The sequence below is a fragment of the Acinetobacter sp. YK3 genome (assembly GCF_001729365.1).
Lineage (GTDB): Bacteria > Pseudomonadota > Gammaproteobacteria > Pseudomonadales > Moraxellaceae > Acinetobacter > Acinetobacter vivianii.
The window spans coordinates 1-48,461 of sequence record NZ_LZPJ01000078.1 but is presented as its reverse complement, the minus strand read 5'-3'; the positions used below and the strand labels follow the sequence as shown (position 1 = coordinate 48,461).

Below are 48,461 nucleotides of genomic sequence, written 5' to 3'. Positions count from 1 at the left end.
GACACTCGTTATTAATGGTGTGACGTACACCGCGACTGTTGATGCAGCAGCGGGTACATGGACTGCAGATGTAGCGGGCAGTGATTTGCTGGCTGACAATGACAAGACTATTGCTGCTACTGCAACCTTCACGGATGCGGTAGGCAACAGCAGTAACATCACCGATACTCAAGTCTATACAGTGGATATTACGCCACCAGATAGTTCTACAACGACGGTCACAATTGATCCGATTACAGGAGACAATATTGTTGATTCAACTGAAGCTGGAGTGAACCAAACCATTAGTGGTACGGTCACTGGAGAGTTTACGGTTGGTGATGCAGTCATCGTCAATGTAAATGGTGTGGATATCAGCACTACAGTTCAAGCGGGCGGTCTATGGAGTATCTCTGTAGCTGGTGCGGAGCTGGTTGCCGATGCTGATAAAGTGATTAACGTCACTGTTAAGGCGACAGATGCAGCAGGTAACGTGGGTGATGTGACAAGCGATGTTACTTATACTGTGAATACAGGTACCTTAATCGCTTACGACAACATTGGACACGCTGTCCTTAGTCCACAACCAGCGTTGGTTCAAGATGATGTGAGCTTGGGTAGTACTTCATATCTATTGTTAACCTCATTGGCAGGTATTGATCTTCAACTTGGTGGTAACTCACTTGGCTTTGAGGTAGATCCAGGCCATGAAGGTACTGTGACATTCCAATACAGTGGCTTAATTGATGCTGCATTGTTGTCCGACTATAAATTAGTTGTACAAAAATTTAATACGACGACGAATCAATGGGAATCTATCCACGGCGATAGCGATGCTTCATTGCTTAGCCTGCACTTACTTGGTCTTGGCATTGGAAATGTTCCAGGTGTCGTACTCGAAGGTCTGGAAGCAGGACAATACCGTGGCTTCTTGACTTACGATGGCTTATTAGGTGTTGGTGTACTTGGTACCTTGTCTGCGACGATGGATGATTATGATCTATCGATCCCTGGCGGATATGAAGTCGGCAATGCAGAAGGTAACGTGATCCTTGATCCAGATCCAACAGGACAAGTCGATCAAATCACATCGACAACGATTGTATCTTCTGTGAATGGTCATGCAATTGATGCCGATGGCGAAAGCTTCGATGGTTTATATGGAACGATTACCTTCCATCAAGATGGTAGTTATACCTATGTTCCGTTCGCGAATGGTTCAGGTGTCGGTCAAACAGATCAATTCACCTATACCTTAACCGATCCGGTCACAGGTGCGACGACAGAAGCAAATCTGAATATTGTGTTCGATTCAATCCGTGCTGCGGACAACTTGGTTGAAGTGGAAATCAATCCACAATATCAATTGGTGGGCACAGAAACAGATTCGGCATTCTATGGCGTGTTATTGAATGTTGGAAATCTGGTCGACTTGCAACTGTTGACTGTGGATACCGTTGATTTCAATGTCGCTGCTGGACAAGAAGGTGTTGCAACATTTAGCTTCAACAGCCTGATTGGTGCATCGGCACTCGGTAACTACAATGTTGTATTGCAAAAATACAATGAAGTGACTGGTCAATGGGAAGCGGTGAATGGTACCGGTGACCGTTCATTATTGAATCTGACCTTATTAGGTACGACACCAACCGCGCAAATTGCTGGCTTGACTGAAGGCGAATATCGAGCATTCTTGTCCTTCAACGGTCTGCTTGGTGGTGCAGTCGGTGTGACCTTGAATGGTGAGGTGGATCTCTACAACCCTGCGGTTATCACCGGATACGATGTTGTTGCAGCACATGGTAATTTGATCTCTGATCCAAATACCAATGGTGCGATTGATATCGCAACGCCGAACAGCGTGATTAGTGAAATTAATGGCGTTGCTATCACTGGCTCTCCAACTACGGTGGCAGGTGATCATGGTACTTTAGTGATCTATCCAAATGGCGACTATACCTATACACCAAATCCTGACAGTGCTGGTTTAGGACAGGTAGATGAGTTTACTTATACCTTGCGAGATCCAGCATCAGGTACGACTTCACAAGCGACCTTCTATGTTCACCTCGATAGTAAAGTTGTCGATATGAACTGGAACCCAGCGGATCCTTCAGCACCTGCAACAGTAACGATTATTGCAGCTGATGATGCAGTGAATGCTGGAATTAGCGCACAACCGCATCTTATTGAAGATGATCGTGCACTAGGCAGCGCAACTTACCTTGCATTGCTATCGTTGGCGGGTATTAACCTACAAGCACCTTTACCATTCGTGAACAGCACAGTGAACTTCAATGTGGCTGCGGGTGAGCAAGGTACAGCAACCTTCAAATATAGCAGTCTGATTAATGAAGGTGCATTGGGCGATTACCAGCTTGTTGTACAAAAATTCAATACCGTAACGAATCGTTGGGAATCGATTACGGGTAGCAGTGAAGCATCTTTACTTAACCTCAGTGTGTTAGGTATCGGCTTGAATGCAACTCCGGGAGTGGTTCTTGAAGGTCTGGAGGAAGGACAATATCGTGCCTTCATGACCTATAACGGTCTATATGGTAAGAGTATCCTCGGCACATTGACAGGCACCATGGATGTCTTTGATCCAACACAAGTGGATTACACAGGTGTTGCGACAGAAGGTAACGTGATTACTGGTCTAGGTGTGGGTACCAATGCCGATTCAGTGACAGGCTACACAGTTGTAGGTTCTGTAACGTTCAATGGTGTAACAACCACGGTTGATCTCACCAATGGCGCAACCATTGTCGGTCAATACGGAACACTGCAAATATTTGCAAATGGCGATTATATCTATACACCGAATAATACCAATGCAAATCTAGGTCTGGTGGATCACTTCACTTATACCTTGTCAGATCCATTGGGCGGCAACTCGTCAAGTGCAAGTCTGGACTTCACGATTGGCAACAGTACGCCAGTGATTGCGGTAGATGACCTTGCAGTTGCCGAGATTAATCCGGAATATCTGCAAATTGGTAATGATGTTGCGGTAGGCAGCTACTTATATCTAGCCTTAGTAAGCTTAACTGAGAATTTTGACTTCCAGTTGGGTGGACAAGGCGTCGGCTTTACCTTGACTGACAACACCTTAAATGATGTGACGTTCAATTACAGTGCATTAATCGACGCAAGCCTGCTTGCTGACTATGTACTTGTGGTTCAGAAATTTGATACTGCGACGAATCAATGGGTAGCTGTACATGGTACAGGCGATGCTGATTTACTGAGCCTTGCAGCCTTTGGTGGTAATTCAATCACATTAGATGGTTTAGGTGCAGGTCAGTACAGAGCCTTTATGACCTATGCGGGTAGCGGTGTTGGTGTTAGCTTGCTGGGTACGCTTTCTGTTCAGAAAGATGTATTTGATGCAACCAACATTACGGGTTACAGCGTTGAAGCTGCGGAAGGTAATGTGATCCATGACATTGGTCTCAATGGACATGCAGATACAGCCTCTGGCTTCAGTAGTATCACCAGCGTTGAATTCAATGGTGTTGCACATGCAGTGAATGCGACGGGTGTCACAACGATTGTCGGTGACTACGGTACATTGTCGATTTACGCAAATGGTAATTACAGCTATCAACCAACTGCCAATGCAAGTGGTGTGGGCCAAGTCGATCAATTTACCTATACCTTGACGGATGGTGTGAATTCATCGCAAGCAACCTTGTACTTCCATATTGATAGTGATGCTGTCGATATGACTTGGAATCCAACGGATCCTTCACAACCAGCTGATATCGTGGCTACACCTGTAGATGCGATTGATGATGTGGTGTCTGCGGGTATTGATGTTGTTCCACAAGGTCAGTTGGGTGTTGCAGTCGGTTCGGCAAGTTATCTGTTACTGGTTGGATTGTCTGAGAATCTCAACCTTTCATTACTGGGTACACCAAGTGTGAAATTTAATATTGCAGCTGGACATGGCGCGGATGTGACATTCTCTTACGCACCAACAGTTTCACTGTCTTTATTCAATGACTACAAGGTGGTTCTGCAAGAAAAAGCAGCAGACGGTACTTGGCATAACATTGATGGTGGTTCAAGCACTGGATTGCTTAATATCGGTCTGTTAGGTAGTGGTGGTATTGGTGTAACAGTACCTGATCTAGGTCAGGGCGAATACCGTGCCTTCATGGTCTACACAGGTGTGGGCGTCGGTATCTTGGGTACCATGAGTGTAGTAAAAGATGACTTCGACTATACCGTTGCACCGACCAATACAGCGATTGAGGCTGAAGGCAATGTGTTAACAGGTGATTCAATTACCTTGACCACACAAGTTTCAACAGTGACTTCAGAAGTTGCTGGTGCACCAACTGAAACGATTGGAACCAATACAACAATCGTTGGGGCTTACGGTACGCTGGTGATCTCTGCCAACGGTTCGTACACTTATACACCGAATACCACTGATTTGAGTGCGGTGGGTAAAGTCGATACATTTACCTATACCATCCGTGATGTTCTGACGGGTGCGACGGATACAGCGCAATTGCATATTCAGGTGGGTTCACCTGATGCAACTGTGGTTTGGGATACAGCCAACCCAGGCAATGATGGTGTTGTTGAGTTTGCTGCAAATGCAGATACTGCAACTGCAACAACAGACTTCTCGAATGCCAGAGATGCAGCAGTAGATGTTTCAAGTCCTGATGTTACGATTGGTGCATCATTACTGAATCTCACTCAGACTGTTACTTCAAATACCTTTACAGTAGCAAGTGGAACAGTAGCCAATATTGATCTGGCTGCAGTTTATGTAGCACAGCCATTGGCAAGTCTGTTACCAACCATCAGCTATGTGATTCAACGTAGTACAGATGGCGGTACAACATGGACCAATACCATCTATACCGGATCGCAAACTGCCCTAGGTAGTGTTGCAACGATTCAAGCGGGTAGTGTGGCTTTCCAAGATAATGTCGATTATCTGGCAGCAGGTCTGTATCGTGTTCAATACACCATGACAGGTGTATCGGTTGGTGTAACAACGGTTGATACCAGTGTAACTACAACCACGATTCATCTGGATCAATACAGCTCTGACTGGATCAACGGTAACGTGTTACTTGGAGATGATATTGGTGGGGTTGCGGATACAGGACTACCAACACATGAGGGTTATAAACTTCAGGTGTGGGATAGTGTTGCTGGATCATATGTAGATGCTGTTGGACAAAGCATTAATACAGGTAACGGTATCTTGATCATGCAGGCCAATGGTGCGTATGAATACCGTCCAAATGATGTCAATGTGACCACACATTTAACATCTGCGGATAGTATTGATTACAAGATCATTTCTGCAACAGGTACTGAGTCGACTTCAACCTTGAATATTGACTTGACTCATTCTGATTACAACCTGCTTTATACCAGTACAGCTGCAAACGATACCTTCACGACTGGTACAGGATCAGATACCCTGATCTTCCAAATCCTGAATGGTAGTGCTGCATCGGCTGGTAATGGTGCAAATACTGGCGGTAATACGACAGGTGCAGGTGGAGATCACTGGACTGACTTTGTAGTGGGTAATACAGATACAAGTGCAGCAAACTACAATGATCAGGCTGACAAGATCGATATCCAGCATCTGTTGGATGGTGATCAAAATGCGCTCAATATCGGCGAGTATCTACGTGTAACCACAAGTGGTGGTAATACGATTATCGCGATTGATCGTAACGGTGCGAATCTGATCGGAACCAGTAACTATACTGATCTGGTTACTTTGGAAGGCGTCAATACGACATTGAATGAATTGATTGCTAATCATCAGATCATTTACTAATCCTAAATCTTTAGCGTAAAAAGAGAACCTTCGGGTTCTCTTTTTCATTTTGAGAAGATCATAAAAATTTGTGCTATCTTGTTTAAAACGCTTAAAAATTCTAACAACTGCATCTATGACGATTACGACGATTTCAGCACTTGAACAACTCAAAAACCAACTCAGCGCTTACTTTGAAAGGGTTCAGCAACATTTGGATCTAACCGACACGGTTATTTTCTTGTCTTATGGTGAAAGAACACAACGTTGCCAGGTCTGGAATACATCTTTGACCGAGTTTCAATATGCGCAACAGGAGCTATTTACTTTTCTTGATCAAGAATTGCAGGCACAGGGGCAACTGGCAGAATTTTTAAAATTCGAGCTGGCCTATAACATTCAGTCAGAGCACTGGCAGAAAATCGAGCAAGACTTAAAATGCCAATTTCATAATAATCATTATCGCAAAGGCATCAGCTTTGATCAGGATTTCCAGATCTGTTTTTTGGAACAGGAGCTTTATGGTAAGGCGATTATCCGTGGCTTGAGCTATGACACGCCCAACTTTTTTGATCAAGATAATCTGAATGCGAGTATTTCAAAGAAATATCCGCATCAAGTACATCCAGTCCAGCTCAATCAAATCCAGCAGGTCTGGAGCTTCGATAGCCATGCCGTATTTTATGAAAATGGTCAATTATTACCCTTACACAGCCAATTCACTGAAAATGGTGTCCGCTATTTAACCGAATCCAAAAAACAGCATTTCACGCAGATGATTGAGGGCAACGCCCAATTTCTTGAACAGCAGGTTCAGGCGGATGGACGTTTTATCTATGGTTTTTTCCCCGCCTATGACCGTGAAATCCGTAGCTATAATACAGTGCGGCACTGTACTTCGACCTATGCCTTGATTGAGACGCTGGCCCTACATTCACAACAGCAAAGAATCGCAAAAATCCAAACAGCCATTGAATATGCCTTAAAACATTTTTATATCGAAAAGCAAAATGATCTGGCCTATATGCGTGATGGCGCAGATCTAAACCAACTGAATGAAATCAAACTGGGTGCCAATGCCGCTGCGATTTTAATGTTGAGTAAATATCAGGAAATCACAGGGGATGATCAGTATCTGAGATATGCCCAAGCTTTGGCCAATGGCATTTTGTCGATGGTGAATGAAGCAGGGGAAACCGTGCATGTTCTTCATTATCCTGAGTATGGGGTGAAAGAGCAGTTCCGCATTATTTATTATGATGGTGAAGCGGCTTTGGCCTTGTTACGTCTGTATCAGCTACAGGCTGATGAAAAGCTGTTGAACACAGTCAAGCGTATGTTCGAGCGTTTTATCGAACAAAAGTATGATCGTTATCATGACCATTGGCTGAGTTACTGTACCAATGAGCTCACCAAAATTTGCCCAGAAGAAAAATATTTTCAATTTGGTATCAATAATTACCTCAGGCATCTGGTGTTTATCCGCAATCGTAAAACGGCCTATGCCACTTTGCTGGAAATGATGATGGCGGCTTATCAAATGCTGTGTCGGATTCGGGATCTGGGTTTGAATGAGCTATTTGCAAAAGCACGGTTTGAGGATTTAAAAAAGCTGATCGAGTTTCGTAGCGATTTTCAGCGCACAGGGTTTTTCTATCCTGAAGTGGCTATGTATATGGCATGTCCTGAGAAGTGCCTCAATGCTTTTTATGTCCGGCATGACCGCTTCCGTGTCCGTATTGATGATCAGGAACATAATCTATCTGGTTATGTGGCCTATGTTCAGCATTTCGAAAACTGAATTATTGAGGATGAAATAAATGAGCCTTCCTCAAGAGATCAAGATCATCAGCCAAATCGGCAATGAAAATTTTCAGCATCCGCTCTGGCAAACTGAAATCACAGGGGACTGTGGTGACTGGATTTTAGTTTATCTGACTTTGCAACGTATCCTTGCAGGTCAATTGCAACTTGAGGATCGGATTACAATAGAGCAACAGTTTGAACAGAGTGATCAACAAGCACAGTTTTTGAAACAGGACACTTCTGTTTTAACGCTATTGCAATATTGGAGTTTTACCCAAACACTTGAGCATAAGCAGGCACTTGGCTGTACTTTGTTTGGAGATTGGCAGCAGGCTCAAATTCAGATCGAGCAGACGGCCCAGCAATTTGGATTACGGCTTCCTCATTCAGACCTCTATGCGCAAAATACCCTGCAAAATTTAGCGAGTCTGGCACAAGCCATTTTTGAAATGCCTTTGCTCTTATTGCAAAAGGTATTTGTCAAAGCATTCAACCTTGCAGGACGGGAGATTGCGCCATTCAGTGCGGTATTAACCTGTCAGCAGCTTGATGCAGTTCTCATTCTTTCTCATCAGCAGCAACCTTATTATTTCTCTTATCGCTATGAAAATCAGAGTCTGGGCATTTTTCATCTCTTGGATGATTTGCATCGGATTGATCATTTGGTGCCGTATTATCACTATTTTGAACCAGGGGTATTGCCTGCCAAACAGATTCAGGCAAAAAGTGAATGGATCAATATCATTGGTGATACCTATTTCGGTGAGTTCTATACAAATAAAAGAAAAAATAGGGGAATAGAGGATGCGCTACAACGTTATGGCTATGCGTATTCTTTTGAGAAGATCAAACATTTTTTCCATCAAGATGAGATTAATATTGCCAATTTTGAAGCTGTGTTCAACCTTGATGAAAACTCACCATTAACAGATAAAAAAGCCTTTATTTTAGGTGCACAGCCTAAGCAAACGCTGGCCGAGTTTAAGCGGATACATTTGAATACCTTGTGCCTCGCCAATAATCATTTAAAGGACTATGGTGAACCAAGTCTCACACATACTTTGGAATTGCTAGATCAAGCTGAGATCAATTTTATCGGGGCAGGCAATGATCAGCAGCATGCCCACCAATGCCTGCAAATACATGGTGAACAGCAAGGTATTGCGATTTTTAATGGCTATTGGCATCGGCAGACGGCCTATCAGCAATATGATTTTTATGCACTGGGGCGGAGCGCTGGTGTGGCGAGTATCAATGCCATTCTATTTGAACAAATCATGTTGTATCGACTGCAATATCCACAGCATAAGATTATTGTGATTTGTCATTGGGGCATCGATTTTAAAAGCACGCATTCTGAACAGGAAAAGCTTGCACAGGTGTTAACCCAAATCGGTGCTGATCTGGTGATTGGTCATGGGTCACATACCATCCAGCCTATTCAACGGATGAACCATAAACCCGTGATCTTCGGGATTGGTAATGGTGTGTTTAATAGCAATGGCGAGTTTGAAAAATATCAGGCGTTGCCATATGGGCTGGTGGTTCGAATTAATTTAAAAGCACAAAGTGTACAGCTTTATCCAATCTTCACTGATAATTTACAGAGCTTTTGGCAGCCTTATCCTGTGAATGAAACACAGTTTGAACAGGCACAGCATTTTTTAACCCGTCAACTTAACGCAGCAGATTACACTTTGGGACAAGATCAATTAGGGGCTTATATACAACTGAAATTTTAAGGATAACGGTTGTAATTATCGAGCATGATGCTGAGCTGTTCTTTGGTGAAGCCGAGATTACGTAAGCCACCACTACCAAGTTTACAGTCGTAACTGGTCATAATATTGGTTGGTGTGGCTTTGGTCGCTTTAGGAGCACAGACATGGCTTAAGCCAAAAGCATGTCCCATCTCGTGCACACTGGCGGCTTGAATCTGATAATTCAGACGCTCCCAGTCGATCAGGATAAAAGGCTGACCACGATTTCTAAAACCCCAACTGGTCACGTCGGCATATTTGAGTTTATCGCCGTATGAATCATAAATAATGAAGAGGACTTCTTTGCTTTTACGACGGGGAAAACAGCTTTTAACGGCGCCAGGAATATGATCAGCAATTAAAGCTCTAGGCTGGTTGAGTTGATTGGCCAGATCACATTTTCGTTTACTAAAGTCCTGATAAGAATAATAGCGGTGTATTTTGAACTTAAAGATTTTTTGGTTATCTTCATCGACAAAATACTGGTTCAAGATACCCAGTTCTTTATACATTTGAAGTTTCGTATCAAAGGCTTGGGCTTCTGGGCGATTGGTGGTAAAAATAAAACTGACATTGACGATAGGTAGATCATCAGAAGCACCCGAATGATATTTATAAGGTGTGATTTTTACAGGTGATTTTTGAGTCGTACAGGACGCACTAAAGATCAGACAAAATACTGTCAGCGCTGTGAGTTTTAACCGCATTTTTGTTCTCTCAAGTCGTAGAGTTTTAATTATTGTGTTTAGCATTTTCGCATGATTTTTATCATCTTAGCAGATTTTTATAGGTTGTATTGTGCAAGATACCAATGAACTACATCGACAAATCTTGGAAGTGATTGCCTTGATTCCGTATGGTAAAGCGGCAAGTTATGGTCAAATTGCCAAGCTGGCGGGCTTGCCTAAACATGCGCGTTTAGTCGGTTATATACTTAAGCATTTAGACAAGCAAAGTGAAATCCCGTGGTATCGTGTCATTAATTCTCAAGGGAAAATCAGTGTGACCCGAATCAATGAGCGCGGTGAAAATGTTCAACAGATGTTATTAGAACAAGAGGGGATCTATTTATTGAATGGCAAGGTGAGTTTAAAAACCTTTGGCTGGCAGCCTTAATTTCTAAATTAGCTCATTTTATCAGTGAAATATACATGAAAATTGAATTTGTAAAACATGATGATGAAAATGAATTAGATACCGTGCTTTATGGTTTAAATGTAGATCAATATCAATATGATCAAGAAAAGATTATTTTTCATAATTGTCTCAATCCACAGATAACTACAGAAATGGAAGCGTTGAAATTATTCACTAGAACGAAAAAAGATTATCTCTTTGGGCTCTATTTAAACTGTCATCAAGAGAACATTCATGAAAAGATAAGTGATCAAATATATTTTTCCTTTGATTTTGCATATCAAAATAATGATTTAATTATTTTTTATTCTTTTGATGGAGAGGCGGACACAGAATTGGAGTTAAATGAGTTCTTTAAGAGAAAAGAGCTGATTTATAAATATTTAAATGGTGAGTGTGAACAAAAATATTGGTTTAATCTAAGTGACTTTGATAAGAAGTGCTGGTTGGATATTGCTCATCTTAGAGCGCAACTAGAGTCAAAGGATGATCGTATTGTTAAAGAAATTATTTTGGATGGGGCATATATAGAATCTGAATTAGATTTATATTGTTATATTGGTGAAGAAGTTGGTGGCGTGTTAGGTTATATGGGATGTAATTCTACAGCATTAAGAGATTGTTTGACTGATGAGGAGATTAGACCAATTCAGTATCCTTTACGCATCTCATGGAAAAATTTTGAATATTCAATAGAGAAATTTAACCAAGATGATATTCAGTACTTCATTGATCTATTATCTCAAAATGCCGATTTGAAAATTTGCTGATCGAGTTTATCAACGAACAATTAATACTGGAATATGGCTTTCAGCCAAAACTTTCTGCGCCACGCTACCCAATACAAACTGTTTGAAACCAGTACGACCATGTGAACCCATAATAATCAGGTCAGCACCCAGATTTTGCGCTGCGCCAATAATTTCCTGATGTACAGCAAAGCCTTCTAGTATTTGTGTTGCCACGGTCAGGCCATGCTCTTCAAATTTTTGCTCGGCTTTCGTTAAATTATCTTGAACATAGCCACGAACACGTTCGATCAAATCATTGCTTTGGCCCATACGAATATAGGCATCGGCAAGATAGGGATCGAGTGTCATTACTTCAACTACGGTCAGTTCACTGTCTAAGGCTTTCGCCAGTTGAGCTGCTTCACGAATGACATTTGCAGCAATTTCGGAGTCATCGATCGCAACTAAGATTTTTTGATAAGCCATGTTGTTACTCCTTATATTTATGATTTTGCAGTGAATAGAGTCAATAAAATTTGCTTAATATATGAGTTATGGTTCTATTCTAAACCTGTTGCGATGAGAATAAAACCTAGCATTTTTATAGGGATAGTTATTATTTATAGGAGTATGGTTAAGCGCCGATTTTATTAAAATTACATGAAATTTATATAAAAAGAGCATGAGATATAAGCATGATTTATTTATAAAAAGTCAGATTAATCTTTTTCAAAGTATTCGAGAAGTGCTTTTACATCATCCGTCTGCAACTGTTCTCTCATCTTTAAAATCTGCTTTTCATTTAGATCATAAAGCTTGAGGGAAAGTAGTTTTTCAATGTCTTGTTTAGAAAAGCGATATTTAATGACTTTGGCTGGCACGCCACCAACAATTGCATAGGGTGGAACATCCTGAGTAACCACAGCACCTGTTGCCACGACTGCACCTTCACCCAGTTTCACACCTTGCATGATCATGGCACGACTACCAATCCAGCAACCATCTGCAATGACTGTGTCACCCGCAGGCAGAAAGCTGCGTGTATCAAAGGGGAAGGTCGAGATCCAGTCTGGGCGGTGTAGTTGATTACCACCCATCATGATTACGCATTCCGCGCCGAAGCAGACAAAATTACCAATATAAAGTTGATCAATCGGTTTCTCTGGTGTGGAAGCCTTATCATGTAGATAGCGCACTACACAACGTTCAAAGCCCTGATCCCAATAAGCAGAATAATAAGAATAATTGCCCTTGATATGGATGTTGGGTTTTTTCACCGTCTTAGAAATAAACTCAAACTCACACCAGTGTTTAACAGGAGAGTTGATTAACTGATCCATCTGAACTCCAAAATGAATAAAAATATATTAACCTAGAATGATGTAAATTACCTTTATTTAGGCTTAATACGATTAGGCTCAAATCAAATATTTTTATTTGCAGTCTAAATATTGAGAGGGAATGATAAAATGAGCATATTTACATACACTCATTTTATATATTTTTTCCAACCACTGATACTATCATGATGAAGAGATACTTTTATTTTAAAAAATATCCAAATACATTATTTCAAATTGATTGCATAGATAGTGGAGTAATTAGTCACTAAGAGTATCCCATTTGATGTAATGGCAAGGTTGCCAGTTTTTTTGAAGTGCCATACTGGAGCATGTGTTTTCTTATCAATTGCATAGATGCCAGTATCTGTTGCTACAAAAATAAGATTGGTAGTCACAACGATATTGCCAAGAAACTGAAACTGTGTTGTTGAATCAGGTTGCCAGCTCCACATAAGTGTGCCATCAGCTTCATTGCGCGCTTCTAAACGAAATGGTTCAGCATTAGCGATATAAATGACTTTACTTGCAACTGCGGGTGTACTTTGAAATTGACCGTTTAATGTCCAATTTACTTTTCGTTGAGCAATATTATAACTAATCAAATGATTCGAGCCACCTTGTCCCAGACCATTGGCCACAAGTACATTACCTTGGCTACCGATGACAGGTGCACTATTTATGCTAAATCCAGCTCCATTATTAGGTGTTAAGTCTGGAATTTCAAAAATTTTATGACCATCTTTGGCACTTAAGACACTAAACGTGCCTGTATATGTATATACATAATTAGTATCTACTGCGGGAGTCCACATATCAGATTGCACTAATTCTTGAAACCAAGAGTCTGTACCATCTGAAATATTGAAACTATTTACGCCACCATAATAACCACCATTAGTATAGACTTTTCCATTTTTTATAGTGGGTGCAAGATAACGTTCCCATTGAGACTTAAAGGGGGTTTCTATGAGTTTAGCTCCAGTTGTAGCATCAAATTGCCACATTGCTGTATCTTCATGACCAGAAGTTGCTACAAAAACTTTACCATTAGATACAGATGGAGGGTTAACAATATAGCTATTAAATTTATAAGACCATGCATTACTTGCATCACTTTCATTAATAGAATGGATAGAATACGAATTAGAGCCATTATTATAAATGTTATTTACAACAAATATCTTACCTTGACTTGCAGTAATTGTACTTAAATATCCTTTTTCTTGTGTTGGTTTTACCCAGTTCCAGCGGCGAGAAATCTTTTTAGGGTCAATGGTTATAGGAACATAACCAGTATGGGCGGCATTACCTTGGAACATTTCCCAATCATTTACTCCTGTTGGTGTTAATGGTGTTAGATTTACGATAGGGTTAATCTTAATCGTATAAGGAATCTTTTGAGGAGAACCTGCAAAGGTTTTAGAACAGCTTTGATCAGCACATAAAGAAATATCTACTGTACCTGTATGTGTACCTATTGCTAAATCACTAGGTACGGATAATTCTAAATTATATTTTTTTGCCCCAGTCTGGCTGAGTGATTGCGTAAAATGAATATCACCAGATGTTGTAACTTTTGGTAAGACATTTTTAATTCTGTCTGTAACTTGAATTTGTATTACCGATTTTGAGTTATCGTCCACATCTTGTTCAAGTGTAATTGCGGCAGGACTCGTACTAAAACTTGGAGGAGGAGGGGTGACTGTAAAAGAATATGGGGCTTTTACAGGTGATCCTGGATATTGTTGTTTGCACGCACTATCACGGCATAACATAATGTCTAGGGTACCAGTATGTTTTCCTAATGCTAATGATGATTTGGTTGTCATTGTTACATTATATAAATTAGAACTTTCTGATGAGACCAAGATACTTGGTTCTATCACACCAGAAGAATCCACAACTAATACATACACAGATCCATTCACTATTGTTGTATTTACAGTTGCTTTTAGATTTATTTCTTGGGATTCACCTTCGTACAGTGTTTGATTTAGAGTGGTTGGTGTAAGTAATAACGCAGGTGTAGTAGGCGTCGTCGGTGTAGATGAGTTATTATTATCTACACTACTACTGCCACCACCACAAGCAACCAGTACTAAAGAAATTGCACTGATGAGTGCAAAACGATTTGTTATGTACATTATTTTCTCTTTTTTTACAAAAATAAACCAATTTATAATTGTATATAATATTTTATTTTTAACCTAGTGAGTTATCGATAAAATTTTCTTATTTTTTTATTATGTAATAGTTCTATAAACTAATATCCTTAATGAAAATAACATGCTTGAAACAAAAGAACTCTTCAATAAATGAAGAGTTCTTTGGAGACTTAATCGAGAGCGTTAAATGTATTCAACACTTACGATTTCGTATTCAACTTCACCTTGCGGTGTTTGAATTTTAACTTCATCGCCTTCGTTTTTACCTAAAAGACCACGTGCAATCGGGGAGTTTACTGAGATTTTATTGATTTTAAAATCTGCTTCGTCATCGCCTACAATTTTATACGTCTTACGTTCTTCGGTATCCAGGTTTTCAATGGTAACAGTCACACCAAATACAACACGACCATTTTGCTCAAGTGTTCTAACATCGATTTCTTGAACTGCACCGAGTTTACCTTCGATATCCTGAATACGGCCTTCACAGAAACCTTGCTGTTCACGAGCAGCATGATATTCAGCATTTTCCTTTAAATCACCGTGCTCACGTGCTTCAGCAATCGCCTGAATAATACGTGGGCGATCAACTGTTTTGAGCTGTTGTAATTCTTTCTCTAAGGCAACCTTGCCTTCGGGAGTCATAGGATAACGTTGCATTTCAGTCCCTCTAAATTGGTTGGGAAAATACAGGATTAAAAAAAGAAAAAGCCCGCCACCGATAAGGTGACGGGACTTTATCGGTAGAGAATTAACCTACAGTTTGTAAATCTTGCAAGCGGTATACATCCATTGGCAATTTCACAGCAAATGCTTGGCAAACAGCTTCTGCGCCGTTGATCGTGGTGGTGTAATACACTTTGCCTTGGAGGGCAGCACGACGGATCATGGCAGAGTCATACTGAGCTTGTTTGCCTTCAGTTGTGTTGACAATAAGATGAATTTCACCATTTTTCAAGCGGTCAACAATATGTGGGCGACCTTCGGTCACTTTATTGACTGCTTCACATTCGATACCCGCTTCTTTCAATACACGGTGTGTACCATTGGTCGCAACAAGTTTGAAACCATAGTCAATCAATTGTTGAGCGATGTTGGCAATGTATTTCTTATCTGATTCACGAACAGATAAGAATGCATGCTTCACTTCGCCTTCAGTTGGCAGGCCAGGCAAACGTTCGTTTGAACCAAGTACTGCTTTGTAGAATGCTTCGCCAAATGTTTTACCCACACCCATAACTTCGCCTGTCGATTTCATCTCAGGGCCAAGCATTGGATCTACGCCAGGGAATTTAGCAAATGGGAACACCGCTTCTTTCACTGCGAAATGGGTTGGGATGATTTCTTTAGTGAAACCTTGAGATTCAAGTGATTGGCCCGCCATACAACGTGCAGCCACTTTCGCTAGAGAATCACCAATACATTTCGATACGAATGGAACCGTACGTGATGCACGTGGATTCACTTCAAGTACGTAAACATCATCGCCTTTTACTGCGAATTGAACGTTCATCAAACCAATTACGCCAAGCTCTTTTGCCATTGCAACAGTTTGACGACGCATCTCATCCTGAACTTCTTGAGAAAGAGAGTACGGAGGAATCGAACATGCAGAGTCACCAGAGTGAATACCAGCTTGTTCAATATGCTGCATGATACCGCCGATCACAACATCTTTACCGTCAGATACACAGTCAACGTCGACTTCAGTTGCATCATCAAGGAAATGGTCAAGCAGGACAGGTGCTTCATTTGATGCTTGTACTGCTTCACGAAGGTAGCGTTTAAGCTCTTCTTCGTTATACACGATTTCCATCGCACGACCACCTAATACATAAGATGGACGAACAACTAACGGATAACCTACTTTAGCCGCTTCAGAAATACCTTCTTCAGCAGATTTTACGATGCTGTTGTTCGGTTGACGAAGCTGTAAACGTTGGATCATTTGCTGGAAACGTTCACGGTCTTCAGCGCGGTCAATCGCGTCTGGAGATGTACCGATAATTGGTGTACCTGCTTCTTCTAAAGCACGTGCCAATTTTAATGGTGTTTGACCACCGTACTGTACGATCACGCCTTTAGGCTTCTCGGTACGTACGATTTCAAGTACATCTTCAAGTGTTACAGGCTCGAAGTATAGACGGTCAGATGTGTCATAGTCGGTTGAAACGGTTTCAGGGTTACAGTTCACCATGATTGTTTCGTAACCGTCTTCACGCATTGCAAGCGCAGCGTGTACACAGCAGTAGTCAAACTCGATCCCTTGACCGATACGGTTAGGACCACCACCAATCACCATGATCTTGTCACGGTTTGATGGATTTGCTTCACATTCTTCATCGTAAGTTGAATACATGTAAGCAGTGCCAGATTCAAACTCTGCTGCACAAGTATCAACACGTTTGTAAACTGGATATACACCCAAGTTCCAACGATGTTTACGGAATTGTTTTTGTGAAATACCCATCAAGTCCGCAATACGAAGGTCAGATAAACCTTTGCGTTTGAACGAGCGGATATTGTCAGCATTTAAATCACCAAAGCCTAAAGTTTTCACTTGAGCTTCAGTTTTAATGATGTCTTCGATCTGGATCAGGAACCAGCGGTCGATTTTAGTTGCTTCAAATACGTCATCTAAAGAGAAACCGTGACGGAATGCATCCGCAACATACCAGATACGCTCTGGACCAGGTACTTTAAGCTCTTTTAGGATGATGTCTTTGGCATTGGCAGTACCAGCTTCGATTTTTTCATCAAAACCACTTACGCCAACTTCAAGACCACGAAGTGCTTTTTGTACAGATTCCTGGAAGTTACGACCAATCGCCATCACTTCACCCACAGATTTCATCTGAGTCGTTAATACAGGCTCAGCTTGTGGGAATTTCTCGAAGTTGAAACGTGGAATCTTGGTAACAACATAGTCAATCGATGGTTCGAAAGATGCTGGAGTTACGCCACCAGTGATGTCATTTTTCAATTCATCAAGGGTGTAACCCACTGCAAGTTTCGCCGCGATTTTTGCAATCGGGAAACCTGTTGCTTTAGATGCAAGCGCAGATGAACGTGATACACGTGGGTTCATCTCGATCACAACCATACGACCGTCTTTCGGGTTAATACCGAATTGAACGTTCGAACCACCTGTTTCAACACCGATTTCACGAAGAACTGCAACCGATGCATTACGCATTAATTGATATTCTTTGTCTGTCAATGTTTGCGCAGGCGCAACGGTGATTGAGTCACCAGTGTGAACGCCCATTGGATCAAAGTTTTCGATCGCACAGACGATGATACAGTTGTCGTTTTTGTCACGAACAACTTCCATTTCGTATTCTTTCCAGCCAATCAAAGATTCATCGATCAATAACTGGTGGGTAGGAGAGAGGTCGAAACCACGTTCACAGATTTCAAGGAATTCTTCGCGGTTATATGCGATACCACCACCAGAACCACCCATCGTGAATGATGGACGAATGATGACAGGGAAACCGAAACCAGCTTGAATTGCCAAAGCTTCTTCCATTGTTTCAGCAATGGCAGCTTTTGGACATTCCAGACCAATTTTACGCATCGCGATATCAAACAGTTTACGATCTTCTGCTTTTTCAATCGCGTCTTTTGATGCGCCAATCAGTTCAACATTATATTTTTCAAGAACGCCGTGCTCATCTAATGCAAGGGCACAGTTCAATGCAGTTTGACCACCCATTGTTGGAAGGACTGCATCTGGACGTTCTTTTTCAATGATTTGTGCAACAGTTTGCCAAGTGATTGGCTCAATATATGTTGCATCTGCCATTGAAGGGTCAGTCATAATGGTCGCTGGGTTAGAGTTGACCAGAATAACGCGATAACCTTCTTCACGCAGCGCTTTACATGCTTGCGCACCTGAATAGTCAAACTCACACGCCTGACCAATGACAATAGGACCAGCACCAATAATTAAGATGCTTTTAATATCCGTACGTTTAGGCATTATTCGCTCCTTAATTACTTCTTAGCTGCTTCGATAAGTTCGATGAAATGATCGAACAACGGAGCACAGTCATGTGGACCAGGGCTGGCTTCAGGGTGACCCTGGAAGCTGAAAGCTGGTTTGTCAGTACGATGAATACCTTGGTTTGTACCATCAAACAGTGAACGGTGTGTCACTTTCAAGTTTGCTGGTAAAGTACTCTCATCGACAGCAAAGCCGTGGTTTTGAGAAGTAATCATCACTGTACCGTTCTCAAGGTTTTGTACAGGATGGTTCGCGCCGTGATGACCATGATTCATTTTCATGGTTTTTGCGCCAGAAGCGAGTGCTAAAATCTGATGACCTAAACAAATACCAAATACAGGTAATGTTGTCGTTTCAACAATTGTTTTTACTGCTTCGATTGCATAATCACATGCTGCTGGGTCACCCGGACCATTTGACAAGAACACGCCATCTGGATTTAAAGCGAGAACTTTTTCAGCAGGTGTTTGTGCAGGAACAACTGTCAATTTACAGCCACGGTCTGCAAGCATACGTAAGATGTTGGTTTTGACACCATAATCGTATGCAACAACATGATATTTTAATTCTGGTTGAGTGAAACCCTGACCTAAAGTCCAAGAACCTTCAGTCCATTCAAAACCTTCAGGATCACAGCATTCTTTCGCAAGATCGAGACCGTTTAAACCGCCGAATTCACGTGCTTTCGCAATAGCTTGTTCTTCTGTAATATTTTCGCCAGCAAGGATACAACCGTTTTGTGCACCTTTGTCACGAAGAATACGTGTCAATTTGCGGGTATCGATATCTGCGATGGCAACCACATTATGTTGCTCTAGGTATTCACTTAATGATTGTTCAGAACGGAAGTTGCTGTGCAATAAAGGAAGATCACGGATAATCAAACCATTCGCCCATACCTTATGGATGCGACCTGATTCAACGTCTTCACTATTACAGCCAGTATTTCCAATATGAGGATAAGTCAACGTCACAATTTGTTGTGCGTAGCTTGGGTCGGTCAAAATTTCTTGATAACCAGTCATGGCAGTGTTAAAAACGACTTCACCAGTCGTACTACCCGATGCACCGATAGACGTTCCTTTAAAGATCGTTCCATCTGCGAGGGCTAAAATGGCGGGGGTGCTCAAACCAAAGCTCCTGAACTAAGACCACAAAAATAAGGCTGTAAAAAAGCGAGAAGACATAAAAAAAGGCAGGCCGTCTTAAAAAAACATGCCCCTCCTTCCAGTCTGCTCGCTTGTAACTTAACAGCGTATTATACGCATGAGTGCGTGAAAAGTCTATGTGTTTTTATTTATTAAAATCAGGAATTACACGATTTCTTCTCCAAAGCGGTTAGATCGGTGTCTATTGCCAAATCTATCACGTTGATATGGTTATCATGAGATATTATGCAAATTGTCTAACAATTTTTTTAGTGTTTAAGAAGTGACCGTTTTATCCTATACACAGCCAAAATTAACAATCAATAAAGAGGGGAATCCAAATGGCTGAGAATCAAACGACACCTGTAACGGCTGAAGAAGTGAAAGAAGCAATCGTTGAGAAAACAACGAAGGCAAAAGAAGTTGCTGCTGAAAAAACTGCTGAAGTGAAGACCGCTGTGGCTGAGAAAACTGCGAAAGCGAAAGAAGTTGTCGCAGAAAAAACGGCAAAAGCAAAAGAAGTGATTGCTGAAACGCAAGAACAGGCGAAAGAAGTGATCGCTGAAACTCAAGGTCAAGTGAAAGAAGCTTTGGCGGAAACTCAGGAAAAAATTGAGACTGAAGCAAAAGAGTTAAATCAAAATGTTCAAAACCAGTTTGCGCAAATCAAGCAGGATCTTTTAGAACGTATTGAAGTCATCAAAACTCAGCTGAATTCGTCTCAAGGCAATTTACTTGAATTGAAAAATGCATTGAAAACTGAATTGAATGCATTGATTGAAGACTTAACTAAAGTCAGCAAAGAACTGAAAGATGACATTAGCCAGATTTCAGTGAAGCATAAAGATACATTGGTCGGTAGTTTTAAGCGTACCAAAGAGCAGGCTGTTGAAGCATGGAATAAAGTCCGTACAAGCTAATTGTTCGGAAATTAAAAAAAGCGAGAATTTTTCTCGCTTTTTTTTCTGCTTAAAATATTAAAACTGATGTAACCAGTCACGCTTGTTATGGAAGTCAGCTTGAGGACTGCTGTGCTGCATTGCAAAATAATGCATACCTTGAGTGGTATTGAGTACAGCAGTTAAACCGATATAAATGTCAGTCCATTTAAGTTGATGCTGACGCATAAACTGGGAGAAATCCAGACTGACATTCAAACCATAATGAGTGCGTTGTAAATGGTTCAGTTCAATATCATACGCGGCGACAGGCGGCATATCTTCAGGGAAACGATATTCTTCAAATTGATAGACTTGCCACGCTTGAGAAGGGGAAAGATTGATTTCTCGATAGAAATCTTCATCTTTCACGCCCACAAAAATTTCAAAGCACGTCTGTTCCCATAAAAAATCATGGCGTGGATGCGCCGTAACCTGATCTGGGTAAATCAAAAATTGATTTGGGTCACGAACCCAAAAACCAACATTTAAGGTTGCTGGTGTTTGTTGCTCAATCGCCCCAACGACCGTAATGGCACTAAAGCGATCAAAAGCGGATAGTTCATAACTCGCCATCGTAATTACTTATTACTTAAGTGAGCAAAACGAACTAAGTTAGACAAGTGCTGGTTTTGTTTCGCCGCTTTTTTATAAAGCAGAACAATTTTACCAATCTTTTGTACAGATTCGGCGCCAGTTGCTTCTACAATCGCGTCAATCACTGCACCACGTGCATCACGGTCTTCACCCGCGATTTTCACTTTAATCAATTCGTGGTCGTTTAACGCACGATTTGTTTCTTCAATGACGTTTTCTGTAAGACCTTGGCTACCAATCATTACAACTGGATTAAGTGCATGACCGATTTGACGTAAACGCTTACGTTCATGGATAGATAAAGCCGCCATTAAAAATACCTGATTCGAAAAACGACCTAGTATAACTTGCATCCCGATTCTAAGATAGATTCAGCAGACAGACACTTCAAACAAATATGTGAAAAATTGCAGAAATAACCAATCAGGATGATCGAAAAAAATCTGTAAAAGTTCGTGTGAATGAAGTACATCCGTACTGTAATGGGCGTAATTTTCACGTACAATGACTCATCAGAAGTTTTTTGAAATTTAGTGAGTTATGGCGACACGCATTACCAATCAAAAATTGTCTAAAAGCAGTCGTGCATGGATGAGAGAGCATTTAGATGACCCCTTTGTAAAAAAAGCACAAAAGGAAGGTTATCGCGCACGTGCGGCGTATAAGTTACTTGAAATCCAAGAAAAATATAAAATGATCAAGCCTGGCATGACCGTGGTTGACTTGGGTGCAGCGCCAGGAAGCTGGTCACAAATTGCAGGTAAATTGGTTGGTGCCAATGGTCTGGTGATTGCATCAGATATCTTGGAAATGGATGCACTTCCAGATGTGACCTTCTTGCAAGGTGACTTCCGTGAAGAAGAAGTTTTCGAAAAATTGTTAAATATTTTAAATGGGCGTCAAGTAGACGTTGTAATTTCGGATATGGCCCCCAATACATCAGGTAATAGGGCTGTTGATCAACCGCGTCAGATTTACTTATGTGAATTGGCTTTGGATTTTGCTCAAAAAGTTCTCGGACCAAACGGACAGTTTATTGTTAAAGTGTTCCAAGGTTCAGGATTTGACGAGTTCCGAAAACAGGTGGTCGATAGTTTTGATGTATTAAAAACAGCCAAACCTGCGGCATCACGTGCTCGATCGAAAGAAGTTTTTTTGATTGGTCAAGGTCGTAAAAAGGCATTGCAATAAAAGTGTACTTGCCAAGTTGTTAAAAATTGTGCATTTTGTACCTTTTAAGTTTTTTGCAACGCAAATTCATTGCTGTTTTTGTGAAGGTCAGCCAAGATTAGGTATGATCAAATTAGATTGATATGGGAATAAAGCCTTGAGCGATTACTTCAAGAATGCCGTATTGTGGCTCATCATACTCGGTGTTCTGATTTTGATTTTTAGCAACGTCAGTGACCGCAATAAGCCTGCAGCGATGAAATATTCTGATTTCGTTGCAGCGGTGAATGCTGGGCAAATTAAACAAGTCACAATCGACGGTTTAAATATTAATGGTGAAAAAACCAATGGTTCTTCTTTTGAGACGGTTCGTCCACAAGTAGAAGACACTGAGTTGCTACCAAGCTTGAATAAACAAAATGTAGTGGTTGAGGGCACAGCACCGCAACGTCAAGGCATTTTGATGCAACTTCTCATTGCAAGTTTCCCAGTATTACTCATCATCTTATTATTCATGTTCTTCATGCGTAATATGGGCGGTGGTGCTGGTGGTAAAAACGGTCCTATGAGCTTTGGTAAGTCAAAAGCGAAAATGTTATCTGAAGATCAAATCAAGTTAACATTTAGTGACGTAGCTGGCTGTGATGAAGCAAAACAAGAAGTGGTTGAAATCGTTGATTTCTTAAAAGACCCAGCCAAATTTAAACGCCTTGGTGCAACCATTCCACGTGGTGTGCTGATGGTTGGTCCTCCAGGTACGGGTAAAACATTATTGGCGAAAGCAATTGCTGGTGAAGCTAAGGTTCCATTCTTTAGTATCTCTGGTTCTGACTTCGTTGAAATGTTTGTCGGTGTCGGTGCTTCTCGTGTTCGTGACATGTTCGAACAAGCGAAACGTCATGCGCCATGTATCATCTTTATTGATGAGATTGATGCAGTGGGTCGTCATCGTGGTTCGGGTACAGGTGGTGGTCATGATGAGCGTGAACAAACCTTGAACCAGATGCTTGTTGAGATGGATGGTTTTGAAGGCAATGAAGGCGTAATCGTGATTGCTGCGACCAACCGTGTAGACGTATTGGATAAAGCATTACTTCGTCCAGGCCGTTTTGACCGTCAAGTGATGGTTGGTTTACCAGACATTCGTGGTCGTGAACAAATCTTGAATGTTCACTTGAAGAAATTACCTTCAGTGACCGGTGTGGATCTTAAAGTTCTTGCACGTGGTACACCAGGCTTCTCAGGTGCTCAACTTGCAAACTTAGTCAATGAAGCTGCATTGTTTGCTGCTCGCCGTAATAAAAATACGGTGGATATGCATGACTTTGAAGATGCGAAAGACAAGATCTATATGGGTCCTGAACGTAAATCGATGGTGATTCGTGAAGAAGAACGTCGTGCAACGGCTTACCATGAAGCGGGACATGCGATTGTTGCTGAGATTTTACCGGGTACAGACCCTGTGCATAAAGTAACGATCATGCCACGCGGTTGGGCATTAGGTGTGACTTGGCAGCTTCCTGAGCAAGATCAGACCAGCCACTATAAAGATAAGATGTTGAATGAACTTTCAATCTTGTTTGGTGGTCGTATCGCGGAAGAAGTCTTTATTAACCAAATGTCGACAGGTGCATCTAACGACTTTGAACGTGCAACCAAAATGGCGCGTGCAATGGTGACCAAATATGGTATGTCAGATAAGCTTGGTGTCATGGTTTATGAAGATGAAAACCAGAATGGTTTCTTCGGTAATGTGGGTAGCCGTACAATTTCTGAAGCGACTCAACAGAAGGTAGATGAAGAAGTTCGTCGTATCTTGGATGAGCAATATAAAGTTGCACGTGACATCTTGGAAAATAACAAAGATATCGCACATGCAATGGTGAAAGCGTTGATGGATTGGGAAACAATCGATCGTGACCAGATCCGTGACATCATGGAAGGTCGTGAACCGCAACCACCTAAAGTTTATGTTGCTGATAATCCAGTGGCTGCATTTGAACCACCGAAAGATGGTCCATCTACACCACCACCATTACCAGCAATGGGCTAATCAAAGATTAGATAAAAGAGCGACTTCGGTCGCTCTTTTTTTGTCTGGATTTTGAGCTAAACTGAAAATAAATCAGCAACGCCGGATAAGCTGTGTTGTTAAACTAGACTGGTTAAAGTGCAAAGAGTTTTGATGATGCAGTTGATGCCATTACCCCAAATTCAATTACCTTGTGGTCGTTTAAGTTTAGACCTTTCACAACCTCAGGTGATGGGAATCTTGAATGTTACGCCTGATTCATTTAGTGATGGTGGGCAGCACCATCAAAAAGATCAGGCGATTCAGCATGCCTTACAAATGATTGAAGATGGGGCGAGCATTATTGACATTGGTGGTGAGTCAACACGTCCAAATGCATCACCTGTGGCGCTAGAAGAAGAACTCCGTCGTGTCATTCCTGTGGTTGAGGCATTATCAAAATATGATGTGATCATGTCGATAGATACCAGTCAGCCTGAAGTCATGCGTGCTGCCGTCCAAGCAGGTGCGCATATCTGGAATGATGTGCGTGCCTTAACCCGACCACAAGCCTTAGAAACTGCTGCCGAGTTAAATATTCCTGTGGTGCTGATGCATATGCGTGGTGAACCGACCAATATGAATCAGTTGGATCAGTATGATGATGTGACTGAAGATGTGATTCAGGAGTTACAACAACGTCTGGATCAGGCCATTGCGGTTGGAGTTAAACCTGAAAATATTATTATCGATCCAGGTTTTGGTTTTGCTAAAAATGCACAGCAAAATTTCCAATTATTGAATGAGTTCTGGAAGCTCAATCGAATGGGCTATCCAATTTTATCGGGCTTATCACGAAAACGTTTTATTGGCGAAGCTTTAAATGGTGTCCCTGCTCAAGAGCGTGCAGTGGGCAGTGTGACAGGGCACCTTTTTAGTATTCAGCAAGGGGCAAGTATCGTTCGGGCACACGATGTAAAAGCCACTAGCGATGCGATAAAAGTCTGGAAAATGATGCGGGCTTAAAAGCAACTAAGATGTCAGTAGAGCGCAAGGGCTCTATTGACTTGCCTGATCAGATTAAATATAACAAGGCTATAAAATAAGCTAAGTGATATTAAAAATGGAAAATAAAACAATTACATATAAAAGTTTATGGGTGTTTGCACTCATTCTGAGTCTTGGGTTTATTATTTCTGCTGGCGTGATGGGCTATGCACTAAAACAGTTTAATAGCACCAAAAATTCAATTTCAGTCAAAGGCTTGGCTGAAAAACCAATTCAGGCTGATTCAGCACGCTGGGAGATTCACTTACAAACAAGCCACACATCTGACACGATTCCGCAGGCGTATCAATTGCTTGATCAACAAATGAAAGAATTACAAAGCTTTTTTGTTGAGCATGGTTTTAAAGCGGCTGATATGCAACTCGGAAATAAAAGTTCTCAGCCCTATTATGAAGAAGTGAATATGGGAGAAGGGCGAATCAATCGTGAGTTTAAAGGCTATATGGCATTACAATCCTTAGTCATTGCGAGCCGTGATATTAAAAAGATTGAACAGGCGGCCAAAGAAGCTTATCTCCTTGATGAAAAAGGCATTGCGATTGAACAGAAACCTGAATATCTGGTATCGAATCTAGAAGAAATCAAAATGTCCTTGATTGCCAATGCCACCAAGAATGCCTATAGCCGTGCCAATGAGTTTGCCAAAGTAGGTGGTGTGAAAGTGGGCATGATGCGTTCAGCCAGTCAAGGTGCATTTTATATCTTGCCAGAAAGTGGCTCGGATGATGACAGTGATTATGGTGGCGCTTATGACAAAGCTACTATTAATAAAATTGCCCGTGTGGTGGTGACCATCAATTATGCGATTGAGTAAAACAGCGGTTTAGATCATTGATCAGCCATTCTGGAAAGATACATTCGAATACGGTGTATCTTTCTTTTTTTGCATACAATTCTTTGTATAGCGACTTTATTTGAAAAAACGAATTAGAATTGGGGAGTTTTTATAATGCATCAGTCAACAAAAATATTCGTCTTAACTGCACTTAGCTGTATGATGGCGGCGTGTAGTACACCTGTTAAACAGTACGATCAAGCTGCAATTGAAACTGCGATACCTGTGTCGCCAGCACCGATGACCATGTCAAACCAAGGATTGGCACAAACGCGTAAGATGATTGCACCTGCATCTTATATTGCAGTTATGCCGACCATGGAAAGACCACGTTTAGAACAGAACACTGAAAAATACCAAAAAAATGAGGTCAATCCAGTTCATCGTGTCGCTGATCAAGCCGTTTCAACTTTTAGTATTGATGTAGATACAGGTAGTTATACCAACACACGTCGTTTCTTAAATGATGGTCGTTTACCGCCTGTCGATGCCATCCGTGCCGAGGAGATGATTAACTATTTTGATTATCAGTATCCACAACCCAATAGTATTCATCCATTTTCAGTCAGTACTGAAACGGTGGATTCGCCGTGGAAAGAAAATGCCAAACTGATCAAAATCGGCATTCAGGCCAAAGATTTAAGCACTAAACAATTGCCACCTGCCAATCTGGTATTTTTAGTTGATGTCTCGGGCAGTATGGATGCAGCAGACAAATTACCTTTGGTTAAACAAACTTTGCGTTTACTGACGGAGCAACTTCGAGCACAGGATAAAGTCACCATTATTACTTATGCCAGTGGTGAAAAGCTGGTGTTAGAACCAACTGCTGGTGACCAGAAAGATAAGATATTGGCCGTGATTAATGCATTACAGGCAAGTGGTGCAACCGCAGGTGAGCAAGCTATTCAACTGGCTTATAAGCAGGCTGAAAAAGCCTTTGTGAAAAATGGCATTAACCGTATTTTACTGGCGACGGACGGCGACTTTAATGTCGGTATTACTGATTTTAGTACCTTAAAAGGTATGGTGGCTGAGAAACGCAAAAGTGGTATTTCTTTAACGACATTAGGTTTTGGTACAGGAAACTACAATGAGCAGTTGATGGAACAACTGGCGGATGCAGGCGATGGCAATTACAGCTATATCGACAATAAAAATGAAGCGAAAAAAGTGGTACAACGTCAGCTTTCATCAACGCTTGCAACCGTTGCTCAGGATGTCAAAATTCAGGTCGAATTTAATCCAGCAACCGTGAAAGAATATCGTTTAGTCGGTTATGAAAATCGAATGTTGAAACAGGAAGATTTCAATAACGATAAAGTTGATGCAGGGGATATTGGCGCTGGACATAATGTCACGGCGATTTATGAAATCGTTCCAGTCGGTCAACAGGGCTGGTTCAATGATTCGCGTTATCAGGCATCGGCAAAAACAGAACCAGCGAAAAAGTCTGAATATGCTTTTGTAAACTTGCGCTATAAGCTGCCAAATCAGCAAAAAAGCATTCTTTTAAACCAAGCTGTAAAAGCTGAAAGTAAGCCCCTTGCTCAAGCCAATAACGATACCCGTTTTGCGATTGCAGTTGCTTCTTATGCCCAGCAGTTAAAAGGCGGGCAGTACAATGGCGCAATGGGATGGGATCAAATTATCCAATTGGCACAACAATCAGCGAAACCTGATCCTTATCAAATGCGAGAGGAGTTTGTCGAGTTAGCGAAGATTGCCAAAAGCTTAAGTGCGAAAAAGGATTAAAGCTTGTTTTGGGGCAATGGTCAGGAACGCTAATGTTTCTGGCCGTGACTCATATTGATTTTCCTCTAAAGGGAGTGATATTCAGCATATCTCAGCTAAGTGAGCTGAATAATTATAATGTTTGGTCAAATTCACTATCAAAAATGCCTAGAAAAATGAATCAATCGGTTAAAGAAAAGATTTAAAACGATGTTATATTTAATAAGAAAATCATTATATTAGGAATAAAAAGTGACACTAACTATAAAAACACCACTAATTAAATCGAGTCAATTAAGTGAACTGAATAATTGTAATGTCTGGTTGAAAATGGAATCCTCACAACCGACGGGTTCATTTAAGCAGCGTAGTATCGGCAATGCTTGTCTAAAATATGTAGAACAGGGGGCGCAGAAATTCATTAGTTCTTCTGGGGGCAATGCAGGTATTTCAGTGGCATATATGGGCAATATGTTGAATATTCCCGTCACTGTCGTGGTACCTAAAACAACCTCGAAAAAAGCGATTGATTTGATGGTGCAGCAGGGTGCCGAGGTCATTGTTCATGGTGATTCATGGATGGAAGCGAATGAGTTGGCACTTTCATATGTCAATGAAAAGGCCGTTTATATTCATCCATTTGATGATCAATATCTTTGGGATGGGGTTGCACATATTATTGATGAAGTGATTGCTGAAGGCATTCATCCTAGTGCGGTTATTTTGTCTGTAGGCGGTGGCAGTTTGATTTCTGGTATTCATCAAGGTTTAACTCAGAATCATTTAGACATTCCCATTTATGCGATTGAAACCCATGGAACCGCTTCTTTAAATAACTCAATGAAGCTAGGGAAACATATAAAACTAGATGAAGTGACGGGAGTTGCGACAACATTGGCAGCGAAGCAAGTCTGTGAAAATGCATTTATGATTTCGCAAAACCACAATGTTCAAGGGATCACTGTGTCTGATCAAGCAGCGGTGAACGCATGTTTGAAGTTTTTGGATGACCATCGCACACTGGTTGAGCCCGCCTGCGGTGCAACCTTATCTATTTTATATGATCAAAAAATTAATTTTATGCCGCAGGAAAATGTTTTAGTGATTGTCTGTGGTGGTGCCTCCATTAGCTTTGAACAGCTTTCGAAATATGCCCAGCAATTTGATGCATGAGTAAGAGGTTAGAGGCATTACTTATGTGTCATTATTTTTGCATATATCAATGCTAAACGGGTGAGGATGTTCTTTTAAGTCCCGAAGAGCGGTCGGAAAAACCGCTTTTTTTATGTCTAAATATCGTGATTTTGGTTAGATTATGTTATAAGCATGGCGTTTTATTGGCATATTATTTTTTATGTTTGAAGATTTACTCCTCCCCATGTTTGACGATGAATATTATCCCGATATTCTCGTTGCTGAAGTGAAACAGCATATCCAGAAGTTTTCAAAAAAGGTGAGTCGTACTGACTTATCTGAAACGGAAATCTATCGTTTTGCGCATCAAACCATGATCGAAATTAACGAAATGAAACCGCAATTTGAAGATCTGGATTCAAGTTTAGATGACACTGCCGCAGATTATATTGCCGAAGCCATGATGATGGTGGTGCAAGATGTTGGTTATCTCGATATTGAAATGGAAGAATTGATTGCCAATCGAGAGTGGTAGAATTCACTCTCGCTGGTTTTTTTATAAAAATAATTATTTTGAAGCTGCTTCACTCCAAAGTTTAGGTAAAACAATTTGCCCTGAAATCCATGCTTCAATTTTAGGCTGTTTTATTTTCTGATAATAAATACTCTGTGTATTGATGAGTAAACCTAGCGTATCGCCTTGATTCAATTGCCCATTGATACTGGGTAACTCAATCGTGGAATGTTGTGCATCCAGTTGAGTTGTGCCGTCGATCATCTGATCATAACTTTGTTTCCGGGCCGCATTAAACGGCGCAGTCTGATCATTTAAAACGTCATATTTCCCTGTGACTTTAGATTTAATGGCAACAGAGATAAATAGGGTCGGATCTATTTTAGATGTCGTTTCTATCTGCAAAGAGAGTCGTGGGGCACCCGTGATATAACTGCGCTGGGTCGCGGTATGGATGGGCACAAATACAGCTTGAGTTGCAGTCGGCGTTATCCATGTTTTATTCAATGTGTAGGCGTTTGTTGCGCTTAGATCATTTAAGGTTGTTACAGGACTTTGATCCACACATACTTCTGGTAAGGTCGTTGTGGGTGCTTGATCTTTCAACTTTTGGTTGAACCAGACCAATATGGTTTTTTGTAGGTTATAGGGTTTCTGATCACCACAGGTCACTGATTTACCAAGATACCAAAATGGCGTATTGCCTCGAGGAGAATGCTGTGCAAAAGGCTGCAAATGTCCGCCCTGTACGCCAATCAAATGAACTTCATGCTGAGCATGCTGGATACATTGGGCTGCTTTTACGCCTTCGTTAAATGGAAATAGAATGTCTCTAAAACCCTGAATAATCAGTGCATCGGCTTGAGGTGCCTGTGCGTGATTGCAAAACCAGCTGGCTTGATGAGTTTTTAGAAAATTATAGGTCGATGTTTTGAGTTGACCTTGTTGCGTTTCAAGATACGCCTGTTTGAGTTCGGGATCAAACTTGTTCCAGTTCCACCAATCCCCAATCAGGTTGAGAAAACCGATCCAGTTACTTTTCGGTACACCATTCGGTGCAAGGCTATTCATGATGTCATACCAAGTGGTGACAGGAACGATGGCCTGTAATCGGCGATCAAGCGCCGAAGCAATATATTGCACGCCACCAGCATACGATTCACCGATCATGCCTGTTCGCACACCGTGTTGGTTTGTCGCCAGTTGTGGCAAGTTTTTTTCTGCCCAATTCATCATGGTGATGACATCTTGGGCTTCTTTCTCTGGATCAGTTAGGCGAATTTTCCCTTGGCTATCGCCATGACCACGTTGGTCATAACTCATCACCCAATAGCCATTTTGCCATGCTGTTTTTGCGACCTGTCCTGTTGGCAAGAGGAAACCATACAAGCTCAGTTCTGGTCGTTTCATCCGAGAAAGGCCAAAGCCATGCGTATGCAGAATTAAAGGCGCAGTCTGGCCTGGTTTTAAATGGGGTTGATAAACTGTAAAGGCCAGTACAGTTCCATCAGGTGCCGTTGTTTTTGCCTGATAATAGCGCTGTTTTAGCTCGACGCTTTTGCCTGTAACAGATGCTGATTGCGAAGTGGCATGTACACACCCTTGCAAGACAAACAACAAACTGAAGCAGAGCCAGAAGACGTAAGAACGCATAGATTATTTCATCCTTGAGCAAATCTTTGAGAAATCACGATGTGATTGAGATAGTTTACTGTGCCCTGTTGATAGATACTATTGCTGACAGGCCGTATTGATTGACCTGCCAGTTTTAAAACCTAATCTACACCTTATTTTCATTTTCGACGATAAGCATAAAGAAATAAGCCGAAGCATAAAAAAATCAGTCCAATGACCAGATGCGAACTCAAAGGTTCGTTGTTGAACCATATCCCCCAACAAGTCGCAAGTACGGGTGTTAAGATTGTAATTAGCATCACCGTGGTCGGGTTCAGTTTCTGGATTAAATGAAAGTAAAAAATCATGGCCAGTACTGACGAAAATAATGCGCTATACAACAAGGCCAAGCCTGTTTGCAGACTCGGAAGCTGGGTGGGGGCATGGCTAAGGAAAAATGGTAATAAACACAAATATCCCAACCATGAAACGATAGTTGAACCTGTTGTTTGAATAATCGGGTGAATCCCTGCACCAATCTGTGCAACTGCAAACATGGACAGGACATAGAGCAATACGGCGATTATTTCATAGATGACGCCGAGCGTATCTAGCTGGATATGTGCTGCACCAATCCCTAAGGTGAGAAAGAGCCCAAAAATAGCTAGAGTCAGTCCATACCATTGACGTTTGAGGAAGCGTTCGCGTTTTAGAATAAAGACTGCGATTAGCCCAGACCATAACGGTGCTGTGCCATAAATAATCGAGATCATGCCGGAAGACACGCGTGTTGCACCCAGATAACAAAAGGTCATGGAGCCGAACAATCCAATAGCCCCTGCACCATAACTCAGCAGCGCAGTTTTATTGATCGTCAGTTTCAAGCGAAAATAAAGCAGACATGCCAATGCCAGTGGAATAGCCAGACTAAATCGCAAGAATAATCCCCAAGCCCAATGAATTTCATGCACTGTCCAGACGGCAGCTAAAGGTGTAAAAGACCAGATGAGCACCACGGCAATGAATTGACCGACTGTAGCAAGGCGAGGGGTGACAGGGGCTACAGCCGGTTGTAGCTGTGGCATGGAGAGAACATTCTTTTCGGGTAACTGTGTCATGGCATAATTCCTGTTATAACAACGGTAAAATTAAGACGATAAAAAAGGTCGCTACAGAGGCGACCTTTGAATTCAATTGATGTTTTAGAGTGTCATCATCTGAAATACATAAAGTCCCCTCGCAGTAACGCGTAGACACGTCGCCATGCCGCATAGACAGCAATGTCATGCGCAATCGCATTCGGGTGTGGAGAGGAAACTTTAGGCTTAAACATATAAGACATTCGAAGATGATTCTGATCTTTTATAGCATAGGGCCTGCTTGAAAAATAGGCATTTTCTCAAATAAAGATAAAAATATAATCAGTGCAAAGGCAGAATTTGTGATTGCTTAAATTGAATATTTTTCCATAATAATGCCATTCAATTATGAAAGAAGTGTGCTCTTGTCTCCTTTAGAAATTATTGCAGTGATTATTAGTGTTATTGGTGTAACTTTGACCATCCGACGGAATATGTGGTGTTGGTGGTTTAATTTTATTGCCTGTGCGCTGTATGCCTGTTTTTTCTTTACGGTTAAATTATATGGAGAAACACTTCTACAATTCTTCTTTATTCTGATGAATGTTTATGGCTTTTATTATTGGTTAAAAGGCAAACGCCAAGATCATGAGATTCGGATTGAAACGATTGCGACCAAAACTGTAGTGCTGCAACTCAGTCTCGCCGTGTTGGGTGGTTTCCTGTTTGGCCTTATTCTCAAGCATTTTACTGATGCTGCGGTACCAATGCTGGATTCGCAACTGGTGGCATTTAGTTTATTGGCAACTTACTGGACCAGTCGTAAACATATCGCGACCTGGATTTTATGGATCTTCGTCAACATCTTCTATGTCGGGATGTTTAGTTATAAAGAGTTGTTTTTAACCGCGGCTTTATATGCTGCCTTTGTCGGGCTGGCTGCTTATGGCTGGTGGCAATGGGAACAGGTCAAACAAAAACAACTTGGTCATGCATAAAAAAGGGCAGCTCAGGCTGCCCTTAATTTGAAGCAAGGTTTATTTTGCAGTAGCGTGATAACTTTGTACGGCTTGGCGACCCAGTGCTGGATCGTCGGTAAAGATACCATCCACACCTGCTTTGAAATACAACTGCATTTCCTTGATTGAGCCTGTTACGCAACGTTCTGCTTCTTTGGCTTTATCTGCACTACATTTTAACGTTGCTGGTAGGTAATTATTTTCAGGACGGAAAGTATATGGATGTACTTTTAAGCCGACTTGATGTGCATCTTTAACAAAGGACGTAGTTTTAGTCATCGCGTCATCTTTAAAGACATAGACTTTCCATGGGCCGACGCCATTGGCATAGGTGGCAACATCTTTTAAACCACTTGCTGTTGCCAAATCTGCATAGGTTTTCGGATTATTTTCCGCCACATAATCAGCAGGTTGGGTATCTGGCGCATCATAAAGCTGGATCAGTTGAGCATGTTTGACACTTTTGTGCAGATCTAACTGGTTCTTTAAATACTTTAAATTGCCCACTTCAAAAGATTGCAAATAGATTGGTGCAATATCCCGAGTATATTTATATTTAGATAAGGTTTTGAGCAGGTTATCTTCCAGTGCCAGATTTTGCTTTTGAAAATAGGTCGGATGTTTGGTTTCGATATAAAGACCAATGATTTTGCCAGTTTTCTTATAATGTGCTTCAGCCAATTCGATAATTTGCTCCAGAGTCGGAATGGTATAGAGATCATTATATTTCTGGTTTTCAGGACGATATTGTGGAATACGCTCGCGTGCTTTTAGTTGTTGTAATTCATTTAATGTAAAGTCTTCAGTAAACCAGCCGTCTAAAGTCACACCATCAATCACTTTGGTTTTTTTACGGTCTGCAAATTGTGGCAGGGTCGAAACATTGGTGGTACCGCCAATTTCATTTTCATGACGGGCAACCAGAATCCCATCTTTGGTTGAAACCAGATCTGGCTCAATAAAGTCAGCGCCGTCATCAATCGCTTTTTGATAAGAGGCAAGGGTATGTTCTGGGCGTAATGCACTGGCACCGCGATGTCCTATCACTAGAATTTTAGGAAGTTGGTAATCAGGCTGTTTGGTATTGTTTTGGTTGTTATTGTCATCATTACAACCAGCAAGGCTGATCAGGCTCAGACAAAGAACTGCTTTTTTAAACATAGATAAGCTCATGTGTTTTTTATTCAAGCCGCTAGTTTGAGCATTGAAGTTATCAAACACATGACAGTGAGATGATGGTTTTATGAAAATATTAAGAATTTTAAAATCAGTCGCACTGAAATAAAAAATCCAGTTTAAGCTTGTGTCTAAACTGGATTCAAAAACAATTAGATAATGGAGGTCTATTTCTTCCAATAAGGCCAGTTGGCTTCTGGCGTGAAATCATAGTTGTCATCAAGCCAATAGGTTTGAGGTGGAGAGGATTTGTCTTTCAGTCCCATGATGCGCATCAGATTATTGTCTAGTTCAGCGGTATTTAAAGTCTTTTCCTGATCTACACCGGTACTCTGTAAGCGATCTGACCACATGATCACAGGCACTTGATAACCTGCTTTGGTATTTGGGCTATGACCTGCATAATCAATTTCATGTCCGACTTCATTGCCATGATCAGAAACCATCGTAAAAGATCTAAAATCTGGTGTAGCATCTGCTCTTAAATCATCTAGGAATTGACTGAGTAATGAGTCTTCATATAAGACAGCATTATCATAATCGTTACGCAGTGAACGAATCCACGGATCAATCTCTCTATTTTTTAGATCAGTTTCTACTGCATCGTTACTTTCACTTGTAAACTGGTTAAAGGCAGCTGGATAACGCTCTTTGTAGTTTGGATGGGCACCGATAAGATGAAGAATAATCAGTTTCTTCGGCTCAGGATCAGCAAGAGCTTGTTGATAATCTGGAATGAGCGATTCATCCAACGAGGTGCTACTACGGCCAGAGCGTTTGTTTTTATAGACTGCTTTATCGGCATAGGCACCAAATAATGAAGATAAGTAAGTATCGTCTTGATTACTGAGCCAGTAAATTTTATATCCTGCTGCTCGTGCATAGGCCAATACACTTTCAGGTGAATATTTATTATGTTCTGAAGCAGGGCTTTCGGTTAACAGTACACGTAATGCATTGATTGTAGACGGGGAAGGAGAGAAAGCATTACAAAAGACCTTGATCTCATCCAGCCGTTTTGCCAGTTCAGGCGTGGTATTCCGTGGGTAGCCGCAGACACCTAGATTTAAACTGGTTAAACTTTCAGAAAGTACCAGTACATGGGTCTGTTTACCTTTTGCCTGTTCTGTCAGTACCAGATTTTGCTTGGCACTTTTGTCCCATTGTTGATGGACATTTTTATGCTGTTTAATTCGATCTTTGAAATCCTGAATTTTGGCCTGATAGTCAGTCCAGAATACAATCGGATGTACCTTGCGTGATGGTTTCATCAGATAACTGGTGGTTGCCAGTAAGACCAGTAAAATAATACAGCCACGATAAATTCGGCTTTGCCAGAGTTGGCTAAAATGAATTGGTTTAACCAGTTTGAAGACTGCAACACTATACAGGATGACCAAGGTTAATAGTCCTGCCGCCACAGTGAGCATGGTACCGAGATGAAGCTGGAAAAACTCCAGACTTTCCCGACGGTTTGTATTAGCTAAGGCTTCAATAATAAAATAGGCTTCATTATCACTATTAAATAAAAACCAGGTACTTGAGCGAAGCAAGGCATCTAGCCAAGCCAAAAACCACCAGATAATCGCAAGGATATACCAATAGATTTTTTGTCTGCTAATCGCCAGATAAATAAAAAGCACACCAGGCAATGATAAAAAGCCAAGTCTTAAACCATCAGATAGATTACCAACCGCAATCAATAAGCCGCCTGTGATCAAGGCTGGCAGTAAGATCAGCAGCAGAATATTCAAGTTTTTTAAGCTGGCCTTCATATATGCCTAATACAATGGGGGGAGATTAATTAAGCGTGCTAATATCGGTTTAAGTGGGGGGCGTGTCAATTCAAAATTAAGAAGTCTTTGATTGCACAGCAAATTAAATTGATTAGCACAGTTAAGCTGTTGAATTATTGCAAAGCTAGCGCATTATTTTTTATTGCGAATAACTTTAAATTCATTATTTCTCCGCAATTTACGCTTTTTGAAATGATATGTTAATAGGGATGGCGTTTACCTGTCAGCTCGGTAATGATCATATTCTGAAAAGTGCCTGTATTTGCCTATCTTTTTGAAAAATTGACTGTTTCGCTAATGGAATAAACAGCCATGCTATCTAAGTTTTTTATTCATCGTCCTATCTTTGCTACTGTGTTGGCAATTATCGTGATGGCTGTTGGCCTATTTGCAATTTTAAATTTGCCTGTAGAACGTTATCCCGATATTGCTCCTCCCCGAATTACTGTTGCGGCTAACTATAGTGGTGCTGATGCTCAAGCGGTTGAAGATAGTGTGACGCAGGTTCTAGAACAACAAATTAAGGGAATTGATCATCTGCTTTATTTTAGTTCTAGCAGTGATGCCAGTGGTAATAGCCGAATCAGTTTGTTCTTTGAACAAGGTACGGATCCTGATCAGGCACAGGTTCAGGTACAAAATGCAGTCAATGGTGCGATTAACCGTCTTCCCGATGATGTTCAACGACAAGGTGTCAATGTTCGTAAGTCTTTGAGCGATTCATTTATGGTGATTGGGGTTGGCGATAAGTCGGGCCGATCAACCAATCTGGATATTTCAGATTATATTACCAATAACTTTGAACTGAATTTGAGCCGAATTGAAGGGATTGGCGAAGTCAGTGTGTTTGGCTCGCAATATGCCATGCGGATCTGGCTGGATCCGCAACGACTGGAACGTTATCAGCTTCAAGTCAGTGATGTCCGAACAGCGATTGAAAATCAGAATACACAAGTGGCTGCTGGTGCGATTGGAGATTTACCCGCAGCGAGTGATCAATACCTGAATGCCAAAGTTACTTCGGGGTCATTGTTACGCACACCTGAACAATTTGAAAATATTATTATTAAAGCCAACAGTGATGGCAGTTTTGTCTATTTAAAAGATGTTGCACGCGTTGAGGTCGGGGCGGAAAACTATCAGGTCTTTAACCGTATCAATGGTTATCCTGCTTCGGGACTATCGTTGTCACTGACTGTGGGCGCGAACGTGATGCAAGTGGCGGATGCAGTATATAAAGAAGTTGCCCGTCTGGAAAAAACTTTACCAGAAGGTTATTTCGTGATGTATCCACGAGATGACACGCCATTTGTTAAAGAATCTATGTCACAAGTGGTGTCTACCCTGATTGAAGCCATCGGTCTGGTGGTGCTGGTAATGTTCATCTTCTTGCAAAACTGGCGTGCGACCTTGATCCCCGCGATCACCGTTCCTGTAGTGATTTTAGGTACTTTTGCGGTATTGGCCGTTTTAGGCATGAGTATTAACACACTGACCTTATTTGCCATGGTACTGGCGATTGGTTTGCTGGTCGATGATGCGATTGTTGTGGTTGAGAACGTTGAACGTCTCATGCATGAACAGCAGCTCAGTGCCAAAGAGGCTTCTATTCAATCGATGCAGGAAATTAGTGGTGCATTGGTCGGGATTACTTTAGTGCTGACCGCCGTTTTTATCCCGATGTCCTTTTTTAGCGGTGCGACAGGCATTATTTATCGACAATTTTCCATTACCTTAGTGGTTGCAATGGGACTGTCTTTATTGGTGGCCTTGATCCTGACACCAGCTTTGTGTGCCATTTTGCTGAAACCCCAACATAAGCAAGCACGTTGGGCGGTTATGTTTAATAACGGGCTCGACTATATCAAAACGCGTTATCTGAACGTGTCTAAGAAAGTCATCAGTGTAAAAAGTATTTCCTTGATTGGTATCGCAATCCTGATTGGCGGTTTTGTCTGGGTCTATCGTGAGTTGCCAACCAGCTTTTTACCTCAAGAAGATCAGGGAACTTTAGGGGTACAGTTCCGTTTACCAGAAGGGACACCGATGAGTAAAACGGAAGAAGTCGGCAAATATATTTCCGACTATTTTCTCGAACATGAAAAGGCCAACTTAAATGGGGTGATGGTGATTCATGGACGCAATTTTTCGGGAACTGGACAAAATCTTGGGCAGGCCTTTGTTTCATTAAAACATTGGGATGAGCGCAAGGGGGCGGAAAATAGTGCTCAGCAAATTCGTGCGCGTGCAATGAAGTATTTTTCGCAGAATAATCAGGCGCGCATTATGGTATTAATGCCTTCTGTGATTCGCGGATTAGGTAACTCGGATAAGATCGATTTTTGGCTACAGGATACCAAAGGCTTGGGTAGACAAAGTCTGTTATCTTCTTTTCAGGATTTACAGCAACAGGGCAATGCACTGGATTCCGTTGACAATCTGGATAAAAAAGGCAACGACGATCAGGCGGTTCTGAATATCAAGATTGACCATAAAGCGGCAATGATCCATGGCCTAAATGTCAGTGAAATTAATCGCACCTTATCGACGGCTTGGAGCGGTAGCTATATCAATGACTTTATTGATCGTGGTCGGATCAAGCGCGTGTATTTACAAGGTGATGCACCATATCGTTCTAAGCCAGAAGATCTCAATTACTGGTATGTGAAAAATGCCAATGGACAAATGGTGCCATTTTCACAGTTTAGTCAGATTGGATGGCAAGGTGCCCCACCAATGCTAGAACGTTTTATGGGTTATCCAGCAATTAGTGCCGAAGCGGATGCAGCCAATGGTTTCAGTAGTGGGCAAGGGATGCAGGTCATTCAGGGACTGGTTGATAAAATGCCTGATGTCGGATTGGCGTGGAGCGGATTATCTTATCAGGAACAGGAATCCAGTAATCAGGCGATCTGGCTCTATCTCATTTCTGTCGCCTTTATTTTCCTGTGTCTTGCAGCACTTTATGAAAGTTGGTCAATTCCATCTGTGGTGATGGCTGCAATCCCTTTAGGCGTCGGCGGAACGATTTTATTCAGTTACCTGTTTGGATTTGCCAACGATATTTATTTCCAGATTGCCTTACTCACCACGATTGGTCTGTCATGTAAAAATGCCATTTTAATGGTTGAGTTCGCAGCTAGTCTGCAACAACAGGGGCAAGCGCCACTGGAAGCCGCCTTACGTGCAGCAGGATTACGTCTACGTCCAATTTTGATGACCTCGATTGCCTTTGGTGCGGGTGTTATTCCGCTTATGTTTTCGAGTGGTGCGGGCGCGTTGAGCCGACAGGCAATTGGTTATAGCGTATTTGGCGGGGTTGTTTTTGGTACGATACTGGTACTGATCTTCATTCCTTTTATGTATGTACTGGTAACCAGTTGGTTTAAGCCTAAACAAAAAGTTGAAGCGATTAAATAAAATGGCTTCAGTACCTCAACAGAAATGAATGATTCATTGATCAAGATGAGACAGGAATTGTTCATTTTTGTTGAGTAAGTTGAGAATATTAAAAAAAATTTGTAGTATTGCCGTGCCGTATAAACGGTCTAATGAGGTTTGATTGTCTAAATGGACACGCAGAGTTGTAATTTATCCCAGATTACACATTTTTATATTCATCAAAATCTGCATGAAGCTTTCTATTTAGCAGTAAACCAATAGGCTGCTTGTAGTTCTTCATTGCAGATCATTTGTAGTGAAGAGGCTGACATGAGCTACAATAATTTTTTATATCTATTAAGCGACGCACTCAAAAATAATCATATTGAACTTGCACTCGCATCTGTACAGACTTTTCGGGCAGTGGATATTGCCGATGTCTTAACCCAGCTCTCTGTAGAGCAAAGTCAACTGTTGCTCACCCATTTACCTGAGCGTGCCTACGTTTTCTCTTATCTTCCGCCCAATGAACAGGTCAAACTTGCCAAAGCCATGCCGAGACATATTCTGGCAGAGATTATTGGCGAGATGTCTTCGGATAAGCGCGCCGATGTGTTCAAGTGTCTGGATCAGGAGCAACAGAATACTTTATTGCCTGCTTTAGCTCAGGCTGAAAGGGAAGATATTCGCCAACTTTCTTCTTATCTGGAAGGAACAGCAGGGGCGATCATGAGTTCTGAATACGCCACGCTTAAGCCGAATATCACCGTGAAAGATGCGATTAAAATGTTGCGTCTGGAAGCGCCAGATACTGAAACGATTTATTTTGCCTATGTGCTGGATCAGGCCAGAAAAATCCTTGGGGTTTTATCTCTTAAACAGTTAATTCTGGCGGCTGAAGAACAGAATATTAATGAGTTGATGGAAACCAATGTCCTGACCGCGTATGTCGATACCGATCAGGATGAAGTCGCCAAAACTATTGCACGTTATGATCTATTGGCACTACCAATTATTGACCACCATGACATGATGGTCGGGATCGTGACCTACGATGATGCGATGGATGTTGCTAGTGAAGAGGCCACTGAAGACTTCTTAAAAGTCGGGGCGGTTGATGCATCATCCAAACTCAGTATTAAATCTGCGCCGATTTTACAGCTCTACCAGAAACGCGTGTTCTGGTTGGTTTTCTTGGTGTTTGGAAGTTTATTGTCTGGGATCGGGATTGCGCATTATGAAGATGTAATTGCGCAGAATTTAGTACTGGTATTCTTCTTGCCATTGCTGGTGGGGAGTGGCGGAAACGCGGGTTCTCAATCTTCCACATTGATGGTACGTGCTTTGGCAACAGGAGATGTTCAATTTAAAGACTGGTTCTCGTTACTGGGTCGGGAAAGTTTGGTGGCTCTGTGTCTGGGGGGAACCATGGCGGTGGCTGTTTCGCTACTGGGTTATTTCCGTGGTGACGAAATGGTGGCTCTAGTCCTTGCATTAAGTATGATGGGGATTGTGTTGATGGGGTGTCTGATCGGGATGAGCTTACCTTTTATTTTAAATAAAGCAGGGCTTGATCCAGCCAGTGCTTCAGCGCCTCTGGTCACTTCGATTTGTGATGCAACAGGGGTAATCGTTTACTTATTTATCGCCTCGATGATTTTATTCTAGACCGTAATAATAATTGTACCGACAAAACCTAAAAACTACTTTATTCTCAAGGATAAACATCGTTTTTAGGTTGAGTGAATGACTGATTATCCAGAACAAAAAAAACTAACTCAGCAGCAAGCCATCGCGGTCGAGCGTGATTTGGCAAAATTCGCCAATACTATGGACAGCTTGGTTCGCATACCATTTACCAAGCAGGGCGTTGGGGCGGATGCTGCATTGAGCACCATTCCGTTTGCCGGAGATATTGCTGGTTTTATCCTGACTTTATATGCCTTTAAAAAAGCCAGAGAAGTGGGTGTACCACAACATAAGCTCAAAGGCGTGGTGAAACTGGCGATCATGGATATGCTGGTTGGCTTCGTACCGATTGTCGGGACCGTATTTGACGTATTTATACGTCCGAGCCGTAAGACGCTTGAGATTGTGCATGCACATATTCGTGATGAATATCAGGTACACAGCGATATTCATGTGGTTCATCCATTCCTGCATGAGTCACTTGAGCAAAAACAGAAAACTTCTGCCTTTTGGCGTAATCCAGTGGTGAGCTGGATCTGGTTACGAATTCCAGATCTATTGGGAATTGCGGTGGTGATATTACTGGTGCTGGCGGTGTGGGCTGGCTTTAGTTATCTGTGGCAATTTTATCAATCCTTCCAATCGCACTAGATGATTAGACAAAAATAAAGCCTCCATTGTGGAGGCTTTATCGTTTATCTGATACTGATTATTGAACGTTTAATTGCTGTAATGCAGCAACACGTTGTTCAATGGTTGGGTGGGTCTGGAATAAAGCCGCTAAGCTAAAGCCTTGTTCCTTACCTTCCGTAATCGCGAATGCTTTCATTTCTTTCGGCATTTGATCTGGCATTTCTGACTCTGCTTGTAAGCGAAGTAGGGCAGAAATCATGGCCTGTTTACCAGCTAAACGTGCGCCAGCTTCGTCTGCGCGATATTCACGTTGACGAGAGAACCACATCACGATGGTAGAAGCCAAAATACCGAATACGATGTCGAGTACAATCGTAATGGCAAAATAAGCAAGACCTGGTGCTTCACCATCTTCACGACCAAATACGTTACGGTCGATGAAATCACCTGCAATACGTGCAAAGAACATCACGAAGGCGTTGACGACACCTTGGATCAGCGCAAGGGTCACCATGTCACCATTTGCAACGTGACCGATTTCGTGAGCCAGTACAGCACGAAGTTCATCTTTGTTCATACGCTCGAGTAGACCTGTTGAAACAGCTACCAAAGCATCATTTTTATTCCAACCTGTCGCAAATGCATTGGATTGGTAAGAAGGGAAAATACCCACTTCAGGCATGTTAATACCTGCACGTTGAGATAATTGCGCCACTTCTTGTAATAACCAAGCTTCTGCTTGACTACGGGGTGCATTTGGGTCAATTAATTCTGTCCCAGTGGTTTTTTTAGCCATCCACTTCGACATGAATAGGGAAATAATAGAACCCACCATACCAAAGACAAAACAGACGACCAGTAGGTTGCCTAGATTCAAGCCACCCGCGCCATGGTAACTACCGACACCGAAGAGTGACAAGATAATGCCAGCTACAACCAGTACCGCGAGGTTGGTTAGCAAGAACAAACCAATCCGCATCATTGAGAAAACCCTCTTATAAAGAAAAAGTGATCTGATTTATAAATTATAAATCATAACGCTAATATGCAGGGCGAACCCTAAAAATTCAAGAAAAAAATGGGCGTAGATACATTTAGTCAATAAAATTATGAACTGGCTGTGAAACAGGGACTTAAAAGCTGTTTTGTCTAAAAAATAGCAGGCAAAATCATTCTATGAGAATGGATGGCCTGAATTGTTAATCACTGAGACGTATTCGGGCCGATGCAGTGGCATTGGTGGTGGTATAGGTACCAGATGGGGCATCGGTAAAGGTACCATCTGCCAGGGTAATGATCTGACGGTTATATTGCTTAGGCGCTGGAGGCGGTTCGACAATATTATTGGATGATGAGCTGTAATTGGCTGACTGAGCCAGTATTTGGTTGTTGTTACTTGAATCTGTAAAAGTGCCTAAGCCAGATGCATAGAGATTTTGATAACGGCTGGTGACACGACGGACATAATCTTGCGTTTCACGAAATGGGGGAATGCCGCCATATTTATCTACATTGCCTTCACCCGCATTATAGGCAGCAATGGCCAATTGGGTATTACCATTAAAACGTTTCAGTAACCAGCTTAGATACTTGGCACCGCCAAAAATGTTTTGTTGCGGATCATAAGCATTACTGACATTAAATCGGCGGGCTGTAGCAGGCATAAGCTGCATAAGACCCTGAGCGCCCACAGGAGAGCGAGCCTTGATATTAAATCCAGACTCGGTATGCATGATCGCTTTGATTAAGCCTTCAGAAATCCCGTGCTGTTGAGCGGCCTGACGGATCAGTTGGTCAAATGCATTTTTATTGCGACTATAGCTTGGCAGTACAGAGGCTTCACTTGCACCCCAGTTACTATAGCTATGAATATTACTGTCGGGATAATAAGTTGCTTTAACGACTTTTAAATGACTGTACTCTGCTTTCTTCTTATTGGTGAGTAGCGTTGTACCATTATCATCTTTAAATTGATAAATCGTCTGCCCAGCATAACTTGATGCTGTACCATTAAAAAAACCGATTGTTCCCAAGCAAACAGCAAAAAAATAAGTTGTTTTGTTCATCGTTATAATATTCGCGAAAGGATGAGCATAAGTTTCATGTGGCAGTTTAACAAAAAAATGTAAAAAAAGATCTTTTGCTACAATTTTTTTATTTTTTAGTGTCAGACAAAAATCAAGTCAATTTGTTCGAATGTTCAGCAAAAAAAATTAAAATATTTTTTTTAAAAAGTAAGTCTTGACTTATATAAGTTATTGATTTTAATTGAATAAAATGATTGGTTAAAAAATGATCAATCTAATGGGAAGCCTTATTTTAAGATAAAAGCAGTTTGTCAATAGCTAAGAAATCCACAAATTTATCCACAGCTTTTGTGGACAACTGTGGAAAAGTTTGAAATATAAGCGATCTAGGCCATTCTGGATTATTTTGATCAGAATTTTACCAGTATGAAACTGAAATATGACGATTGAAAGAAATTGAAAAATTCTTTAGATGCGCATTTTTTCGGAATGAGATAAAATCGCGCGGTATTTTTGTTTATGAGTAAATCACGTCTATGTACGCGCCAGTGGAGTCCAACCAAGGATTTAATTTCAAGCCAGAGCTTCCGACAAGTTCGGCGTATTATCGCCTGTTGAAAAAACTTCGTCGTCAGGTGGGGCATGCGATTCGTGATTACAACATGATCGAAGAGGGTGACAAGGTCATGGTCTGCGTGTCTGGTGGTAAAGACAGCTATACCATGCTTGATATCTTGTTGCAATTCAAGCGTATTGCGCCAATTAACTTTGATGTTGTGGCGGTCAATCTAGATCAGAAACAGCCAGGTTTCCCTGAAGATGTCTTGCCACGTTATATGGAAGAGAACAATATTCCATATTACATTCTGGAAAAAGATACCTATACCATTACCAAGCGTTTAACGCCTGAAGGTAAGACCTATTGCGCGGTATGCTCACGTTTACGCCGTGGCTCACTCTATGGCTTTGCACAGGAAATCGGCGCGACTAAAGTGGCGTTGGGTCACCATCGCGATGACATCATGGCAACATTCTTTTTGAATTTATTCCATGGTGGCAGTTTGAAAGCGATGCCGCCAAAACTTCTATCTTCTGATAAAAAGAATATCTTGATCCGTCCTTTGGCTTATGTCGAAGAGAAGGACATCATCAAGTATGCTGAATTACGTCAGTTCCCGATCATTCCATGTAATTTGTGTGGTTCGCAAGAAAACTTACAGCGTGCCATTATCAATGACATGTTACGTGAATGGGACAAGCAACATCCAAAACGTCTGCACAGCATTTTCGGTGCGTTACAGAACGTTTCTCCATCGCAATTGGCAGATCGTGAGTTATTCGACTTTGAAGCTTTAGATGGTCAACGCGAGTTTGATATGAAGGATCCAGAAGAGATGAAGAACCGTCTTGATGTGGTCAACCTGAGTTTTGCAGCAGAGTAAAGTGTAAAACTTTTTGAAAAGGTACTGGTTAAGTACCTTTTTTTTATAAAAAATTTAAAAATTGAATCCCGCGTACAAAAAATCATAGCCTAAAATAAAAATTACATGCTATAACAGGGCACAAGCAAATTGCTTCATGAGATGTCGTCTGGATAGATGACACAAGAAATTGAACAAATACATTTGAGGAATAATCATGGCTGCATTTTTAACTGATGATTGGTTTGCAACTGTTGAAAAACTTACTGCTGAAGCTGGTGATTTAAACTTGCCACCTGCGCTTGCGAATTTAGCGATTAACTTGGTTGTAACAGATGCAGCTGGTAATACAGAGTTAGCTTTAGATGCGGGTAAAATCCAAAAAGGTTTATCTTCAAATGCTAAAACAACTTTGAACATGGATGCTGAAACTTTACGTAAAGTATTCCTTGAGTTTGACATGGCTGCTGCAATGCAAGCATTCATGACGGGTAAAATCAAGGTTCAAGGTGATATGTCTCAGCTTATGGCTTTACAAACAGCGAAGCCAAGCCAAGAGCAAAAAGATTTATTCAAGAAAGTACTTGAGCAAACTGCTTAAATTCTTTTTATATAAAAAAGCTTACCCTGAGGTAAGCTTTTTTATTGCCTTAAATTTAGACATCAATACGACTATTGGTTTTGATGTGCTCTAAATAAGTACGAATACGCGTGACATATTGTAGCGCTTGCTTATAACGACCATTACGCGCCTGATTGCGCTGCAAGTGATCGTATAAGTTCACCCATTGATTCGGATCTTTGCCTTGGGCACGGATACGCTTCTGGATCTGGCTGACTGCGCCAGGACCCATATTATAAGCCACTAATGCATACCAGTTACGATCTGGATATGGAACATTCGAGAACTGGTCTAGCATCAAATCAAAGTATTTGGCACCGCCTTGAATACTTTGGATTGGATCAGAACGATTACTCACACCCATGGCTCGAGCTGTGTTATTGGTCAGCATCATTAAACCTCGAACACCAGTGGGAGAGACTGAGGTCGGTTTAAGATAAGACTCTTGATAGCCAATTGCAGCAAGTAAGTGCCAGTCTAAATTGTATCTAGATGCACTTTGTTTAAAGCTAGCTTTATAAATCGGTAAGCGTTGTTTCAGATCTTTCTGAATCGTTGACCATGATTCTGGTTTCACAACATTACGATTATAAAATGAAGCTAGCTGTTGGGTCGTACCCGTCTGTTTACTCTGACATACATAACCACTCGCAGTTAGAGTGAGTGGATCATCTGCCTGTTTAAATACCCAGTTTAACTCGGGATTTAAACCATTCTTGCTCAGGCTGGCCTGATCGCCACAGCTTGCTGAAAAGGAAACAAGTTGTTTGTTTTCAATTGCAGCGAGGTTTGCTGTGGTCATGGCAATATTGGCTTTGCCCTGAGCAACCCATTTCAATGCAGTGGCATTATCTGGGACAGTTTTAAAATCAAGTTTTACATTTAGACTTTGCGCATAGTTACGCGCTAGGTCATAGCCAAAGCCATGTAAAAATTGACCATCGTTAAATACTGTTGTTGGACTTTCAACTGCAACGACAGTAAGGACATTGGTGGTTACAACAGTGTTGTATTGATGCGATTTTTCTGCATTCAAGCTGTTGAAAGGTAAAGCCGCAATAGTTAAAGCTAATGCTTGAAACGGGAGCGTGGAAGATAAAGAGTTAAGGCTAGGCCTAGACCCAGAACTTGAATTACTGTGCATGTTGTCTCCGCTACAGGTAATTTATGCCCTAAAAGTTCAGCAATACACTGCCTTAACTTTTAAAAGTTGATAAATTCAATAAGGGGTGGGCAAATCATGAACGTCATTCAAAATGACATTGATTAAAGGAAAAAAGACGCAAATGTTTCACAACATTTATAAGGCGTACAAAAAATAGACAAAAACAAACTTAGGCGCGCATATTAAGCGTCAAAAATGTGATTGTCAAATTTTGGACTAAAAAAATATGAGAATTGCATCACAAATACATGATTTCGAAAAAGAATAAAATTTATACACTTTAGTCATGGCGAAATAAGGAATACAATGCAAAAACTTGTAAGTGGAATGTTGTTTTAACGTATTTTTAAGCCTATGAAATCGAATTTAATTACGCGTACTGGACATGATTTATTAGTCGCCGAACTCAAGAAACTTTGGCATGATGAGCGTCCTGAAATTACCAAAAAGGTGAATTGGGCTGCGAGTTTAGGTGATCGCTCAGAGAATGCCGATTACCAGTACAATAAACAGTTGCTTCGAAAAATAGACCGCCGTGTCCGATATTTAGGCAAACGTCTGGAAGAATTAAAAATTGTAGATTATGTGCCTGAGCAAGAAGGCAAGGTTTATTTTGGTGCTTGGGTAGAAATCGAAAATGATGCAGGGGAGCAAAAAAAATTGCGTCTTGTGGGTGTCGATGAAATCTATGACCACCATCCGCAACATATTTCGATTGAGTCACCGATGGCACGTGCATTGTTGGGTAAACAGGTTGATGATGAAGTGGAAGTGAATACACCATTGGGCAAAAAATTGTGGTATATCAACTCAATTCGCTATGAAAAGCCTGAAAATTCGTAAAAATACAGCTTGTTGATTTTATTTTGAGCATTTGATGCAGGTTTTTAAATAAAAGATTTGCCAAGTCGAACTTTTATTTATATGATAGCCGCCATTGGAAGCGTGGCAGAGCGG

Annotated in this window: 35 protein-coding genes and 1 pseudogene; 20 read left to right on the top strand and 16 right to left on the bottom strand. The window is 41.4% G+C overall.

The window, feature by feature from the left end:
- Positions 1–127: 127 nt before the first annotated feature.
- From A9Z07_RS07750 to A9Z07_RS07740, 3 genes and pseudogenes are all read left to right on the top strand, one after another.
- A pseudogene (locus A9Z07_RS07750) lies at positions 128–5,803 on the top strand (BapA/Bap/LapF family large adhesin); the annotation flags it as partial.
- A 115-nt stretch (positions 5,804–5,918) separates the two neighbouring features.
- Entirely contained in the window at positions 5,919–7,583 is a 1,665-nt protein-coding gene (locus A9Z07_RS07745) for a poly alpha-glucosyltransferase (protein ID WP_069577848.1), read from the top strand.
- 19 nt (positions 7,584–7,602) lie between these two features.
- Entirely contained in the window at positions 7,603–9,330 is a 1,728-nt protein-coding gene (locus A9Z07_RS07740; RefSeq protein WP_069577847.1) for a CapA family protein, read from the top strand.
- Here the strand turns inward: A9Z07_RS07740 and A9Z07_RS07735 are convergent.
- On the bottom strand, positions 9,327–10,055 hold the full coding sequence (locus A9Z07_RS07735; protein ID WP_069577846.1) for a metalloprotease: 729 nt from the start codon (positions 10,053–10,055) through the stop codon (positions 9,327–9,329). The two genes, A9Z07_RS07740 and A9Z07_RS07735, sit on opposite strands and share 4 nt — an antisense overlap.
- A 91-nt stretch (positions 10,056–10,146) precedes the next feature.
- On the opposite strand from A9Z07_RS07735, the gene A9Z07_RS07730 reads away from it, so the two are divergent.
- Together A9Z07_RS07730 and A9Z07_RS07725 are read left to right on the top strand one after the other, a co-directional pair.
- The gene (locus A9Z07_RS07730) at positions 10,147–10,464 is read left to right on the top strand and encodes an MGMT family protein (protein ID WP_069577845.1); all 318 of its coding nucleotides are present in this window, start codon (positions 10,147–10,149) and stop codon (positions 10,462–10,464) included.
- Between the two features lie 35 nt (positions 10,465–10,499).
- Complete coding sequence (locus tag A9Z07_RS07725) at positions 10,500–11,255, top strand: barstar family protein (RefSeq protein ID WP_069577844.1); 756 nt, start codon at positions 10,500–10,502, stop codon at positions 11,253–11,255.
- A gap of 9 nt (positions 11,256–11,264) precedes the next feature.
- Here the strand turns inward: A9Z07_RS07725 and A9Z07_RS07720 are convergent, their stop codons facing one another.
- The 6 genes from A9Z07_RS07720 to carA all read right to left on the bottom strand — a co-directional run bounded on the left by A9Z07_RS07720 (position 11,265) and on the right by carA (position 19,863).
- On the bottom strand, positions 11,265–11,702 hold the full coding sequence (locus tag A9Z07_RS07720; protein ID WP_004774810.1) for a universal stress protein: 438 nt from the start codon (positions 11,700–11,702) through the stop codon (positions 11,265–11,267).
- A gap of 233 nt (positions 11,703–11,935) precedes the next feature.
- Positions 11,936–12,556 carry a CatB-related O-acetyltransferase gene (locus tag A9Z07_RS07715; protein WP_069577843.1) on the bottom strand — a complete coding sequence of 207 codons (621 nt, stop codon included), beginning with the start codon at positions 12,554–12,556 and terminating at the stop codon, positions 11,936–11,938.
- Between the two features lie 227 nt (positions 12,557–12,783).
- Positions 12,784–14,703: a PQQ-binding-like beta-propeller repeat protein gene (locus A9Z07_RS07710; protein ID WP_069577842.1), complete on the bottom strand. Its 1,920-nt coding sequence runs from the start codon at positions 14,701–14,703 to the stop codon at positions 12,784–12,786.
- Positions 14,704–14,907: 204 nt separating this feature from the next.
- On the bottom strand, positions 14,908–15,384 hold the full coding sequence (gene greA, locus A9Z07_RS07705; protein WP_005231898.1) for a transcription elongation factor GreA: 477 nt from the start codon (positions 15,382–15,384) through the stop codon (positions 14,908–14,910).
- Positions 15,385–15,475: 91 nt separating this feature from the next.
- The gene (carB, locus tag A9Z07_RS07700; RefSeq protein ID WP_004774817.1) at positions 15,476–18,709 is read right to left on the bottom strand and encodes a carbamoyl-phosphate synthase large subunit; all 3,234 of its coding nucleotides are present in this window, start codon (positions 18,707–18,709) and stop codon (positions 15,476–15,478) included.
- Positions 18,710–18,723: 14 nt separating this feature from the next.
- Positions 18,724–19,863 (bottom strand): glutamine-hydrolyzing carbamoyl-phosphate synthase small subunit, encoded by a 1,140-nt coding sequence (gene carA / locus A9Z07_RS07695; RefSeq protein WP_004774818.1) that lies wholly within the window; start codon positions 19,861–19,863, stop codon positions 18,724–18,726.
- Between the two features lie 359 nt (positions 19,864–20,222).
- On the opposite strand from carA, the gene A9Z07_RS07690 reads away from it, so the two are divergent.
- On the top strand, positions 20,223–20,801 hold the full coding sequence (locus tag A9Z07_RS07690) for a hypothetical protein (protein ID WP_004774819.1): 579 nt from the start codon (positions 20,223–20,225) through the stop codon (positions 20,799–20,801).
- A gap of 57 nt (positions 20,802–20,858) precedes the next feature.
- Here A9Z07_RS07690 and A9Z07_RS07685 read toward each other — a convergent pair whose 3' ends face one another.
- Both A9Z07_RS07685 and yhbY read right to left on the bottom strand, forming a co-directional pair.
- Complete coding sequence (locus A9Z07_RS07685; RefSeq protein WP_004774822.1) at positions 20,859–21,395, bottom strand: DOMON-like domain-containing protein; 537 nt, start codon at positions 21,393–21,395, stop codon at positions 20,859–20,861.
- A 5-nt stretch (positions 21,396–21,400) separates the two neighbouring features.
- The gene (yhbY, locus tag A9Z07_RS07680; protein WP_004774823.1) at positions 21,401–21,727 is read right to left on the bottom strand and encodes a ribosome assembly RNA-binding protein YhbY; all 327 of its coding nucleotides are present in this window, start codon (positions 21,725–21,727) and stop codon (positions 21,401–21,403) included.
- A gap of 229 nt (positions 21,728–21,956) precedes the next feature.
- Between yhbY and rlmE the strand changes: the two genes are divergently transcribed.
- The 7 genes from rlmE to A9Z07_RS07645 all read left to right on the top strand — a co-directional run bounded on the left by rlmE (position 21,957) and on the right by A9Z07_RS07645 (position 29,903).
- Entirely contained in the window at positions 21,957–22,607 is a 651-nt protein-coding gene (gene rlmE, locus A9Z07_RS07675) for a 23S rRNA (uridine(2552)-2'-O)-methyltransferase RlmE (protein WP_004774825.1), read from the top strand.
- A gap of 136 nt (positions 22,608–22,743) precedes the next feature.
- A complete protein-coding gene (ftsH, locus tag A9Z07_RS07670; protein WP_004651936.1) occupies positions 22,744–24,639 on the top strand; it encodes an ATP-dependent zinc metalloprotease FtsH in 1,896 nt (631 codons plus the stop codon).
- Between the two features lie 135 nt (positions 24,640–24,774).
- Positions 24,775–25,623 (top strand): dihydropteroate synthase, encoded by an 849-nt coding sequence (gene folP, locus A9Z07_RS07665; protein WP_069577849.1) that lies wholly within the window; start codon positions 24,775–24,777, stop codon positions 25,621–25,623.
- A 97-nt stretch (positions 25,624–25,720) separates the two neighbouring features.
- Positions 25,721–26,479, top strand: a complete 759-nt coding sequence (locus A9Z07_RS07660; protein ID WP_069577841.1) for an SIMPL domain-containing protein — start codon at positions 25,721–25,723, stop codon at positions 26,477–26,479.
- A 135-nt stretch (positions 26,480–26,614) separates the two neighbouring features.
- Positions 26,615–28,255: a vWA domain-containing protein gene (locus A9Z07_RS07655; RefSeq protein WP_069577840.1), complete on the top strand. Its 1,641-nt coding sequence runs from the start codon at positions 26,615–26,617 to the stop codon at positions 28,253–28,255.
- A 231-nt stretch (positions 28,256–28,486) separates the two neighbouring features.
- A complete protein-coding gene (locus A9Z07_RS07650; RefSeq protein ID WP_081406419.1) occupies positions 28,487–29,407 on the top strand; it encodes a pyridoxal-phosphate dependent enzyme in 921 nt (306 codons plus the stop codon).
- 181 nt (positions 29,408–29,588) lie between these two features.
- Positions 29,589–29,903 carry a DUF5713 family protein gene (locus tag A9Z07_RS07645; protein WP_032870273.1) on the top strand — a complete coding sequence of 105 codons (315 nt, stop codon included), beginning with the start codon at positions 29,589–29,591 and terminating at the stop codon, positions 29,901–29,903.
- 33 nt (positions 29,904–29,936) lie between these two features.
- On the opposite strand, the gene A9Z07_RS07640 is transcribed toward A9Z07_RS07645, so the two are convergent.
- Together A9Z07_RS07640 and A9Z07_RS07635 are read right to left on the bottom strand one after the other, a co-directional pair.
- Positions 29,937–31,535 (bottom strand): alpha/beta hydrolase family protein, encoded by a 1,599-nt coding sequence (locus tag A9Z07_RS07640; protein ID WP_069577838.1) that lies wholly within the window; start codon positions 31,533–31,535, stop codon positions 29,937–29,939.
- A 140-nt stretch (positions 31,536–31,675) separates the two neighbouring features.
- Positions 31,676–32,614 (bottom strand): DMT family transporter, encoded by a 939-nt coding sequence (locus tag A9Z07_RS07635; protein WP_069577837.1) that lies wholly within the window; start codon positions 32,612–32,614, stop codon positions 31,676–31,678.
- A 386-nt stretch (positions 32,615–33,000) separates the two neighbouring features.
- Between A9Z07_RS07635 and pnuC the strand changes: the two genes are divergently transcribed.
- Positions 33,001–33,573 (top strand): nicotinamide riboside transporter PnuC, encoded by a 573-nt coding sequence (gene pnuC / locus A9Z07_RS07630; RefSeq protein ID WP_205634334.1) that lies wholly within the window; start codon positions 33,001–33,003, stop codon positions 33,571–33,573.
- A 39-nt stretch (positions 33,574–33,612) separates the two neighbouring features.
- Here the strand turns inward: pnuC and A9Z07_RS07625 are convergent, their stop codons facing one another.
- Both A9Z07_RS07625 and A9Z07_RS07620 read right to left on the bottom strand, forming a co-directional pair.
- The gene (locus A9Z07_RS07625; protein ID WP_069577835.1) at positions 33,613–34,755 is read right to left on the bottom strand and encodes a glycerophosphodiester phosphodiesterase; all 1,143 of its coding nucleotides are present in this window, start codon (positions 34,753–34,755) and stop codon (positions 33,613–33,615) included.
- A 182-nt stretch (positions 34,756–34,937) separates the two neighbouring features.
- Positions 34,938–36,545, bottom strand: a complete 1,608-nt coding sequence (locus tag A9Z07_RS07620) for a phosphoethanolamine transferase (protein ID WP_069577834.1) — start codon at positions 36,543–36,545, stop codon at positions 34,938–34,940.
- A 333-nt stretch (positions 36,546–36,878) separates the two neighbouring features.
- On the opposite strand from A9Z07_RS07620, the gene A9Z07_RS07615 reads away from it, so the two are divergent.
- The 3 genes from A9Z07_RS07615 to A9Z07_RS07605 all read left to right on the top strand — a co-directional run bounded on the left by A9Z07_RS07615 (position 36,879) and on the right by A9Z07_RS07605 (position 42,287).
- A complete protein-coding gene (locus A9Z07_RS07615; RefSeq protein WP_069577833.1) occupies positions 36,879–39,986 on the top strand; it encodes an efflux RND transporter permease subunit in 3,108 nt (1,035 codons plus the stop codon).
- A gap of 291 nt (positions 39,987–40,277) precedes the next feature.
- Entirely contained in the window at positions 40,278–41,615 is a 1,338-nt protein-coding gene (mgtE, locus tag A9Z07_RS07610) for a magnesium transporter (RefSeq protein WP_005259147.1), read from the top strand.
- Positions 41,616–41,693: 78 nt separating this feature from the next.
- A complete protein-coding gene (locus A9Z07_RS07605) occupies positions 41,694–42,287 on the top strand; it encodes a DUF4112 domain-containing protein (RefSeq protein WP_005259146.1) in 594 nt (197 codons plus the stop codon).
- Between the two features lie 58 nt (positions 42,288–42,345).
- Here A9Z07_RS07605 and htpX read toward each other — a convergent pair whose 3' ends face one another.
- Both htpX and A9Z07_RS07595 read right to left on the bottom strand, forming a co-directional pair.
- The gene (htpX, locus tag A9Z07_RS07600; protein ID WP_005259145.1) at positions 42,346–43,251 is read right to left on the bottom strand and encodes a protease HtpX; all 906 of its coding nucleotides are present in this window, start codon (positions 43,249–43,251) and stop codon (positions 42,346–42,348) included.
- A gap of 217 nt (positions 43,252–43,468) precedes the next feature.
- Complete coding sequence (locus A9Z07_RS07595) at positions 43,469–44,335, bottom strand: lytic transglycosylase domain-containing protein (RefSeq protein ID WP_062847730.1); 867 nt, start codon at positions 44,333–44,335, stop codon at positions 43,469–43,471.
- Positions 44,336–44,832: 497 nt separating this feature from the next.
- Between A9Z07_RS07595 and ttcA the strand changes: the two genes are divergently transcribed.
- A complete protein-coding gene (gene ttcA / locus A9Z07_RS07590; protein ID WP_004774851.1) occupies positions 44,833–45,738 on the top strand; it encodes a tRNA 2-thiocytidine(32) synthetase TtcA in 906 nt (301 codons plus the stop codon).
- A 196-nt stretch (positions 45,739–45,934) separates the two neighbouring features.
- On the top strand, positions 45,935–46,318 hold the full coding sequence (locus A9Z07_RS07585; RefSeq protein WP_004651955.1) for an SCP2 sterol-binding domain-containing protein: 384 nt from the start codon (positions 45,935–45,937) through the stop codon (positions 46,316–46,318).
- Between the two features lie 55 nt (positions 46,319–46,373).
- Here A9Z07_RS07585 and A9Z07_RS07580 read toward each other — a convergent pair whose 3' ends face one another.
- On the bottom strand, positions 46,374–47,483 hold the full coding sequence (locus A9Z07_RS07580; RefSeq protein ID WP_069577832.1) for a transglycosylase SLT domain-containing protein: 1,110 nt from the start codon (positions 47,481–47,483) through the stop codon (positions 46,374–46,376).
- Positions 47,484–47,858: 375 nt separating this feature from the next.
- Here A9Z07_RS07580 and greB point away from each other — a divergent pair, with 375 nt between their 5' ends.
- A complete protein-coding gene (gene greB, locus A9Z07_RS07575; RefSeq protein ID WP_069577831.1) occupies positions 47,859–48,347 on the top strand; it encodes a transcription elongation factor GreB in 489 nt (162 codons plus the stop codon).
- The last annotated feature ends 114 nt before the right edge of the window (positions 48,348–48,461 follow it).

Bases quoted from the DNA above. Each gene is read 5' to 3' on its own strand.
- A9Z07_RS07745 (WP_069577848.1), top strand. From the start codon at position 5,919: ATGACGATTACGACGATTTCAGCACTTGAACAACTCAAAAACCAACTC.
- A9Z07_RS07740 (WP_069577847.1), top strand. From the start codon at position 7,603: ATGAGCCTTCCTCAAGAGATCAAGATCATCAGCCAAATCGGCAATGAA.
- A9Z07_RS07735 (WP_069577846.1), bottom strand. From the start codon at position 10,055: ATGCGGTTAAAACTCACAGCGCTGACAGTATTTTGTCTGATCTTTAGT.
- A9Z07_RS07725 (WP_069577844.1), top strand. From the start codon at position 10,500: ATGAAAATTGAATTTGTAAAACATGATGATGAAAATGAATTAGATACC.
- A9Z07_RS07720 (WP_004774810.1), bottom strand. From the start codon at position 11,702: ATGGCTTATCAAAAAATCTTAGTTGCGATCGATGACTCCGAAATTGCT.
- A9Z07_RS07715 (WP_069577843.1), bottom strand. From the start codon at position 12,556: ATGGATCAGTTAATCAACTCTCCTGTTAAACACTGGTGTGAGTTTGAG.
- A9Z07_RS07710 (WP_069577842.1), bottom strand. From the start codon at position 14,703: ATGTACATAACAAATCGTTTTGCACTCATCAGTGCAATTTCTTTAGTA.
- greA (WP_005231898.1), bottom strand. From the start codon at position 15,384: ATGCAACGTTATCCTATGACTCCCGAAGGCAAGGTTGCCTTAGAGAAA.
- carB (WP_004774817.1), bottom strand. From the start codon at position 18,709: ATGCCTAAACGTACGGATATTAAAAGCATCTTAATTATTGGTGCTGGT.
- A9Z07_RS07690 (WP_004774819.1), top strand. From the start codon at position 20,223: ATGGCTGAGAATCAAACGACACCTGTAACGGCTGAAGAAGTGAAAGAA.
- A9Z07_RS07685 (WP_004774822.1), bottom strand. From the start codon at position 21,395: ATGGCGAGTTATGAACTATCCGCTTTTGATCGCTTTAGTGCCATTACG.
- yhbY (WP_004774823.1), bottom strand. From the start codon at position 21,727: ATGGCGGCTTTATCTATCCATGAACGTAAGCGTTTACGTCAAATCGGT.
- rlmE (WP_004774825.1), top strand. From the start codon at position 21,957: ATGGCGACACGCATTACCAATCAAAAATTGTCTAAAAGCAGTCGTGCA.
- folP (WP_069577849.1), top strand. From the start codon at position 24,775: ATGCAGTTGATGCCATTACCCCAAATTCAATTACCTTGTGGTCGTTTA.
- A9Z07_RS07660 (WP_069577841.1), top strand. From the start codon at position 25,721: ATGGAAAATAAAACAATTACATATAAAAGTTTATGGGTGTTTGCACTC.
- A9Z07_RS07655 (WP_069577840.1), top strand. From the start codon at position 26,615: ATGCATCAGTCAACAAAAATATTCGTCTTAACTGCACTTAGCTGTATG.
- A9Z07_RS07645 (WP_032870273.1), top strand. From the start codon at position 29,589: ATGTTTGAAGATTTACTCCTCCCCATGTTTGACGATGAATATTATCCC.
- A9Z07_RS07640 (WP_069577838.1), bottom strand. From the start codon at position 31,535: ATGCGTTCTTACGTCTTCTGGCTCTGCTTCAGTTTGTTGTTTGTCTTG.
- A9Z07_RS07635 (WP_069577837.1), bottom strand. From the start codon at position 32,614: ATGACACAGTTACCCGAAAAGAATGTTCTCTCCATGCCACAGCTACAA.
- A9Z07_RS07625 (WP_069577835.1), bottom strand. From the start codon at position 34,755: ATGTTTAAAAAAGCAGTTCTTTGTCTGAGCCTGATCAGCCTTGCTGGT.
- A9Z07_RS07620 (WP_069577834.1), bottom strand. From the start codon at position 36,545: ATGAAGGCCAGCTTAAAAAACTTGAATATTCTGCTGCTGATCTTACTG.
- A9Z07_RS07615 (WP_069577833.1), top strand. From the start codon at position 36,879: ATGCTATCTAAGTTTTTTATTCATCGTCCTATCTTTGCTACTGTGTTG.
- mgtE (WP_005259147.1), top strand. From the start codon at position 40,278: ATGAGCTACAATAATTTTTTATATCTATTAAGCGACGCACTCAAAAAT.
- A9Z07_RS07605 (WP_005259146.1), top strand. From the start codon at position 41,694: ATGACTGATTATCCAGAACAAAAAAAACTAACTCAGCAGCAAGCCATC.
- htpX (WP_005259145.1), bottom strand. From the start codon at position 43,251: ATGATGCGGATTGGTTTGTTCTTGCTAACCAACCTCGCGGTACTGGTT.
- A9Z07_RS07595 (WP_062847730.1), bottom strand. From the start codon at position 44,335: ATGAACAAAACAACTTATTTTTTTGCTGTTTGCTTGGGAACAATCGGT.
- ttcA (WP_004774851.1), top strand. From the start codon at position 44,833: ATGTACGCGCCAGTGGAGTCCAACCAAGGATTTAATTTCAAGCCAGAG.
- A9Z07_RS07585 (WP_004651955.1), top strand. From the start codon at position 45,935: ATGGCTGCATTTTTAACTGATGATTGGTTTGCAACTGTTGAAAAACTT.
- A9Z07_RS07580 (WP_069577832.1), bottom strand. From the start codon at position 47,483: ATGCACAGTAATTCAAGTTCTGGGTCTAGGCCTAGCCTTAACTCTTTA.
- greB (WP_069577831.1), top strand. From the start codon at position 47,859: ATGAAATCGAATTTAATTACGCGTACTGGACATGATTTATTAGTCGCC.